This window comes from Bacillota bacterium, assembly GCA_040757205.1.
GTDB lineage: Bacteria > Bacillota > Desulfotomaculia > Desulfotomaculales > Desulforudaceae > Desulforudis.
Genome location: JBFLXL010000001.1, coordinates 230687 through 288357, shown reverse-complemented (window position 1 = coordinate 288357; position 57671 = coordinate 230687). Strand labels below are relative to the sequence as shown.

Sequence of the window (57671 nt, the reverse complement as noted above, 5' to 3'; positions counted from 1 at the left end):
CGACCGGGGCGACTACGCGCTGGTGAAGCACTGGGAGCGGGAGCTGGCCTTCCACGGCGCCGGTCACCAACTGCACACCCTGTTCTGGGAAAACATGCGCCCGGACGGAGGCGGGCCTCCCGACGGCGCCGTTGCGGCCCGGATTGAGGCGGACTTCGGGAGCTTTGCGATCTTCAAAAAGTACTTCTCGACCGCCGCCACGGTGGTCGAGGGGTCCGGATGGGCGCTGCTTTGCTGGAACCGGGAGTTCGGACGCCTGGAGGTGCTTACCGTGGAAAAGCACCAGAATCTGGCGCTTTGGGACAGTGTACCGCTTTTGGCCTGTGACGTCTGGGAGCACGCCTATTACCTGAAATACCAAAACAAACGCGCTGCCTGGGTTGAAGCCTGGTGGAACCTGGTGAACTGGGACGACGTAAACCGCCGGTTGCAGGCCGCCAGGGGCTAAAAAGGGCCGCAACCCCGCGCTTTCCATGCCGACAGGCCTTCCGGTGCCGCCGGAAGGCCTCCTTATCGCTACCGCCTGCTCCCGTGGACGAAGTAGGGCATCAGTTCGTAACCCGCGGGGAAATAGAGGCCGCTTTGCGCCGCCGAAACCTCGTCAAAACCGCAGTCCGACCGCGGCCCGCCGCCGTCTCCCTCCCTGAGGACGGCGAACGGCACCGGATCGTCCGAATGGGTCCTGGTGCGGACCGGCGTGGGGTGGTCCGGAAGCACCATTATCCGGAAGGGACCGATGTCTTTCACGCCGCGCAGGACCTCCCCGAGCACCTGCCGGTCGATTTCCTCGATCGCTCTGATCTTGGTCTCCAAGTCCCCCTGGTGCGCGGCCTCGTCCGGAGCTTCCACGTGGATCAGGGCAAAGTCGGCCCCGGAACCAAGCGCCTGCAGGGCCGCGGCCGCCTTCCCGCGGAAGTTGGTGTGAATCGTACCGGTCGCACCTTCCACCTCAATGCTCTCCAGGCCGGCGCAAAGCCCGATGCCCTTGATCAGGTCCACGGCTGAAATAACGACTCCACCCAGCCCGAACAGGTCGCGGAACAGAGGAAGAGCCGGCCGCCGGCCTTGCCCCCAGAACCAGATGGAGTTCGCGGGACGCTTGTTTCGCTGTCGGCGTTCCCGGTTCACGGGGTGTCCGGCAAGCAGTTCGGCGCTTTGGGCCATGAGCGATTTCAACACCCCGTCACCAATCCCGGCCGGCAGATGCGGGCGCACCTCCATTCCGGGAATGTCGTGCGGCGGAGTCAGCACGGTCTCCGCCGCCCCCCCCCTCCACACCAGCAGGTGCCGGTAGCTGATGCCGGGGTGAAAGCGGAGCGTAGCGGAGCCAAGCTCTCTGTCCAAAAAGACAATCAGTTCGCGGGCCTCGGCCGTACTGATTTCACCGGCGCTGTAGTCGACCATTTCCCGCTCTGCGTAGGGTTGGGCGTCGGTAAGGGTGACCAGGTTGCAGCGAAAGGCGACGTCCTCTTCCTTCAGGGCGATGCCCATGCTCACCGCCTCCAGCGGCGCCCTCCCGGTATAGTACTTCTGCGGGTCGTAGCCCATCACCGAAAGGTTGGCCACGTCGCTGCCCGGAGGAAACCCGGCCGGTACCGTCCGCACCCGCCCGATCTCCCCCCGGGCCGCCACAAGGTCCATGTGTGGCGTCCGGGCATACTGCAGCGGCGTCAGCCCGTCCAGTTCCGGCCGGGGCTCGTCCGCCATTCCATCTCCCACCAACACGATGAATTTCAAGACGACTCACGCTCCTTCCCGTAACTGGGTGACTGTTCGGCGCGCAAAAGCCCGCCTCCTGCATTCGCCTGGAAAACCACCCCCGCTGAGCAGGGAAAAACGCCCGCTTGTCAAATCATTTCCCGCAAACTATGCTGTGTTCGCCAAACCAAGCGAAAAGGTGCCTCCGGGCATGCGTACAGGGCCTATCAAGCCGGCATCTGCATAGAATAGCCGGAGGGAAGCGGGAACAGACGTTTGGAGTCCAACAATTCGGAAGCAGGAGGGTAACCGGATTGAACCGCTATACGCTGACCGTGGTCCGGGAAGTGGACGATACGGTATATTTCAATATGTTTGTCAACGGCACCCCGATAAACCCGAGCAGTGTCCTTTGCTTGAAACGGGAGCTCTTTGACCGGCTGTTCAAAGACCTGTTCCGCAGTTCCCGCGGAAACTGCATCAAGGCTTTCTGTGCCCACCCCAGGCCCTAGAGCGCAAAGCGCCTAGACCAGCGCTTTGCGTTTGCGGTCCAGGTGCGCCAAGACCGCCACCACCGCCAGCCCCCCGAGCACGGCGATTCCGACCAGGCGCGGCTGGATGAAGCTTAAGATCGCCGGCCACTGGGAACCAAAGAACATCCCCACACCAAGATACACGGTTCCCCAACCCAGAGCGTAAAGCGAGTTATACAAAAGGAACCAGCCCACCTGAAGCTGGGCCAAACCGGCCAAGTAAGGCGTAAGGTTGCCGACTCCGGGCACGAAGCGGCCCAATAGCACAAACAAGCCCGCCGAACAGGCCGGCAGGGTTTGGGCCTGTTCCAGTCTCTCGGGCGTGATGTGGAGGAAGCGGCCGTAACGCCGGAAAAACGGGGTGCCCACGTTCCGGCCGAGCCCGTAGGCCAGCACCGAGCCGGCGGTGTACCCGCCGAAAGCCGCCGCCAGCGTAAACGGGAAACTCAGGTCTCCCTGGTGCACCAGCACCCCGGCTAAAATCATGACCGCCGCCCCCGGAAAGAAGGGTACTCCCAGGGATTCCAAAACCGTTCCCAGCACCACGCCGCCCAGTCCCAACGCCGACAGAGAGTCGAGGACGGACTCCAACGGTCATCCCCTCCCCGGGCTTAGGATACCCCGCCGGGCCGGCCGCATCCGCGGCAGATTTACCCGGGCGGGGCCGGCCGGTGTTTAGAGGACGCGCGTGGCGCCGCTGTAGACCAGCCCGCGCAGGGCGTCGATGGTCACGATCGCCCCTTCGTCCAGCGTTTCGGTCGCCCCGGCAACCCCCACAATCACCGGCAGGTTGAACTGCAGACACACCACGGCGGCGTGTGAAGTCAGCCCGCCGACTTCGGTGATTACTCCGGACGATTTTTCGATCGCCGGCACGTAGTCCCGGTCGGTGCTCCGGGTGACCAGGATGTCCCCCGGCTCGATCTTGGCCTGGGCTTCCTCTGCGCTGTGGACGATTTTCAGGCTGCCGGTGACCGCCTGGTTGCCGATTCCGGTGCCCCGGGCCAGCACACTACCGACGGTGTGCACCTTAAGCAGGTTGGTGCTGCCGTGCGTGCCCACCGGCACGCCGGCGGTGATGACGACCAGGTCGCCGCCACGGATCAGGCCGGCGGCCAGGGCGGCTTGAATGGAGGCGGAGATCATCCGGTCGGTGTCCTCGATCTCTTCTTCAACGTATACCGGCTGCACCCCCCACAACAGGGCCAGGCGCCGCACCACGTCTTGCCTGGGGGTTACCGCGACGATCGGCCGGGCCGGCCGGTACTTGGCCACCATCCGCGCCGTGTACCCGGTCTGGGTGGCGGTGATGATAGCGGCGGCGCCGAGGTCGGCGGCGGTGGCACAGGTGGCGTAGCTGATGGCGTCGGTGACCGTGCGGCGGGAGATGTCCCGGTGCCGCTGCTGAAGGAGCATTCCGTACGGGAGGTCGCCTTCCGCGCGGCGGGCGATACGGTCCATGGTCTCCACCGCCGCCACCGGATACTCCCCGGTGGCGGTTTCGGCCGAGAGCATCACGGCGTCCGTACCGTCCAGGATGGCATTGGCCACGTCACTGGCCTCAGCCCGGGTCGGACGCGGATTCTGAATCATTGATTCCAGCATCTGGGTCGCAGTGATCACGGGCTTGCCGGCCAGATTGCAGCGGGCGATAATCTTCTTTTGGACCAGGGGCACTTCCTCGGCGGCGATCTCGAGCCCCAAATCCCCGCGGGCCACCATTACGGCGTCCGTCACCTTGATGATGTCGTCCAGGTTTTCGACCGCCTCCCAAGTCTCGATCTTGGCCACGATGTGGGCTTCGGATTCAAACTTCTCCAGGATGGCGCGCACGGAAAGGATGTCCTCGGCCCGCCGGACGAACGAGGCGGCCACAAAATCGAAGCCCAGCTCCAAGGCGAAATGCAGGTCCCGGATGTCCTTTTCGGTGACGGTGGGGATCGAGGTCCGCACGCCCGGCAGGTTGACACCCTTGCGGCTGGTGAGCAGGGCGTCGTTCATCACCCGGCAGAGCACCTCGCGCCCCTCGACCCGCAACACCTCCAAACCGGCCAGGCCGTCGCCCAAAAGGATGGTGTTGCCCGGTCCCACTTCCCGGGGCAACGGCGGGTAATCGACCGAAATGCGACGGCGGTCTCCCTTGATCGGCTCGGTGGTGAGGGTCAGTTCTTCCCCGGCCTTGAGTTCGGCCGGTTCCGGGTCCAGGTTCCCGATTCTGATCTTCGGCCCCTGGAGATCGACCATCACGCCGACCGTTTTGCCGGTTCGGGCGGCGGCGGCGCGGACGTTGTTGATGCGGCGGCGGTGTTCCTCCCGGGAACCGTGGGAGAAATTGTGGCGGGAGATGTTCATGCCGGACTCGATCATCCGGCAGAGCACCTCGACCGACTCCGAGGCGGGGCCGACGGTGCAGATTATCTTGGTATGGCGCAAAATACTCCACCCCCGGGTCTAAATTGACAAGATTCCGGCCAGACGGTATGCTTCCAGATCGATTTCCTTCTTTCCCTGCAGGCTTTCATCCAGATCCCGGTGGTCCGCCCGGCCGTGCTGCATCCCCACCGCGAGCTTACGCCGCCCTTCCATCAGGAGTTCCACGGCGAGAGCCCCCAAGCGGCTCCCCAGCACCCGGTCCTGGGCGGTCGGGGTGCCCCCGCGCTGCAGGTGGCCCAGCACGGTCACCTTGGTGTCAAAGCCGGTGATTCGTTTAATTTCCCGCCCGAACTCGATGCCGCTTGCCGCTCCCTCCGCGACGACGATGACGCTGTGCAGCTTGCCGCGCCGGTAGCCGCGCATCAGCCGGTCGCAGACCTCTTCCACCGAGAACGGCAGCTCCGGAATCAGAATCGACTCCGCCCCGCCGGCGAGACCCGCTTCCAGGGCGATGAACCCGGCCCTGCGCCCCATCACTTCCACGATGAACAGCCGCTCGTGCGACGTGGCCGTATCCCGGATCTTGTTGATGGCGTCCACCGCGTTGTTGACGGCGGTATCGAACCCGATGGAAAGCTCGGTGCCGGGGATATCATTGTCAATCGTGGCCGGAATGCAGACCACCGGTACTTGAAACTCTTCGTGAAAGAGCTTGGCACCCATGAAGGAGCCGTCCCCGCCGATGATCACCAGCCCCTGGATACGGAAACGTTCGACGTTCTGGTAGGCGCGCGCCCGGCCCGCGCGCGTCAGGAATTCGTCCGACCGGGCGGTGCGCAGGATGGTTCCGCCCCGGTGGATGATGTCGGCCACCGAACCGACCTGCATGGGTCCGATGTCCGCCTCAATGAACCCGGCAAAACCGCGGCTGATACCCATCACCTCGAGACCGTGATAAACGGCTTTGCGCACCACGGCCCGGATCGCGGCGTTCATCCCGGGGGCGTCGCCGCCGCTGGTCAAAACCCCTATCCGTTGCAAAACCCGCTTCTCCTTCCGGCAATCAAGAATGGCTAAAACCGGTGGTCATAGACAAACACCCCCGACAGGTCGGGGATGATGCCTTTTGCGTTCCTTATATTTATAGGTTTCCGATTGTCCGGTATTTATGATAGCGGGCCCGCAGCAGTTGTTCGAGGTCCATCCGGCATAGTTCATCAAGGTTCCGGAACAGGCTTTCCCGAAGCATCTCCGCCGCTTGTGCCGGGTCCCGGTGGACGCCGCCCAAGGGTTCGGGAACAATCTCGTCGATCACCCCCAGGGAAAGCAGATCCTGGGCGGTCATTTTCAGCACTTCCGCGGCTTCACGGGCCCGGCCCGCATCCTTCCACAAGATGCTGGCGCAGGCTTCCGGGGAACTGACGGAAAAGACGGCGTGTTCCTGCATCAACAGGCGGTCGCCGACCCCCAGCGCCAGGGCGCCGCCGCTACCCCCCTCACCGATCACCACCACGACGACCGGCACCCGCAGGGTGCTGAGCGCCGCCAAATTTCGGGCGATGGCCTCGGCTTGCCCGCGCTCTTCCGCCCCGATGCCGCAGTGCGCCCCGGGGGTATCAAGCAGGCAAATCAGCGGGCGCCGGAACTTCTCGGCCTGCCTGGCCATTCGCAACACCTTCCGGCAGCCCTCCGGGTGAACCATGCCGAAATTGCGGGCCAGGTTTTCCTTGGTGTCCCGCCCTTTTTGGTGACCCACCACCGTAACCACGTAGCCGTTCATCCGGCCGATAACACCGATCACCGCAGGGTCGTCGCCGAACGCCCGGTCTCCGTGGAGTTCAATGTACTCGGAGCAAAACCGCTCAATGTAGTCCCGCGAGCCCAACCGGTCCGGATGTCGCGCGATGAGCACCTTCTGCCAGGGGCTGAGGTCGCCGTAGATGTCCTTTTTGAGTGCGGCCGCCCGTTCGGCGAGCACTTCGATTTCCTGTTTCAAGTCCAGTCCCTTCTCGACCGAAAACTGCTTTAGCTCCTCAATCTTGGTTTCCAGTTCCGAGATCGGTCTTTCAAAGTCGTACACAGTCGGCATTAGTGTGTCACCCCGCTTGATGCATGGCAATAATCTTGACCAGTGTATCCTTCAGCCGGTTGCGGGGCACCACCGCATCGACAAAACCGTGCTCCTTCAAGAACTCCGCCTGCTGAAACCCGTCCGGAAGTTTCTGCCGGATGGTCTGCTCGATCACCCGCGGCCCGGCAAACCCAATGAGTGCGCCCGGTTCGGCCAGAATGACGTCTCCCAGGAAGGCAAAGCTGGCACTGACACCGCCCATGGTCGGATCGGTAAGCACCGAAATGTAGAGCAAGCCCGCATCGTCCAACCGGCCGATGGCTGCGGCCGTTTTGGCCATCTGCATCAGGGAAAGGATCCCCTCTTGCATCCGGGCCCCGCCGGACGCGGAAAACACAACCAGCGGCAGGGCGTTGGTTACGGCGTGTTCGGCGGCCCGGGCCACCTTCTCGCCGACCACCGTGCCCATGCTGCCCATGATAAAATGGGAATCCATGACCACCAACACGACCCGGTGACTGCCGATGGTTCCCTCGCCGGCAACCGCGGCTTCATTTAGTCCGGTCCGCTCCTGGTTCGCCGCCAGCCGCTCGGCATAGCCGGGGAATTGCAGCGGGTCGCGCGGCCCAAGATCGGCGCCGAGTTCCGCGAAATCCTCCGTATCCAGGGTGATCTGCATTCTTTCCCTCGCGGTGAGCCGGAAGTGGTGCGCGCATTTCTGGCAGACTTTCAGGTTCCGCTCCAGGTCTTTGGCAAAGAGAATCTCCCCGCACTGGCATTTGATCCAGAGGCCCTCCGGAATCTCCCGCTTTGTCTCCGGCCGGACCGTGAAGTACTTCGGTTTCTTAAAAAAGTCGAAAACGGTTCTCCACCTCTCTCGTCCCGATCGTCCCTACAAGGTGTTCAGCACTTCGAGCGCTTCGCCGACCTCGGCTTCAGGCACCAGGATCTCCAGGGTTTGGCCGTCACTGTCCGCCGGACCGGCCTTGCGCAACCGCACCAGCACACCCTCTCGGCTCAGGTGGTCCCGGATGGTTTCCGCTTCAGTCACGTTCGGGGTGATATATACTACGGTCCACACGGGAAAACCTCCATTCCTTCCAGTCAACAAAAGTACCTTCCCCCTTCGGTCTGGAATTCCTTTTCTGACTGGAAAGAATTATATCCAGAGTCTCAGCCCTGGATACTGTGATTCTCCGTGCGGATTATCCCGTGCCTGGTATAGACTTCAGCCCGGCCCCGGATCTTGATCGCCGCCGTGTGCTCGGTGAACTGGGCCACCATAATTTCACCGCGGTCCAGTTTTTCTGTGTGGTGGAATTTGGTTTCCCGCCCCCGGGTAAGACCCATGATGGTAACCCCGTTTTCCAGGGCTTTGATGATTACGTATTCGGACACCCAGGAATCACCCATTTTGCTTTGCACCTCGTTTGACCAACTTCTGCTGCATGATACCACATCAAAAACCTGGTTGACAAGGATACGAACGGTAATGCAGAGCTGACGGTAATGGGCCGCTACCTGCGGCTATCATCCTCCGAACGGGTGGCCGGCGAAAAGGCCGGAGGTGCCGGACTCAAGGTCCGTGATGTTATCGGCCGCAACCTTGTTACCTTCGCCGTTATTGTTCACGGTGCCGTTTACCAGTATCACCGCGTCCGGCCGCAACAGGTGCCGGAAACGGGCATATACTTTGGGGAAAACAACGATCTCGGTCCGTGACGTCAGGTCTTCCAGGTAAAAGAAACACATCGGCTCCCCCTTGCGGGTGGTGATCATCTTCAACCCGACCACCAAGCCCCCGAGGATGACCTGCTGCCCCGGGTTTAACTCCGGAATTTCCGCGGTGTCGCCGGTCGTCAGGCGGCGCAAGGTGTCCTTGAACTCCTGCAGGGGGTGACCGGTCAAGTACAGCCCGAGCATTTCCTTTTCCATGGCCAAAAGCTCGCGGCGCTCGAACTCAACGAGATGCGGTATCTTAAGTTCGGGAGAGAGTGCACGAGCCGTCTCCCCGCCCCAATCCCCGAAGAGGCTTAACTGGCCCGATTCCCTTTCCTTCTGCAGCCGGTGCGAGAAGCTCAAGGCCTCGTCCAGCACGGCCAGAAGCTGTGTCCGCCGGAGACCGAAGCCGGAGGCGGCGCCCGCCCGGATCAGACTCTCCAGCACCCTTTTGTTGACCACTTTCCCGTCCAACCGGGTGCACAAATCGGGCAAGCTCGAAAACGGCCCGTTCTGTTCCCGGGCCTCGATCACCGCTTTCACCGCTGATGAGCCCACATTCCTGATGCCGGCCAGCCCAAACCGGATCTTGTTTCCCACCACCGTGAAGTCCTTACCGCTCTCATTGACGTCCGGCGGCAGCACCTCGATCCCCAGGCGCCGGCACTCCTCCACGTAATTGGAGACTTTCTCCGAGTTGTCCCTGACCGACGTCAACAACGCCGCCATATATTCGAGCGGGTAGTTCGCCTTCAGATAGGCGGTCTGGTAAGCGATCAGCGCATAGGCGGCGCTGTGGGATTTATTGAAGCCGTAGCCGGCGAAATAAGCCATGAGGTCAAAGATCTGACCTGCCACCGCCGGGTCGACGCCGTGCTTCACGGCGCCGCCCAGGAATTGGTCCCGCAGCCCGGCGATGATCTCGGGCTTTTTCTTGCCCATGGCCCGGCGCAAAAGATCCGCCTCCCCGAGACTGAAACCGGCCAGGTCGCTGGCGATGCGCATGACCTGTTCCTGGTACAGGATCACTCCGTATGTGTCTCTCAAAATCGGCTTCAACTTCGGATGGAGGTAGGACACCTCAGTCTCGCCATGCTTACGTTTGACGAAGTCCTCAACCATTCCGCTGCCCAGGGGTCCGGGCCGGTACAGGGCCACGAGAGCGATTACGTCTTCAAAAACCTCGGGGCGAAGCTCGCGCAGGATGTTGCGCATCCCGATGGACTCCAGCTGAAAGACGCCGGCGGTATCCCCGCGCCCCAAGAGATCGTAGGTCGGCGGGTCGTCCAGCGGGATTCCAGCCATCTCGACCTTTCGGCCCCGGTGACGCTGGACCGATTGCACCGTATCCCCGATCACCGTCAGGGTGCGCAGGCCCAAAAGGTCCATTTTCAGGAGACCGAGTTCCTCGACGGCCTCCATGGGGAACTGGGTAGCCACCACTCCGTCTGAGGTGCGGTACAAGGGTACGTAGTCAGTGAGTTTTTCTTTGGCGATCACCACCCCGGCGGCGTGTATGGAGGCGTGCCGGGGCATGCCTTCAAGGGCGCGGGCCATTTCGGTCACCTTGCGCACGTCTTCGTCCCGGGCGTACTGTTCAGCTAATTCGGGGGTCGCGAGCGCTTTTTCGATGGTCATGCCCGGTTCGCCGGGAATAAGTTTGGCGATCCGGTCCACCTTGTCATAGGCCAACCCCAGCGCCCGCCCCACGTCGCGGACGGCGGCGCGGGGAGCAAGAGTCCCGAAGGTGATAATCTGGGCCACACACTCGCGGCCGTACTTTTGGAATACGTAGTCGATGACTTCCCCCCGGCGTTCGAAACAGAAGTCTGAGTCGATATCCGGCAGGGAGATCCGCTCCGGGTTCAAGAACCTTTCGAACAGCAGGCCGTAGGCAAGAGGGTCGATGTCGGTAATGCCCAGAGAATAGGCCACCAGGCTGCCGGCCGCCGAGCCTCGGCCCGGCCCCACCGGAATGCCCTTGTCGCGGGCGAACCGGATGAAATCCCAGACGATCAGGAAGTAGGAACTGTAATTCATTGCCGCGATCACCCCCAGCTCGTAGTCGAGCCGGGAAAGGAGGTCGGACGCAGGATGCTGGAGGTCGGAAAGGGGCTCCCCCTCCCCCTCCGACCTCCGACTTCCGGCCTCCGACATCCTTTTCGCCAGGCCCTGGTGGCACAGCTCGCCCAGGTAGGTGTCGGGAGTGTGGTTGGGCGGCACGCGGTATTCCGGCAAGTGGAGCGTTTCAAAGTCCAGGCCGACGTTGCAGCGTTCGGCGATGAACCGCGTGTTCTGTAACGCCGCGGGCAACTCCGCGAACAGCCGGGCCATTTCGTCTGCGCTCTTGAAGTAAAACTCGCTGCCCTCAAACCGCAGACGCCCGGCGTCATGCACCGTCTTCCCCGTCTGGATGCACAGGAGGATATCCTGGTTTTCAGCGTGTGTGCGCTCCACGTAGTGGACGTCGTTGGTCGCCACCAGCCCGATCCCCAGTTGTTTGCCGATGTCGACCAGGGCCCGGTTGACTTTTGCCTGTCCCGGCAGGCCGTGGTCGGTAAGCTCCAGGTAGAAATTCCCCCCAAAGAGGTCCCGGTATTCGGAAGCCGTTTTGACGGCCCGCTGCCGTTCGCCCGCCAGGATCTGCTCCGGGATCTCCCCCGCCAGGCACGCGGAGAGGGCGATCAGACCGTCACGGTGCGCCGCCAGGATCTCCCGGTCGATCCGGGGCTTGTAGTAGAAGCCCTCCGTGAAGGAGAGCGAGACCAGCCGGAGCAGGTTCCGGTAACCCCGCTCGTTTTCGGCCAGGAGCACCAGGTGTGAGAGCTTGTCGTCGATGCCGGTCCGGCGGTCGTGCCGGGTGCGCGGCGCCACGTAGACCTCGCAGCCGATGACCGGCTTGACGCCCACGCTCCGGCAGGCCTTGTAGAACTCGACCACCCCGAACATGGTCCCGTGGTCCGTAATCGCACACGCGGGCATCGAAAGCTCGGCCGCCCGCCGGACCAAGTCCTTGATGCGCGCCGCACCGTCCAACAAGCTGTATTCGGTGTGCACGTGCAGATGTACGAAATCAGTCACTAAAACCTTCGCCTCCCCGGTAGGGATTCGGGAACGCCGGCGGGGTTTCCTGCCAGGAGGGGGAAGAGTTTGCACACGGCTAAAGCGCAGTCCCGCGAAGCCCTGCCGGCGCTTACGCCTCGTACACCGGTACGGCTCATGAGCGTTGGGGATTTCGGGTTCCATCAAGACAACGTGTACCATTTACGGCTCCTCCATGAGCCGGAGGTGCTCGATCATCATACAGCGGTCCATAACCAGGACGAAGCCGTGGGCCCGCGCCACCTCAGCCGCCTCCCGGCTGGTCACCCCCAGGGGCAGCCAGACCGCCAGGGGGCCAAGCGTGGCGGCCGCCTCCACAAACGGCGGCACTTCGGAACTATTGCGAAAGATGTAGACCAGGTCCACCGGTGGGGGCACATCTTCCAGGCGGGCATAGACCGGCTCGCCGAGAATCTCCCGGGCTTGGGGATGGACTGGGATGATGTGGAAACCCTTGGCCTGGAGATAGGCCGCCACCCGATGGCTTGCGCGGTCCGGTTTGGGCGAAAGGCCCACCACCGCCACCCGGCGGCACGCCCTCAACAGGGCGCGGAGATCGGCGTCCGAGACTTCAGCAGTCATTTTTCACTCATCCTCTTTATGGTAGGGTATTCTATTAAGAAGCTCCCGGGGCGGCCTTGAAAAAGCCCCGAGGCACACCAAGCTCGGTCTTCGTAAATACCGGCACGCACCAAACCGGGTCTTCGTAAACACATCCCGGCTAATCATAACTCTTTTCCGGGTTCGGCGACAAGTTTTGGAGGAAGTCCCATTTGGCCAGATAGCTTAACACCACCTGGCAAAAGGTGGCGTGGGACCAGGTCAGCGGCGCCACCGAGAGCGGTTCGCCCGTGTAGGGATGCACCTGTTCCCGAAGCTTAAACCTCCAGTTTTGCATTATCTTTTTTTAAATAAAGCCATGGGCCGGGGGAATACTAAAACAGGTTTCCGCCGCTTTTCAATTTTTTACAGAGAGAGAGCAAAGTCTCTCCTTAATAATTAGTGTTTGCAAAGGGGGCGTCATTATGACTGCGTTAATCTGGGTGATTATCGGCCTGCTTGCCCTGGTCGCGGGGATTTTTTTATTGATCCGCAAAGGCAAAGCCCCGGAACCCACGGTGCAGACCATCAGCCCGCGGGAATTCGACCTTGAATTGGCCCGCGAAATAGCGCCGGATCCCGGACCGGTCTCCTGGGCCCCGCATCACGTGTTGGAGCTACCCCGGAGCTACGGACAGGACCGTCTGGTGTTGATGGCCCGGGACCCTTTCTGGCTGTACGCATACTGGGAAATGGCGGCGGCCAAGGAGAACTTCCAGGCCGGCCGCGGCCGCAGGGCGTGGCAGGTTTCCCGCCCCGTGCTCCGGGTGTACGACGTTACCGGCGTCGAGGGGTTTAACGGGGGCAACGCCTTAAGCTACGTGGACATCCCTTTGTCCGGCGAGGCGGACAATTGGCACATAGAGGTCGGCAGCCCCGACCGGACCTATTGCGTGGATCTGGGCCGGCTGATGCCCAACGGCGAATTCGTGTTCCTGCTGCGTTCCAATACGGTCACCACTCCCCGCGCCACTCTCTCCGACCGCCTGGACGAAGAGTGGATGTGGATCGAGGACATTTACCGCTCGCTCACCAGGATTCAATTCGGGACCAGTTCCCCGCTGTTGATCGAACAGATGAAGGAGCGTATGGGCGCCGGCCCGCTCGGGATCAGCTCGCCGGAAATGGTGACTGGAAGGAGGCGCGAAAACTAGTGGCCAAGGGATACCTGGCGCTGGTGCTGCACGCCCACCTGCCCTTTGTGCGGCACCCCGAGCACTCCTATTCCCTGGAGGAAAAATGGTACTTCGAGGCCGTCACCGAAACGTATATCCCGCTCATCTGGAGCCTGGAACGGCTCCTGGACGACGGGGTGCCGTTCAAGCTGACGGTCTCTCTGTCGCCGACCCTTTTATCCATGTTTAAGGACCCCTTCCTGCAACACCGCTACCTGCAGCATCTGGACAAAATGCTTGGACTCGCGGACCGGGAGGTGCACCGTACCCGTGGAACGCCGTATCACGAAACAGCCCTGATGTATCACGGCCGTCTGCACGGTGCCAGGGATACTTATGCCCGCCGTTACGGCGGCAACCTGATCCGGGCTTTCAGAAACCTCTTTGATACGGGACTGCTGGAGTTGATTACGTGCGCCGCCACCCACGGCTACCTGCCTTTTATGATGGTCCATCCCGAGGCGGTCCGGGCCCAGATTCAAATCGGAGTCCACACTTTCCGCCGGTGCTTCGACCGGGATCCCGCCGGGCTGTGGCTCCCGGAATGCGCCTATATCGCCGGATTGGACGAAATCTTGAAAGATTTCAACCTCCGCTATTTCTTCACCGATACCCACGGCCTGCTTTTCGCTTCGCACCGCCCGCGCTTCGGGATTTTCGCCCCGATCTACTGCCCGTCGGGGGTGGCCGCCTTCGCGCGGGACGTAGAATCGTCAAAACAGGTCTGGAGCGCCAAAGAGGGCTATCCGGGCGATTACGACTACCGTGAGTACTACCGGGACATCGGGTTCGACCTGGATTTCGAGTACGTCAAACCTTACATTCACCCAAACGGCCTGCGCGTGCACACCGGTTTCAAATACTACCGGATTACGGGCGCCGGCGACCATAAGGAGCCTTACGTCCCGCGGTGGGCCCGGGCCAAGGTGGACCAGCACGCGGGCAACTTCATGTTCAACCGCGAACATCAGGTGCGCTACTTGGCCGGGGTCATGGACCGGCCGCCTCTGATCGTGGCCCCCTACGACGCCGAGCTTTTCGGACACTGGTGGTTTGAAGGGCCCGACTGGCTGGAAATACTTGCCCGCAAGATCGCCTACGACCAAAATACCGTGGAGCTGACCACGCCCTCGGAATACCTCAAACGCTTCCCTTGCAACCAGGTTGCTGTTCCCTGCCCATCAAGCTGGGGCGACAAGGGTTACCATGAGGTCTGGCTGAACAATACCAACGACTGGATTTACCGGCATCTTCACTGGGCGGCGGAGCAAATGATTGCGCTCGCCCGCGACTTCCCGCGCGCCGGCGACCTGGAGCGCCGCGCGTTGAACCAGGCGGCACGCGAGTTGTTGCTCGCCCAGGCCAGCGACTGGGCCTTCATTATGGCCACCAATACCATGGTGGAGTACGCCGTGCGGCGGACCAAGACCCACCTGCTGAACTTCAAGGGGTTGTGGCACCAGATTCGGGAAAAGCGGATCGAGCCCCCATGGCTGGATGAACTCGAGCAAAAAGACAACATCTTTCCGGAAATCGACTATGCCGTCTACGCAGGCGCCGCAAAATAGGGGACAGTCCCCCTTTTTGGCGGCGGTCCCCGCTGCCCCGAATGGAAACCGGGGGGCTTTCGCCCCCCGGTCCTTTGCAAAAAGGGGCCTGGCCCCTTTTAGGCGTGCACGCTCGCCGGCGCCTTCGCGGGTTCGTGTCCGTGGTGATGTTCGGGGTCCCCTTCCAGCACGCGGAAGTTCTCCACGAAGAAGAGGATCACCAGGACCGCGCCCACCAATAGGCCGACTAAACCCACCCACTCCATCCACGTAGGGGTGTAGGACATCTGGTAATTCTGCGCCATCCCGGTAAAGATCACGTTGGTCCGGTTTAAGATCACCCCGACCGAACTTAAGATCGAAGCGGTGATGAGCCCGCCGACCGAGTTCCGGATGGACGGGATCAGGAACATCGCCAGCGGCACCAGGAAGAACGGCACCATCTCCAAAAGGTACATGTTCGCCTGCAGCGTGCCGTTGAACGCGTATTCCCAGGCCCCGCGCGCCGTCAGATCCCAAACCTTGAGAACCAGGTAGAAGATCATCAGGTAGGCCCCCACCAGGGTCAGTTTGCTCAAGGACGGCATGTAGTCGCCAAAGTCCTTGCCGTAGATCCGGGCCAGCGCCCAGCAGGAGAAGGCCACCACCGCCGGACCGACGTATAGGGATGAAATCAGGAAGAACCACGGCACCCACGTCGACCACCAAGTGGGATACAGGTTGACGGTGGCGATGAAAAGCCCGCCCAGGGAGGCCTGGTGCAGCGACGGCAGCATGATGCCCACGCAGATCAAAAGCGGCATCGCCTTGTCCAGGAGGTTGTAGAGCCGGGGCGCGTCGATCCGCTCGAAAGCGATGTGCCCGAACTCTATGATTTGGATGGTCCAGTACAATGTCATACACCAGAGCACTTCGAACAGGATCGAGGTGTAGCCCCAGTACACGAACGGACGCCAGAAATTGTAGTAAACGGTGATGTCAAACAAAAGTCCGGTCATCGCGATGGTGTAACCGAGAAGCGACACGACCATCGCCACCCGGACCACCGGCCGGAACGCCTTGATGTGCAGAACGTGCGCCAGAAAAACGGTGCCGTACCCGCAGCCGGCGATCGCGACCGCGGGGAACACCAGGTACTTCCACAGGCCCCAGGTCCACTCGTCGTTCAAGTTGGTCACCGAACCCAGAATGCCGCCCGTGTCACCCAGACCGAAAGCAAACCGGTAGCCGGCGACCGCCGCGAAGAAGACGAGAAAGGCCAGCATGGCCCAGCGCAGCGGGGTCAGCCGGAAACCAAACCGGTTCGTATACCTTTCGTCGTACACTTCCGCACCCTCCTCTTTTGTTAGTCTGCGCGTACCGCCCTATTAGTGCCCGTCTTCGTTGTCGGCCTGCCGCTTGGTATACATGTACAGCGCCGCGAAGAGTACCGGGAGGCTGACCGCCAGCACGGGCGCTTTCTTCATGTATTTCCATGTGTAGGTCGGCACCGCCTTTTGCATCACTTCCGTGTTAAACCCGAGTTCCTCGAACGGGGCGTCGGAGATGTAAAGCACTCCGGTTCCGCCGACCTCTTTCTCCCCGTACACGTGATCAACGTATCTGCCCGGGGCGGCCGCAATCCGGTTCTTGGCCTCCTGCAGCAGCGCCTCCCGCTTGCCGAACGCCAGCGCGCCGGTCGGGCAGGCCGTCACGCAAGCGGGTGCCCCGCCCTGCAGCACCAAGCGGTGACACATGTGGCACTTGCTCATCCGGGAAAACAAATCGTCCCACTCCACCGTCAGGGTGTAGAACGGGCAGGCCAGTTGGCAGTAGCGGCAGCCGACGCAGATCTCCGGGTGAGTGTAAACGACCGCCCCTTCCGGAGTCTTCCGGTAGGCATGCACGAAACAGACCTCGAAGCAGAGCGGATTTGCGCAGTGGAAACAGGCCCGGCGCACGTGATGCCACTTCTTGGTGCCGTCCTTGCTTTGGGCCAGGTGGGTGTTCATCACAATGTAGTTGTAGGCCGCCAGTCGCGGCTGGTTCCAGTTTTCACTCTCGGTCGCGCCCCGCGGGTTTTGGGCGTCCATCAGCGGAACGTACGGCAGGTCATTCGCTTCTTTGCAGGCCATCTGGCAGGCCCGGCAGCCGATGCACTTGCTGACGTCGAACAGGATTCCCAGCATCCGTTCCGGATCGCGCTCGGCCACCCTCTCGACCAGTTGCATTGCCTAGCACCTCCTCAAAAAGTATTAACGGCCGGAGAGCACAAACCTGGAAACGCCGGAACCCCCACGCACCTCCATCACGTGGACGGCGCAGGCGATACAGGGGTCGAAAGCGCGCACGATCCGGACCAGCTCGATCGGGTTGTCCGGGTCGGCCACCTCGGTCCCCACCAGCGCCTCCTCCAGCGGTCCCCGGACGCCCTGGTCGTCCCGCGGCCCGAGGTTCCAGGTAGTGGGCACCACGGCCTGGTAGTTCTTGATCACGTGGTTTTCGATGTCGATCCAATGTCCCAGAGCACCGCGCGGCGCTTCGGTCAGGCCGAAGCCCTTGGCTTTCTCCGGCACGTCGTGCGGCCGGAAGGCGGGTTCCCCGGGCTCAAGTTCATCGAGCCAGCCCAGCATGGCGTGCGCGACCTTGGTCGTCTCGACCGCCCGGGCGAAGTGCCGGCCCATCACGGAGAAGGCCTTGTCTCCAAGACCGGTCACCTGCGGGTCGCGGCCGACCCACTGCCGGGCCAGGGGACCCACCTCACAGGAATGAGCTTGGTACCGGGGGGCCTTGAGCCAGGAGTACGCACCCCGCTTGTCCGCCGCCGGCACGGTCTCACCCTCGAAGGGGTGCTTGCCGCCGGCTTTAGACTCGTACCACGAGTAGGTCGCGTGTTCACGGACCTCTTCCACGGACATCGGCAGGTGCGCGCCGTCCGCGTAGACGCCGCGGGCGAAGTAGAGGTTGTTGCCGTTGGGATCTTTGTCATCCGTCAACGGATATGCGCCGTAGGCCAGGAGGTTCTTGGTGCCCACACCCACCGCGAACCAGTCCTCGTAGGCGCCGGCCACCGCCAGCACGTCGGGGATGTACACGTTGTCGATAAAGGAAATCAGTTCTTGGAGCTTCTCCCTGTATGCTTCCACCTGTTCGGCCGTGACGCCGCTGGTCACGCCGCCGGGGATGAAGGCCGTGGTGTGGGGCATCTTCGCCCCGAAGATCGCGCCCATCTCGTGGGCTTTCCGGCGCATCGCCAGCGCCTGGATGTAGTGTCCGACCACCACCGCCGTTACATCGGGCGGTAAACGATAATCGCCTTCGTAACGCGGTATGAACGGCGCGACTTCCGGACCCTTGACGTAGTCCAGGGCGGCCAGATGGAAGAAATGCAAAATGTGCGACTGGACCAGGTTGGCACTCTGAATCAGGTTTCTCAGGATGCGGCCGTTCTTGGGCGGAGTGATTCCAAAGGCGTCGTCCAAGCATAGCACCGAACTGATGCCGTGCGAGATCGGTCAGACGCCGCAGATGCGCTGGGTGATATGCTGGGCGTCCCGCGGATCACGCCCTTTTAAGATGATTTCCAAGCCACGGAAAAGCAGGCCCGTGGACCAAGCGTCGCGCACCCGGTTGCCGTCCAACTCGACCTCGATTTTCAGGTGGCCCTCAATCCGGGTTACCGGATCCACAACTATTTTCCGTGCGTCAGCCATAAAACATCACCTCCACGAATTATCTGCCGTTCCCGGTAACCGGCATCACACCGTAAATCGGGGAACACCCGTCCGGGAAGATCTGCTCCGAACAGGCATAACACGGCGCGCCGGCCGCAATGCACCAGTTTGTCCCGCTGTTCCAGCCCCGCTTCGGGCAGTCCGACATCGCGATGAACCCCTTGCAGCCCAGGCCGCCCAAACAGCCCTCGTCCCCGATCTTGGCGGCGAAACGGCGGGCTTCAAAGTCCGGCCGGCGGGGGCAGTTGTCGTGAATGGACTGCCCGTAAAACATTACCGGGCGGTGGTAACGGTCAAGTTCGGGGATTTCGTTATAGGTCAACACGTAGGTGAGGGTGCCGATGAAGTGGTCCGGATGCAGCGGGCAGTTGGAAATATTGATCACGTTTTTCGCCAGCGGGCGGCGAAGGCGCATGGGATTAAGCACTGCGTCCACACCCAACACACCGGTCGGGTTCGGAGCCGCCGCCGGGATCCCGCCGTAGGAGGCGCACTGACCGGCGGCCACGACCGCCTTCGCTTTGGCGCCCAGGGTCAGCACGGCCTCGTGGACGGTCATTTCTTTCTTGCCGAATTTGCCGATGACGCAGTACTTGCCGTTCTCCTTCACCGGTATGCCGCCTTCGACGACCAGGATGAAATCCCCGGCGAACCGGTCGGCCACATCCTGGATGACCGCGGTGCCCAGGTACCCGGAAGCGGCCATCACGTTCGGGTGGTAGCGCAGGCTGATGACCTCGAGCAGCACCTTCTCAATGGACGGATCCACGGTATTCAGGAGCGAAACCGAGCATCCGGTGCAGCTCGCACCCTGGATCCAGATCACGGGCACTTTGTCCTCGACCGCCTTGGCCAGCGCGTGGGTGATCTGGGGGCCCAAAAGCGACATCAGGCTCAGCCCGGCGGCGGACATACCGCACAGTTTCACGAATTCCCGCCTGGTAAGCTTGCGCAACTCGACTGCCTCCTCTCCTTACTTTTCGGACTCGGTGCCTTGCGGTGCCAATAATGGAAAAGCATCGTTCACACTGCCCCGCGCTTGGGCGTGCCGGACAATAGTCGGTAAAACTACGGCCCCAGCTAAGAACAACAATAACAACCGTAACGTGCGTCCGGATGACAAGGGGCACGGACTGAAAGCTTGGGAAACCACTGAGAACTCAGCACGGATAATACCGGTTTTCCCGGAAGACCGGGAATCCCGGACCGGCTGAGCGGCCCCGCGCGGTGGCTTACACCCACTCCTTTCTGACAGGGCGCTGGATTGAGGTGAAACACAAGGGGGTTGTTTTTTCTCTAGTTCTCTAACGGACAAGTTAACATACACGAGTTTTGCAGTCAAGACACCCCAGTTACTTATGCACATATTTCATATACCTCATTCCGGACCCCCAAAAGACGTGCGCAAAGCGTGTCAAGTAACAAACCGGCAAAGCCTTTTGTTCCAAGGTTTCACGGATGGTTGGCCGGGCGATGCCGGTCAAGGTTGGCAATAAACTACTTACCTCCGGCCATCACGCATTGTTATGGGCAATATAACCTTTGGTCATTGGCTGTCGCAATTTTCTGATATTATTCCCGGTTCGCTAGAATCTGATTGATTTTGTCCACGTACATGTCTGTGATTTCCTCGGCGACCTCCATGGAGGCGGCTTCACCGTACACCCGGCATACCGGCTTTTCGGGATCGGGGAGCACCAGGGCCCAACCGTCCCGATGGAATACCTTTACCCCGTCCAGCAACTCCAGTTCCCCCCTGTCCTCCTCTTCGATCAGCTTCCGAATGACGCGCCCTTTGGACTGCCAGGAGACCGGGATCTCTTTCTTGGTCAAGTGGAAAGCGGGGATTTCGTCCACCAGTTGCGACAGAGACGTCCCCCGCTCGGCCACCAGGCTCAAGATGCGCACTAAAGCAGACAGGGCGTCGAAATGGAGAAAGAACTGGACGATGTCCCGGCGCAGCACCTCCTGCACGTAGTCCTGGGGCGCGGTCTTCGTCCGCACCACCCGCCCCCGGTACCTCTCAGCCAACGCGTCGATCACCCGGGGGGCGGTCACCGGCACGATCACGGGTCCGCCCCTGGTCTTGAACACGTAGAGGGCAATCAGGACGGTGAGCAGGTCGTCCTGAATCACCCGGCCCCGGTCGTCAATCAAGATCAAGTGTTCACCGTTGGCATCCAGCACAGCCCCGCCGGCGGCCTTCTGCTCAACCACGGCTGCGGCCAGAAGGGGCAACACTTCTTGGTACTCGGACCAACTGCGGGCCCGGGCCGCATTCCCAACGCCCTCGACGTTTTCCACCGTCAGTCCCAGTTCACGGGCCAACGGGGGCACGTAGGCGTTCAGGCTGGCCGCGTCATAGGCCAACAGGAGGCTCAAACCCGCATTCCGCACCGCCTCGTGATCGGCTTCCCGCAACAGGCTTTGCAGGTAGGCCTCCGGCATCGCCGGCGCGTATTCCGGGTCACAAATCAGACCGGGTGTGGTCCGGACGAAATCCTCGCGGGCCAGCAGGTTTTCAATCTCCCGCTCCTGGGCGCGGGATATGTTGGCCCCCTTGGCGTTGGTAAACACCAGCGTGACCGCGTCCGCTTTCCGGGTGGAGAGTTGGATGTGCATCCCCCCGGCACACTCCAGGGCCCGTAAGCCGAACCGGTGCATCGGCAAAGTTCCCCGGCCCAGGATGGACACCCGGGCCCCGGTGCTCTGGAGACCGGCCACCACCGCCTGTTTCAGCATCGCCCCGGGCGCAAAGGCGTCGCAACTCACCGCCACGCGGCCGCCCTTCAGGGTCGAACCGTACGCGGCGGCCACCCGGCAGGCGTATTCGGGTGTGATTTCCACGTTGACCAGCCCGCTGATCCCCTGAGCACCGAAAACGGCCTTTGAGAGCCTGGTGCCCCAGATGAGGCTTTCGCTCACCGTGGCGCCGCTTTCCACCAGCTTATGCGGCCAGATTTTCACCTCCGGTTTTACGGACCCACCCTCTTTGATGAGTGAGCCGTCTCCCACCACGGCGCCTTCGTACACCCCGGCGCCCGCCTGCACCTGCACCCGGCTGCACAGCACCGCGCCGCGCAGAGCGGCGTTCCGCCCCAGAAAGGCCCGTTCCCAGAGGATGCTCCGCTTCAGCGAGGCGCCGGACTGAATGAGACAGCCATCACCCACCACGGTGAACGGTTCCAGCGCCACCCCGCTTTCGATATGGCTGTGGCTCCCAATGAGGACCGGGCCTTGCAGCGTTACCCCGGCGTCAACCGCAACCTGATCGCCGACCCACACCCCGGATCTGATTTCTTGACCCGGGATTGAAAGCCGCACCTTGCCGGCCAGGCCGTCGTACTGCGCCTGCAAATACTGCTGCAGATTGCCGATGTCGCACCAGTAACCGGAAAGCACCACGCCGAAAAGCGGCCTTTTCTCCCGCATTAGAAGCGGGAAAAGGTCTTTGGAGAAGTCGAACTTCCGGCCGGCGTCGAAGTAGTCCAGCACCTCCGGTTCCAGAACGTAAATCCCCGTGTTTACCGTATCGCTGAACACCTCGCCCCAGCCCGGTTTCTCCAGAAACCGGATGATCCGCCCCTCGTCTCCGGTGATTACAACCCCGTACTCCAACGGACATTCCACCCGGGTAAGCACCAGCGTGGCGGCCGCGCCCCGGGCCCGGTGGGTGTCGATCGCCTTTGACAGGTCCAGGTCGGTCAAGGCATCGCCGCTTAAAACCAGGAAGGTCCGGTCCAGGAAATCTCCGGCGTTCTTGACGCTCCCGGCTGTTCCCAGAGGGGAGTCCTCGGTGAAGTAGTGCAACCGGACCCCGTACCCGGAACCGTTCCCAAAATGCTCTTTGATGACCTCGGGCAGGTACTGCAGGGTGACCCCGATCTCGGTGATCCCGTACCTTTTTAAGAGTTCGATGCAGTAGGACATCACCGGCCGGTTCAAAACCGGAACCATGGGTTTGGGACGGTTGCAGGTCAGTGGACGCAACCGGGAACCCTCCCCGCCCGCCATGATGATCGCCTTCACAAAATCCCTCCGTCGCGTTTATGAAGATCCGCTCTTTAGACTGCCATACCGCACACGGCGCCACTTAGAATGAAAATCACCTAAACCGCCGCTCTGTATTTTCGGAGCAGGAATAACGCTCAAAAAGCTGGTATACCCGCCCGAGGATCCGTCCGGGCCGGTCCTCAAGGGTCGGCCACGGTGCGGACTGACGTTCGGCCCACACCTCCCGGTACAGCCGGGCGGTTTCGCGGGCCGCCCTACGCCGGTCATACTGTTCCCGCACCTTTCGGAAAGCACGTTCTTGAAACACCCTGGCCCGGGCCGGGTTTTGCAGCACCAGGAGAATCTGCTCGGCCAAGGCTTGGCTGTCACCCGGCGGAACCTTCAATCCGTCCAACCCGTGCTCAATGATCTCGCCCAAGCCCCCGGTCCCGGAAGCCACCACCGGCGTCTTGGCCGCCATCGCCTCCAGGGCGACGATGCCGAACGGTTCATACAGGCTCGGGAACACCGCCACGTCGGCCCAGTGGTAGAGCGCGTTCCTGGCTCCGTCGTCAATGTAGCCGGTGAAGTAGACGCGCGGCGCAATGCCCAGTCTGTCCGCCTGGGCCCGCAGTTCTTCCAGGTACGGCCCTTTGCCGCCGATGACGAATTTGGTGTTGGGCATCCGCTCCAGAACCCGGGGCACGGCGTCCAGGAGCACCTGCACACCCTTTTCCCGGACGAGGCGCCCGACGTAGAAGACCATTCTCTCCTCCGGTGCCGCGTAGAAGTCGCGCCTGACCCGTTCCGAACGCCGCACGTAGTTCTCCGGGTCCACCCCGTTGGGAATTACCCGGACCTTGTCCGCCGGGAGCTGAAAGACGTATTTCAGTTCGTTCTCCATGTACCGGCTGCAGACGATGACCTTCCAGGCTTCAAACGTCAGCCACCACTCCACGTTGCTGATGTAGTTCTGGGTGGCGTTGTGCAGTCCGTGGTTGCGGCCGAATTCGGTGGCGTGAATGGTGGCCACCAGCGGAAGCCGCTTGGCGTGTTTGACCGCCCTGGCCGCAAAGGCCACCAGCCAGTCGTGGGCGTGGACCACCCGGAAGCCGCCCACTCTTTCGAGCAGGCCCAGCGCCCGTTCCAAGACGGCGATGTTGAACTGCAACGCCCAGGTCACGAAGTCCGGCGCTGAAATCTGGAAGGCGGGCACGCGGTGAATGTGGGCATTCCCTTGCACCTCGTATTCGGGCGCCCCCGGAGCCGAGCAGGTCAACAGGTGCACTTCCACGCCCTCGCGGCTTAAGGCCGCGTTCAGATCGTACACGTGCTGGGCGAGACCCCCTACCGTCTTTGGCGGGTATTCCCATGAAAGCATCAGTACACGCATTATCCCCGGCTCTCCCTCCTCTGCGCAAAATGTCGCTGACCCTAGGATTTGTAACGGGTAAAGCGCTTATTCGAGTCAGGCCGGTGCATTTGGACAAAATAAAAAACCCCGGGCTGGCCGGGGCCGGACTGATCAAGCGAGGATCTCTTCTGCTCGAAGTTTCGACGTTATGCACGCTAAGGCTTCCGATGTCCGCCTCTCTTTTCAACGGCTCGCACAATGGCCGTACCCATCTCGGCGGTGCCCGCCGAACCGCCCAGATCGTAAGTGAGAGTGTCTCCCTGTTCCAGGACCGCAAGCACTCCGTTCATGACCCGTTCGGCGGCCTCGGCCTCACCCAAATGCCGGAGCAGCATAACGCCCGAAAGAACGGCGGCCAGGGGATTAACCTTGTTTTGGCCGGCGTATTTGGGAGCGCTCCCGTGAACAGGCTCAAAAACGGAGGCCTCTTCGCCGATATTGGCTCCCGGAGCGACCCCCAGCCCCCCCACCAAACCGGCGCACAGATCGGAAAGGATATCGCCGTACAGGTTCGGCATGACCAGCACGTCAAAGTTCTCCGGCGCCTGAACCAGTTTCATGGCCATCGCGTCCACAATCCATTCCTCGTAGGTTAGGTCCGGATAGCTCTGTGCGACTTTGCGGGCGCACTCCAGGAAGAGACCGTCGGTGAACTTCATGATGTTGGCCTTGTGTACGGCGGTGACCTTGCGGCGCCGCTCGCGCCTGGCCAGTTCGAAGGCGAAACGGACGATGCGCTCGGAAGCCGGGCGGGTGATCAACTTGATGCTCTCGGCCGCGTCGCGCCCGCACCAGTGTTCAATGCCGGCGTAGAGATCCTCGGTGTTTTCCCGGACTACGATCAGGTCGACATTCTCATAGCGGGACCGGACTCCCGGAAGGTTCCGGGCCGGCCGGACATTGGCGTAAAGCTCCAGCTCCTGCCGCAAGGTCACGTTTACACTGCGGAAACCGCGTCCCACCGGGGTGGTCAGCGGCCCTTTCAGCGCCACCCGGTTTTTGCGGATTGAATCCAGGACACCCTGTGGCAGAGGCGTACCGAATTCGGCGATCACCGCCTCGCCCGCCCGCACCTCTTCCCAGGCCAGGGGCGCGCCGGACGCCTCCAGCACGCGGCGGGCCACCGCCATTATCTCGGGGCCGACCCCGTCACCGGGGATGAACGTTACGGTGTGTGCCAAATAAACCGCCTCCGAATGCATACTATTCCGGCCGGGAACGCCCTAATGAGAGATGTGAGGCGGGAAGTGGGGATGTGAGAAAAGTACAACCACTTCCCACATCCCGCATCCCACTTCTTACTTCCCACATCCCACTTCTCACTTCTCACTTCCCAGATGGAACCCTCCGTGTTTCCGGAAGTGCGCCGCGAGGCCGCCGTCGTCCAAGATCTTCAGCATCACTGCGGGAAGCGGCGTGATTTTGACCTCCACGCCCCGGGTGCGGTTCTTTAGAATACCGGCTCCCAGGTCCACCTCCAGTTCGTCGCCCGGCTCTATGGACCGCGTGTCGCACTCGATAACCGGCAGACCGGTGTTGATCGCGTTACGGTAGAAGATCCGGGCAAACGACCCCGCCACCACCGCGGAAATCCCGGCGTGCTTGATGGCCAGCGGTGCCTGTTCGCGGGACGACCCGCAACCGAAGTTCCGCCCGGCCACAATGAAGTCCCCGGCCGTAATCTTCCGGTAAAAGTCCGGGTCCAGGTCCTCCATTACGTGGCGGGCCAACTCGGCCAGGTCCAGGGTTTTGAACTTATACTTGCCCGAAATGATGTAGTCGGTGTTTATATCATCACCAAACACATGTGCTTTACCTGAAAGCAGCATCTCGTCACCTACTTCAAGAATTCTCGCGGGTCGGTGATCTCGCCGGTCAGGGCCGCCGCGGCCACCGCCGCCGGGGACGCCAGGTAAATCTCCGCCTTACTGTTCCCCATGCGGCCTTTGAAGTTCCGGTTGGCACTTGAGATCACCCGTTCACCGTCGGCGGGCACGCCGTTGTGCGTACCCACGCACGGGCCGCAACCCGGAGTGACCACCGCGGCTCCGGCCTGCACCAGCGTCTCCAGGGTGCCGTCCCGCAGGGACTGCAAGTACACGTACCGTGAGGCGGGCGCCACGATGAAGCGCACGTTCGGGGACACCCGGTACCCCCTGACGATCGCCGCGGCAATCCGGAGGTCTTCCATGCGTCCGTTGGTACAGGTCCCCAAGACCGCTTCGTCCACCGGCAAGCCGGCAACTTCACCCAGCGGGGCCACGTTGTCCACCCGGTGGGGCCGGGCGATTTGCGGTTCCAGCTGCGACACATCAAACTCCAGGACCTGTTCGTAAGCCGCGTCCGGATCCGGTACGGCCGGTTCAAATGTGTGCCGGCTGTACTGGGCCATCCATTCGGCCGTGCGTTCATCCGCCTCCATAAGCCCCGCCTTGGCGCCCATCTCCACGGCCATGTTCGAGACGGTGAAACGGGCCTCCATGGACAGCGCCCGGACCGCCTCTCCGCCGAACTCGACCGACCTGTAGGTGGCTCCGTCGGCGGTGACCTGTCCAATCAAGAACAAGATCAGGTCCTTGCTGTATACCCCGGGAGGCAGGATTCCGTGACAAACGAACTTCAGCGTGGGCGGCACCTTGAACCACATCCGGCCGGAAATCAGGGCGGCGGCGAGGTCGGTCGACCCCACCCCGGTGGCGAAGGCGTTCAACGCTCCGTAGGTGCAGGTATGCGAGTCGGCGCCCACAACCAGGGAACCCGGACCGACCGCTCCCGATTCCAGCATCAACTGGTGGCAAACCCCGTCGCCCACGTCGTACAGGTGGCACCCGGTCTCTCTGGCAAACTCCCGCATCAGTTTGTGCAGGTTGGAGACGCCTTCGGAGGGACTCGGCGCGCTATGGTCGATCACGAGCGCCACTTTCTCCGGATCGAACAGAGCCTTCCCATCCATCGCCCGGAAGGCTTGGATGGCCAGGGGGGAGGTGCCGTCCTGGCCCATCACGAAATCGACCTCGGCCACCACAATGTCCCCGGTATGAACTTCCTGCCCGCTTTTGCGGGACAGTATTTTTTCAATAATGTTCCGGCCCATGCTTGCTCCTCTTTCCGAAATGATCTTCAAAGATGTACACCAGTTCCTTGTCAAACAGCGAGCGCTTGAGGGACACGGCCAGGGCCCGGATCACCGGCAACAGTTCCTGCGCCTGGTGCCGGGTCAGCTCAATGCCGTATTCCCCGAATTTGGCGCGCACGGCCGCCGTGCCGGAATGCTTGCCGATCACGATCTGCCGCTGCAGGCCCACCTCTTCGGGACTGAACGCTTCGTACGTCCCCGGGAACTTCAAGGCACCGTCGGCGTGGATGCCCGATTCGTGGCGGAACATGTTCAACCCCACGATGGCCTTCCAGGCTGGCAATTCGCGCCCGGAGGCGCGGGACACGTATTCGGCGACCTCCCTGAACATCTCGGTGTTAAAGTTGAGGTCGATGTCGTGGAGGTATTTGAGGCCCATGACCACCTCTTCCAGGGCCGCGTTTCCGGCGCGCTCACCCAGTCCCAATACCGTAACTCCGACGTAGTTCGCCCCGGCCGAAACGCCCGCCAAGGCGTTGGCCGTAGCCAAACCGAAGTCGTCGTGCGTGTGCATCTCGATTTCCAGGCCCACCCGATCGCGGAGATACTTGATATTGCTGTAGGTGACGAAAGGCTCCAGGATACCCACCGTGTCGCAGTACCGCAGCCGGTCGGCGCCGGCCTCCTGCGCGGCTTTGGCGAACTCCACCAGAAAATCGAGGTCGCTCCGGGAAGCGTCTTCGGCGTTCACCGAAATGTACACTCCCTGTTCCTTGGCAAACCGGGTCGCGTTCACCATCTGCTCCAGGACCCACTCCCGGCTGGCCTGCAGCTTATGCTTGATGTGGATGTCCGAGGTGGAGATGGAGATGGCCACGGCATCCACCCCGCAGGCCAGGGAGTGCTCGATATCCTTGATCACCGGCCGGTTCCAGCCCATGATGCTGGCCTTCAGGCCCAAGCCGCAGATCTTCCGGATCGCCTTCTCCTCGTCGCCACCCATCACCGGAATACCGGCCTCGATCTGATGCACCCCCAACTCGTCCAGGAGCTTGGCGATCCGCACCTTTTCGTGGTTGGCGAACACCACGCCCGCCGTTTGCTCCCCGTCCCGCAGCGTGGTATCCACCACGATGATTCTTCGCTCCTGCCGCTCCATAGCTCCTCTCCCTTTCTTTACTCACTAGTTAATCCGAACACTTGAAAGCCCCCGCCTGGGCAGACAAAATCCAAAACCGCTTCCTGTCACTCGGCCCCCACGCGTTCTCGAAAAGGGGTCAGACCCCTTTTCCCCCCTTTTTCTTTCCTGACTCCTGACTCCTGAATTCTGACTCCTGAATTCTGAATTCTGAATTCTGAATTCTTATCCCTCCGAATCCCGCCCCTCTACCCCAGTCTCTCTTTCAGCAGGTCGTTGACCAGACTGGGGTTGGCCCGCCCCCCGGTCGATTGCATCACCCGGCCGACCAGGAAACCCAGCGCCCTGGTTTTCCCGTTGCGGTAGTCCTGCACCGTGTCCGGATGACCGGCGATCACCTCGTCGACGACCTCTTTCAGGGCGCCCGCGTCCGTTATTTGCACCAGCCCCTTTTCCGCGATCACGGTCCGGGCCTCCTTTCCGGAGGTGAACATCTCCTCCAGAACCGCTTTGGCGATCTTGCCACTGACGGTGCCGTCGCCGATCAGGCGGAGCAAGTCGCACAGGCCGGCAGGCCGCACCCGGCAGTCCTCGATTTCCACCTGGGCGGCATTGAGCAGGCGGCTCAAATCACCCAGCACCCAATTCGCCACGGCCTTAGGTTCGGGGAAAAGGCGCATGCCCTCCTCGAAGTAGCGGGCCAAACCCGGGGAAGCGGTGAGCACCCGGATGTCGTGGGGCGGCAGCCGGAATTCCTTCAGGTAGCGCTCCCTTTTCGCCTGGGGCAGCTCCGGCAATGCGCGCCTGACGTCCTCGACCCAGGAGGGACTGATCACCAGGGGCACCAGGTCGGGCTCGGGGAAATAACGGTAGTCATGCGCTTCCTCTTTGCTGCGCATGGACACAGTCACGCCTTTCTCCTCATCCCAGGACCGCGTTTCCTGCACGATCCGCTGCCCCGCCTCCAGGCGGCCGATCTGGCGGTCAATCTCGTATTCAAGGGCCCGCTGCACTGCCCGGAAAGAGTTCAGGTTCTTGATTTCGGTCTTGGTGCCGAGGGTTTCTTCGCCCTGCGGGCGTACCGACACGTTGGCGTCACAGCGCAGCGACCCTTCCTCCATCTTGCAGTCCGAAACTCCGGTATACTGAATGACGGTCTTGAGTTCATTGAGGTAAGCCCGGGCTTCCTCGGCCGAACGGATATCCGGAGCCGAAACGATCTCCAGCAGAGGTACGCCGGTCCGGTTGTAGTCCACCAGCGAATACGGAGGCGCATTCGCCGACCCCGCCCGGTGAATCAGTTTTCCGGCGTCCTCCTCCATGTGCACCCGGACCACGCCGCACCGGTGCGGGGCGCCGTCGTCGGTTTCGTAGTCCAGCCGGCCCTCGTAAGCCAGGGGGAGGTCGAACTGCGAAATCTGGTAGTTCTTGGGTAGATCCGGGTAGAAATAGTTCTTGCGGTCGAACTTGCTGAAACGGGCGATCGAACAGTCCAGCGCCAGCGCCACCCGAATACCGTATTCCACGACCTTGCGGTTCAGCACCGGCAAGGTCCCGGGCAGCCCAAGGCACACCGGACACACCTGCGAGTTGTGCCGGGCGCCGAACACGGTGCTCGACGGGCAGAAGATCTTGGCATCGGTCTCCAGTTCAACATGCACTTCCAGACCGATCACCGCTTCGTACTTATTCAAGAACCGTCACCCCCCAGACTCTCCGGAGGCCGTTGCCGGTGGTGACCGGTGCTCTGCTCGAAGGCGAAGCCCATGCGCAGCAGAGTGCCTTCCGCGAACGGCTTGCCGATGAATTGAACCCCGATCGGCAGTCCGGCCACGAGACCGGCCGGCACTGAGACCCCCGGCAGGCCGGCCAGATTCGCCGCCAAGGTGAATATGTCCGACAGGTACATCCGAATGGGGTCTTCGGTTTTGGCGCCGATCGCAAACGCCGTTTCCGGAGCGGTAGGTGAGAGCAATACGTCAAACTTCTCGAAGGCTTCCTCGAAGTCCCGCCGGATCAGGGTCCGTACCTTCAGGGCCTTCAGGTAGTAGGCGTCATAGTAGCCAGCCGAAAGGGCGTAGGTGCCGAGCATTATCCGGCGTTTCACTTCGGCGCCGAACCCCCTGCTCCGGCTCGCCCGGAACATTCCCAACACATCTTCGGACCCCGGGGCCCGGTATCCGTACCGCACTCCATCGTAGCGGGCGAGGTTGGAACTCGCCTCGGCGGGGGCGATGAGGTAGTACACCGGCAGGGCGTATCCGGTATGGGGCAGGCTCGTCTCCTCGACGTGCGCCCCAAGGGTTTCAAGTACCGAAACGGCCTCCATCACAACCCGGCGCACCCCGTCGTCCAAGCCGGGGGGGAAGTACTCCCGGGGAAGACCGATGCGCATTCCCTTGACGTCGTCCACCAGGAAAGAGGTGAAGTCCGGCACCTCTTTCGAAACGGACGTGGAATCCCGGTGGTCGTGTCCGCAAATCGCATTCAGGACCAGAGCGCAATCGGTCACGTCCCTGGTAAGCGGTCCGATCTGATCCAGAGAGGAGGCGAAGGCCACCAGCCCATAGCGGGAAACCAGCCCGTAGGTGGGTTTCATTCCGACCACCCCGCAGAACGAAGCCGGTTGACGGATCGAACCGCCGGTATCGGAACCCAGGGCGCAGACGGCGGTGCCGGCGGCCACCGCCGCCGCCGACCCCCCGCTGGAACCGCCGGGCACCCGCTTCGGATCCCAGGGGTTACGCGTCGTAAAGAAAGCCGAATGCTCCGTCGATGAGCCCATGGCGAACTCGTCCAAATTGGTCTTGCCGAGGATCACCGCTTGCTGATCTTTGAGCTTCTCGACCACGGTGGCGTCGTATGGAGGCACCCAATTGTGTAAAATTCGCGAGGAACAGGTGGCCGGCAGGCCCCGGAGACACATGTTGTCCTTAATGGCGAAGGGGATTCCGGCCAAAGGCGGCAATTCCCGGCCGTTTTGCAGTTGCCGGTCCACGGCGGCCGCCTGCCGGAAAGCCCCCTCGTGGTCCAGGGTGATGTACGCCTTGACCCGCCCTTCCACTTCGTCGATCCGGTTCAGCACCGACCGGCAGAGCTCAACCGCTGAGATATCCCGCTCCAATAGCATTTCCCCAAGCCTGCGGGCCGTCAAGTCATAGAGTCTCACCGGCTTAAAGCCACCCCCCCTCCAAGCGGCGCTGGTCTCACCGCCAGTGCCGGCCAAATACGTTTTATGCTTAAACTTCCGGGTGAAATGGTGCGCCAAAACGCACGACTGATCAAAAAACACGGGGAACCTTGAAATACCCTTCCTCTTTCTCGGGAGCGTTCGCAAGCACATCCTCGGGCGCCAGGTGCTCGCCGACCAGGTCCTCCCGAAAAACGTTCTGTAAGGGCAGTACGTGGGCCGTCGGAGGCACTTCTGAGGTGTCCGGTTGGTTCAGGACCGCCGCATATTCCAGGATTTTAGCCAACTGCGTGGTGTAAAGTCCGATCTCATCCTCGCTCAGGTCAAGCCTGGCGAGCAAAGCCACATGTTCCACTTCCGATTTCGTCAACACAACGCATCACCCCGCAAAAATCGCCCCCATTATACCAAACTCCCGGTCTTACTGGCAAGATCGGCTGACGCCGCCAAGCGACGAAATCCTCGCTGTGGCTTGAACTCCCAAGGGCATGCGTCGGCTCTGGGACGCCGACCCCTGCTGGTCAGTTGTTGGCGGACCGGGCAAAAGACTCGGTGGCGAGCTTGCGCAGTTCAAAGGCGTGCTTCCGGGCGGGGTCAGTGATTTCCCGGCCGCCCGCCAGCATCCGGGCCAATTCCTCCAGGCGGCCCTCCTCGTCCAAATTGCGCACCACCGTTCGGGTCTTTCCCCCGAAAGTCTCCTTTACGATCTGCAGGTGCCGGTCGGCGTGACCGGCGATCTGCGGCGCGTGCGTCACGCAGACGACCTGGTGTTTTCGGCCGACCGCCCAGAGCTTTTCGGCTACCGCCTGGATCGCGCGCCCACCCACTCCCGCGTCCACCTCGTCGAAGATCAGGGTGGGTGTTTCGTCCACCTCGGCCAGAAGCTTCTTCAAGGCCAGCATCGTGCGGGAAAGCTCGCCGCCGGACGCGATTCGGGCCAGCGGCCGGAGGGGCTCTCCGGGATTCGGCGAGAACATAAACAAAGCTTGCTCACGCCCGCGGCCATTCGGCCCCTCAAGCGGTTGGAACTCGACCCGGAACTCGAGATCTCCAAGCTCCAGTTCCCGGAGTTCAAGGGTAACACCGGTCTCCAAGGCCGCCGCCGTCCGGCGGCGACCCGCGGAAACCTCATCCGCCACGGCCTCCCATTCCGCACCCAGGGCGGTGATTCGTTCGGCCAAGCCCGCAATCTCTCCCTCGCTTCCGAGCAGGTGCTCCCGTTCCACGGCCGCCTGTTCCCGGTAGCGGAGCACCTCGTCCAACGTCGTTCCATACTTGCGTTTGAGCCCCTCAATCAGCGCCAACCGTGCTTCAACCATGTCGAGCCGTTCCGGATCAAACCGCGCCCGCTCCCGGAGCGCCAGCAGGTCCCGCGCCGTTTCCTGCACCTGGGTCAAGACCGATTCCAGAACGGGTACGGCCTCCCGCGCCTCTGGACACATGCGGCCCAAAGCGCGCAGGTTCTCCAGCGCCCGCCCGATTTGGACCACCGCGGCCGACCCGAAATCCTCCGCCCCGTACAGTACCTGGTAACTCTCGTCCGCCAGCCGGGCGATCTGTTCCGCATTGACCAGAAAACTCCGCTCTTCCCGGAGACTCCCCTCTGCACCGGATTCAAGGCCCGCGCGGTCTATCTCCTGGATCTGCAAACCCAGCACGTCCAGGCGCCGGGCCCGCTCCATCGCGTCCTGGCGGTATTGCTCCAACAATCGCCGGGTTGAAGTCCACTCCCGGAAGAGGAGTTCCAGGCGCCCCACCGCCGACCGGAGTTCCTGGCCCCCGATCCGGTCCAGCAATTCGCCGTGGCGGCTCTCCCGGAGCAAAGACTGCTGTTCGCCTTGGCCATGGAAGTCCACCAGGTGCCGACCGGTCTCCCGGTAGATCGCAAGCGGCACGGTACGGCCGCCGACACGGTAGATGTTCCGGCCGATACTAAACAACTCCCGGCTCAAAATCAGCAGTCCGTCCTCCGCCTCGATACCCGCGTTCTCAACTTCAGGGGAAACGGAAGCCGCGCCTTGAAGGCCGCAGACCAGCTCCAGGTAGGCCCGGTCGGCCCCGGCCCGCACATAGTCCGGCGACGCCCGCCGTCCCAGGACCACTTCCAGGGCGTCAATGACCAGCGACTTTCCGGTCCCTGTCTCTCCGGTAAGTACGTTAAGTCCCGGCCCGAATTCAACTTCCAGATCGTCAATCAGGGCGAAGTTTTTTACGACCAGCCTTTCAATCACGCCCTCACCCCCCCAGCATGCCGGCCAGGCGCTCCCTGACGCGGCCGACCTCCTGCCGCGACTGCACGGCGATAAATATCGTGTCGTCACCGGCCACGGTACCGAGGATCTCCGGCCACCGCGCGTAGTCAAGCGCGGAGGCCACCCCCTGGGCCGCCCCGGGGAGGGTCTTCACGACCACCAGGCTTTCGTTGGCTTTCACTTCCCACACGTAGTCCCGGAACAGCCGCACCATCCTGTCCTCGGCGGCAGGACTGAGCTGCTCGCCCGGAGGGAGATACCGCACCGTCCGGCCGTCGGAAGCCTTCAGGAGCCCCAGTTCCTTAACGTCCCGGGAGACTGTGGCCTGGGTCACCTCAAAACCAGCCTTGCGCAGTTCCTCCGCCAACTCCGCCTGGGTGGCCACCGCCTGCCGGTGGATGATTTCGATGATCTTACGTTGGCGTCTGGCCTTCACCCGCGTCACCAACCTTTTCAATGATGACCACCCGGGGCGGGCGGCTCGACCGGTTCAGCACCCGAAAGTCCACCACCGCGAAAACCCGGAGCGGGCACCGCCCCGGCGATGTAACGGCGGACCAAGGCGACCGCGGTGTCAAGGCGCGTCACCGGAAGTTGTTTCCCTGAAACTATGATTAACGGCACCGCACCCCACCCCACCCCACCCCACCCTGCCGCACCCTGCCGTGTCAAGGCGCGTCACCGGGAGTTGTTCCCCTGAAACTTGCGGCGCAACACCTGAAAACGGTTTTTGGACTCGAACCTTACCAGCCGGCAGTCGTGCTCCGCCCGCCGCACCTGCAAGACGTCTTCTTCGCTGATCGTCCAGCTCTCCTGCCCATCTATGACCGCCACCGGTTTGACGGCCGGGCGGGTCAGGAACAACCGGATCCCGCTTCGCGGGGCTACCACCAGCGGGCGGATCCAGAGGCTGTGCGGGCACAGCGGTGTGACCAGAACGACCTCGAGGTCCGGTGCCAGAATCGGCCCGCCGGCCGACAGCGAATAGGCGGTGGATCCGGTGGGCGTGGAGACGATGAGCCCGTCGCCCGCGTACCGGGCCACCGGTTCATCGTCTATCTCAAACTCCAGTTCGATCGCCCGCAGGGTCGCGCCCCGGGAAAGCACGACATCGTTCAGGCACAAATCGCGGTGCCGGACCTCGCCGTCGCGCATCAACCGCGCCTCGAGCATCAGCCGGCGCTCAACGGCAAACCGCCCGTCGGCCAGATTCTCAAGCGCCGCGGCCACCCCGGCCGGCTCCACTTCGCTCAGGAACCCGAGCCGGCCCAGGCGCACCCCCATTATCGGCACCCCCTGGTCGGCGAACATCCGGCTCCCGGCCAGCACGGTGCCGTCGCCGCCCAGTGTGATCACCAGATCGACTCCCAGGCGCCGGGCCTCGGCCAACCCCGTCCATTCACCCGACTCGTTCTCCACGTATACTGCGGTCATATCCCATCCGGCACACCAGGCCGCGATCTGATCGAGCACGGGCTGCATCCGGGGCCGGGGAATCAGCCGGTTGATTACGAGGGCGATGCTCCTCAAAGACGTACTCCTTCCGCTCAAAAGGTGCCCCCGGGTGCGGCCAGGGCAACGTGCGCCTCATCCACCACCCGGCGCACACCGGCCGCCAGGTCGGCGGCCGTCAGCGACCCTTTCTGAAAGTATACCAAAAATTCGATATTGCCCTGCGGGCCGCGCACCGGGGAGTAATCCAACGCCCGCACCCCCCATCCCAGGGTTTCGGCTACTTCCAGGATACTCAACAGTACCTCGGCGTGCACACCGGGGTCCCGCACCACGCCCTTTTTGCCGACCAGGTTCCGCCCGGCTTCGAACTGCGGCTTGACCAGGGCAATCCCCCGGGCTTCCGGCACGGTCAGCTCGTCGACCCTGGGCAAAACCAGTTTCAAAGAAATAAAGGAGACGTCGATGGTAAAGAAGGAAGGCTTTACTCTCAGGGCCGAAGGTGCAAGGTAACGGATGTTGGTCCGTTCCAGGACCACCACCCGCGGGTCCCGGCGCAGACTCCAGTCCAACTGGCCGTACCCGGCGTCGACCGCGTAGACCAAGGCCGCCCCGTGTTTCAGGGCGCAGTCGGTGAATCCCCCGGTGGACGCGCCCACGTCCAGAACCACTTCTCCGGTCAGATCGATCCCGAAGGCCTGCAGCGCCTTCTCCAGCTTAAGGCCGCCACGGCTTACGAATGCCGGGTCCGGACCGCGGACTTCAATATCCACCTGAGGGTCCAACTGTGTTCCCGGCTTGTCCACCCGGACCCCGTTTACAAAAACAACCCCGGCCATGATCGCCGACCGGGCGCGTTCGCGGCTGGGGAAAAAGCCCCTGGAATACAGGACGATATCCAGTCTTTCCTTACGGCTCACGCCTTACCTCAGCACCCTCGGCGCCAGTTTCAGCCTGGCCCGCTTTCTTTTCTCACCCTCCGCCGTGCCGACCACGCGGTCCACGGTCAACCCGTACTTGGCCCGCAAAAGGTGGGGGGCACCGTGCTCGACGAACACGTCGGGAAGACCGATCAGATGCACCCGGACGTCGCTTAAGCCTCTGCTTGCCAGGAGTTCCTGAACTGCGCTCCCGAATCCGCCGGCGATTACGTTTTCCTCCAGGGTGATCAGGCGTCCGGTCCGGCGGGCGTAATGGCAGATGCACTTTTCGTCCAACGGCTTCACGAACCGGGCGTTTACCACCGCCGCCTCTATTCCTCGTCCAGCCAGAATTTCAGCGGCTTTGACCGCCGTCGGCACCATGTTGCCGATGGCGATCAACGCAATATCGTCACCTTCACGCAGCACTTGGGCCCGCCCAATGGGCAATGGCGCAAGGTCCTGGTCCAACGCGCAGCCCGTACCTGTGCCCCGCGGGTAGCGCACGGCTATGGGGCCGTCGTGCTGCACGGCCGTTTTGAGCATGTGTTGAAATTCGTTTTCGTCTTTCGGGGCCATCAGCACGAGGTTGGGAATCGGGCGCAGGAAGGACAAGTCGAACACGCCCTGGTGGGTGACGCCGTCCTCGCCGACGATTCCGCCCCGGTCCAGGGCGAACACCACGGGAAGCTTTTGCAGGCACACGTCATGCAGCACCTGGTCATAGGCTCGCTGCAGGAAGGTGGAATAGACGGCCACGACCGGACGATAGCCTTCAACCGCCAGCCCGGCGGCCAGGGTGACCGCGTGCTGCTCCGCGATCCCCACATCGAAGAAACGCTGCGGGAACCGCCGCGCAAACGGCCCCAGGCCCGTACCCGACGTCATCGCCGCGGTGATCGCCAGGATGCGGTCGTCTTCTTCGGCCAGCCGCACCACGGTCCGGCCGAACACTTCGGTGAAGGAAATTCTGGCGGCGACCGGCGTTTCCCCCGTAACCGGGTCAAACGGGCCGACCCCGTGAAACTTGTCGGGGTTCGTCTCGGCCGGAGCGTATCCCTTGCCCTTTTTAGTCAGGACGTGCACCACCACCGGACCTTCAACGGCCTGGGCCTGCCGGAACACATTGAGCATCGCGGGGATGTTGTGCCCGTCGATCGGACCCAGGTAGGTGAAGCCCAGCTCCTCAAACAGCATCCCGGCGACCAGCAGATATTTCACGCTGTCCTTCACCCGTTCGATCCAGCCGAGCACCCGCGGACCGATGGCGGGGATCCGCCGCAGCAGTGACTCCACTTCGTCCTTGCTCCGGGAGTACATGGGGTCGGTACGCAGACGGGAGAGGTAGCGGGCCATGGCCCCCACGTTTTTGGCGATGGACATCTCGTTGTCGTTCAAAACGACAATCACCCGCCGGCCCAAGTGACCGGCCTGGTTGAGCGCTTCGAAGGCCATCCCGCCCGAAAGCGCACCGTCTCCGATCACGGCCACCACGTTCCGGTCCTCCCTGTTCAAATCCCGGGCGAGCGCCATGCCCAGCGCGGCGGAAATCGAGGTGCTGCTGTGGCCGGTGCCGAAGCAGTCGAACTCACTCTCGTTCCGGTTCGGAAACCCGCTCAAGCCTTCGAATTGGCGCAGGGTGTGAAACTTCTGCTTGCGTCCGGTGAGGATTTTGTGCACGTAGCTCTGGTGGCCGACATCCCAGACGATCCTGTCCTGGGGCGCCCGGAAGACGTAGTGCAGAGCAAGGGTCAGTTCTACGACCCCCAGGTTGGGAGCCAGATGACCGCCGGTGCGCGACACGGTGGAAACAATCAGCTCGCGGAGCTCGGCGGCCAGTTCGTCAAGCTGATCCGGGCCGAGCGCCCGGAAATCGGTCAGGTGGCTTATTCCGTCCAGCAATCCCAAGAAGTGATCATTCCTTTAGGGTCAGAACTCAAAAGTCAACACTCTCCAGCAACGCCCGGACGACCAACTCTTGAGGTCAGACCACGGTATGTAATCATAGCACACCGCCGGAACCAGGGCAAATCTCCCTAAATGCCTCCCGGACTCCGGATAGGCCCTTAAACGTTGACTTCGCCTTTTCCGCTCAAAATTCCCGTGATACGATGAATACCGCCGCCTGGCGCAGGAAATCCGCCTCGGGCCCAAACTCCCCAAGGGCGGCCAGCGCGGCGGCAGAGTTTTGGGCACCACGTTGCCGGGCTGTCTCCAGCCCGCACACGGAAACGTAGGTGTGTTTTTTGTTCCGCACGTCGCTGCCCGCTGGCTTTCCAGTCTGTTCCGCCTGCCCGGTGACGTCCAGGATGTCATCGGTGATCTGAAACGCCAACCCGAAATGCTCGGCAAACGCGGTCAACCGCTCCAGTCGGCCCGGACCCGCACCGCCGAGGATCGCTCCGGAGCGCACCGCCATTCGGAACAATGCCCCGGTCTTGGCGCGGTGCAGGGCTTCGAGCTCTGCTTCGCCGACGGTCCGGAAGACGGAGGTCACGTCCAGCACCTGGCCCCCGATCAATCCCGCGGTGCCACAGGCGGCGGAGAGCTCCTCCAGAACGGTCAGGGTACGGTCCGGCGCGCTTCTTCCGTCCCGGCGGCACCCGGCCAGGACCTCAAACGCCAGGGCAAAGAGAGCGCTCCCGGCCAAGAGCGCGACCGCCTCGCCGAATACCCGGTGACTGGTTGGTTTTCCCCGTCTCAAGTCGTCGTTGTCCATTGCGGGCAGGTCATCATGAATCAGTGAGTACGTGTGGATCAGCTCGACCGCACAGGCCGCCGGGAGCACCAGTCTTTCCGGAGCGTGCACGGCTTGCGCGGCGGCGAGAGTCAGAGCCGGCCGCAGCCGCTTTCCGCCGGCGAATACGCTGTAACGCATCGCCTCGTGAATGACCGGGGGAGCCTCGGACGCCGGAGGCAGGTATGAATGCAGCGCCTCATCGATCAGATTCGCCTTTTTCGCCAGCATATCGAGAAACCGGCTCAAAATTCTCCGCCTCCATTCGCCGGCCGGCTACGGCCGCGACCGTCCCGCGCCAACACCTCCAGCCGCTGTTCGGCCGAATCAAGCATCCCGTGACAGGCGTGAGCCAGCTCCACCCCCTCTGCAAAAAGGCCCAATGCCTCCTCGAGCGGCATTTCGCCCCTCTCCAGAAGCTGTACGATCTCCTCCAGGCGCCGCAGCGCCTCCTCAAAAGTTTTACCGCTCACTCCCCCGACGCTCCCCCCGGCACAAGTCCGAGCCGGCGGATCACAGTCCGCTCGACGGATTTTTCCATCTCGGCCGCCTGGTCGCCGAGGCGCTTCGTTTCCCGCAGCAACCGCTCAACCACCGTGCGCTCCTCCATTTGGCGGGTGTTGATCAGAACGTTCATCACTGCGCTTCTTACGGAGGCCGCCGCCAGGTAGGCCGCCACCCCGGCGTCACTCAGCGCCTGCTCGCTGCCGACGGCCGCCAGGCGTTCAGCCAGCCTGAGAGTCCCCAATCCCGCCCGCGCCACCTCCAGCGGGACTTCCGCCGCCCGGCCGAGGGCGGACTGAATGGCTTTCCGGCGTTCTTCCCGCTCCTGGTCGGTATTCCGCGCCATTTTATAGGTTTCGAGCAGCCGCGTAAAAGCGGCGGCATCCTCGCCCGCCAGGGCCAGGAGTTCCCGGCAGAGCCCCCCCGCTTCCTTTAAGACGGCCCGTATCTCGGGCTCCACATCCCGGTAACGCGCCCGCGTATAAGTCAGTTCGGCGACCATCGACGCCATCGCCGCCCCCAGCGCCCCCGCCAACGCGGCCGCGCTGCCGCCCCCCGGTGCCGGGTCTCCTGATCCGGCACGCTCCAGAAACTCGCCCAACGACCAGCCACGATAATCCATCATTCTCCCCCGCCGTCAGCACCTTGCATCTTCATCGCCTGCAGCAAGTTTTTCAACACCAGCACGGTCGTGACACTGCCTATCCCGCCGGGAACCGGCGTGATCGCCGAGACCATCTTGCGGACCGCTTCGAACTGCACGTCCCCCCGGATGCCCCCGTCCACCGCGCAGATCCCGGCATCCAGCACCACCGCTCCCGGTTTGACCATGTCCGCCCCGATCAGTCCGGGGCTCCCGGCCGCGGTCACCAGCAAGTCGGCCTGCCGGGTGTGTCCGGCCAAGTCCGCCGTTTGCGTGTGACAGACCGTTACCGTCGCGTTTTCGCGCAGCAACAGAAAAACCAAGGGCTTGCCGACAGTTTCACCCCGCCCGACAACCACCGCGTGCCGGCCCGCAATCTCTATTCCATAGGCCCGCAGAATCTCGAGACAACTCAAGGGGGTGGCCGGGTAGAGGCCCTCGATCCCCGACACCAGGCGGCCTCTGTTCAAGGGATGCACCCCGTCCACATCCTTGACCGGCGCAACTCCCTCCAGGACCCGTATCCGGTTCAGGTGGCGCGGCAGCGGCAACTCAAGAATAATCCCGTGCACCGCGGCGTCGGTATTCAAAGCGTGCAGCCCTTCCAGAAGCTCACCGTCATTGGTTGTGCCGGGGTATTGGTGCAGCCTGAACTCGACACCTAGGCTTTCCGCCACCCGCTGCTTGGCCCGGGCGTAGTGCACCGATCCCGGATCGTCGCCCACCAGCACGGCATCCAGTCGCGGCCGGAGGCCCATCCGGGAGTATTCGCCCACAATCGTGATTATTTCCTGACGGATCACCGCCGCTACCGCTTTTCCGTCCAGAAGTGTAGTCATTGAACGCCAGGTTTCCTCCTCCTGCAAAAAGCCCGGCTCATCACTTCCCACAAGGCTCGCTCGGCCGGCCTTCAAAAGCCGGGCTCATCCGTCCGGCCGCGGAGCCCCGCCCTTAGGTTTCCGGCCGGCTCCGGGTGCGGATTCCGGCTCGCGGAATGTTTCTTCCACCAGGCAGGAAAGTCCTCCCGCGTGGAGCAAAACAACCACCCGCTCTCCCGGAGAAACGCCGTCCGCGTCCCGGATGATCCGCCCGTCGGTCCGCCGGCAGATACTGTACCCCCGCGCCAGGATCTGCAGGGGGCTCAAGGCCTCCAGCCGGCCGGAAAGCACCGCCAGCCGGGACCGTCCTTCCCGGATCCGCCGGCTGATCGCCCCGGCCAAGCGCTCTTCGAGGCCCAGCACCGCCTGCCGCCGGCGCTCGCACAACAGACCGGGGTTCGCCATCAACGGCCTCCGCCGCAAGGCGTCCAGCCGGACCCGGTTAACGACCAAGCGGTGACGGACCGCACGGCCCAAGCGGATCTCCAATGCCGCCAGACGCTCATATACCGCCCGTTGATCGGGGACCACCGCCTCCGCCGCCGCCGAAGGGGTGGGGGAACGCCAGTCGGCCACCAGGTCGGCCACCGAAACGTCCTTTTCGTGACCTACGGCCGACACCACCGGTATCCCGGACTCAAACATGGCCCGCGCCACCACTTCGGTGTTGAAGGCCGCCAGTTCATCCGGCGCGCCGCCTCCGCGGCCGACAATAAGCACATCCACCCCGCCGATTCCGTTCAAGGCGCGGATGGCCTGCGCGATTTCGTAGGGAGCCGTCTCCCCCTGCACGGATACCGGGGCCAAAAGCACCCGCGCCAGCGGCCACCTCCGGCTCATTACCGTGAGGATATCCTTAAAGGCCGCACCCACCGGAGAGGTGACCACCCCCACCGTGTCCGGCAGGGCCGGCAGCGGCCGCTTGCGGGCCGGGTCAAAAAGCCCCTCGCTCTGCAACTTCTCCTTCAGGCGTTCCAGGGCGGTGTGCAGCTTTCCGGCACCTTCGGCCTCCGCGCCTTGGGCGTAGAGCTGGTACTCCCCGTTGCGCTCGTAGACCCCCAGGTACCCGCGCACCACCACCATCGTCCCGTTCTCGAGGGGAACCCCCAGGCGGGAGGCCTGCGAGCGAAACATCACCACCCGGATGCGGGCGGCTTCATCTTTGAGAAAGAAATAGAGATGGCCCGACGGATGGCGGCTATAAGCCGAGACTTCGCCTCGCACCCAAACGTGGGCCAGGAAAGGATCGGATTCCAGGCGCTCTTTGATGTGCCCGGTCAATTCCCGCACAGTGACAATTCGCATTGGCGCGCCACCGAACCCTGCTGGGATCAGAATTCAGAATCCTTTCTCTGTGGCAACCGGTTTCGCCGTCTAAAACCCGTTTGCTCCGGAGCCGATGTCTACCACGTCCGCGCCTCAGGTACGGGGCTATTCCGGCCGGTATTGTTCCGGCTCTTCCACCACTTTGCCCAGAATACCGTTCACAAAACGCCGCGAATCATCCGTCCCGAATGTCTTGGCCAACTCGAGCGCCTCATTAACGGCGACGTTAGCCGGTATGTCGTCACGGAAGAATACTTCGTAGAGCGCCAGGCGGATGATATTCCGGTCCACGTTGGCCATCCGCTCCAACCGCCATTCGTGGCTCACCCGGGAGATCACCCGGTCGAGCTGATCCACTTGCGCCAAAACGCCGTCCACCAGTTCGCGGGCGTAGGCGAAATCCCCGTCATTCAGGCCGAACAACTCCAGCGTCCGCTCAAAGGCTCGCTCTCCGGAAGTGCGGGCGACTTCCGCCTGGAAAAGGACCTGCAAGGCAGTCTCTCTTTGACGCCGTCTCTTCAAACCGGCCACCTAGCGGCCGCCCCGGAAGCGGTGCAAAAGCTTATCCCAGTCAGTGCGTTCGTCCACCTGCTTGCCGATGAAATAGCCCAAAACCGCCATTGACGCCACGAACAAGGCCCGCCAGAGCCCGTAGCTGATCGCGAACCATCCGAAAAGGAGTCCCAGGACGACGCCGCCGACCTTGCCCCAGTGTCCGTCCAGAACCTCGATCAGTCTTGTCAACAAAGCGCATCCACCTCGTTACTCCACCCGGCCCTTCGAAACGGCAAAGTTCTCTACTTCAATTTTTATCCGATTGACCGTGAGGCCGGTGACCTCACGGATCTGATCCTGCACCAACTGCTGGATCGCTCGTGATGTCTCGGGCACGTTTATGTCGGGACTGGCGACCACCTTCAGGCGGATCCCGATGCCTCCGTTCTCGGGACCGACCTTGGGCCGCACCTCCCGAATCCCGGGCACCGGCGACACAATCTTGTCAATCAGGTTCTCAAGAGCGGTCAGCGACACCCGCACCTGTCCGAGAGCGCTTTCGTCCACAATGGCCTGGCTTTCCTTTTTCCGGCGCAGGCTGACCCCCAGGAGCCGCAGTCCCGCCAAAAGAAAGACGCCCAGAACACCCGTCGCCAGCGCGTTGTGTTCCGGGCGAAGGAACGTCTCCAGTTGTGTTGGGGCCAGAACCCCGGTGAGAACGAAAATCCCGACGACGATGCCTGCCGACACAGCCAGGGCGTAGATCGCCAACAGGCTGCGGTCAAACGGCCCCATGTTTCAACCTCCTTGGTGCTACCGGACCCGTGTTTCTACTTCCTCCGGCTCTTCCTCCTTGGCGAAGGCGACACCCTGAACATGCACATTGACCTCCACCACCTTCAAACCGGTCATGGTTTCCACGGCCCGCTTGACGCTGGTTTGAACCTGGGTGGCGACATCCGGAATGCGGACCCCAAAGTCGACGATCACGTACAGGTCAATGGCCGCTTCCCTTTCCCCGACTTCAACCTTGACCCCTTTGGACAAATTCTTGCGGCCCAACCGTTCGGCAATGCCGCCGACCACCCCGCCGCTCATTCCGGACAGGCCCGGAACCTCAATCGCGGCCAAGCTGGCCACAATGGCCACCACTTCGTTGGCAATCCGTACGGCCCCCATTTCTCCCTTGACTTCGGTAACATGATCAGCCATTCACTAGCACCTCCTGAAATGTTCTGGTTTCTTGTTATTATATACCAGAACCAGAATCTAATACAACCGGTTTCCTGCCTATGAATTCCAGGGTTTGTCCTCAAGGGAAAATGCGCCGCTGGACAAAATTGGTGTAGACCTCCCCCCTCCGGAAAAAGGCGTTGGACAACACCCGTTGGTGAAACGGTATCGTGGTCGGTACTCCCTCAACCACGAATTCGGCCAGTGCCCGCTCGGCCCGCTCGATGGCCTCGTCCCGGTCCCTTCCCCAGGCCACCAGCTTGGCGATCAGTGAATCGTAATACGGAGACACTTCAACGCCGGGATAGGCCGCGCTGTCCACCCTGATCCCCGGTCCGCCCGGCGGGAGGTAAGCCGTGATCCGGCCCGCCCGCGGCCCGAAGTTCGCCCAAGGGTCCTCGGCGTTGATCCGGCACTCGATCGCCCAGCCGTTGATCTTGACGTCCTGCTCACCGAACGACAGATTTTCCCCGGCGGCCACCCGGATCTGTTCCTTGACCAGGTCCAGACCGGTCACCATTTCCGTAACCGGGTGTTCAACCTGTATGCGCGTGTTCATTTCGATGAAGTAGAACCGGTTTTCACGGTCCAGCAGGAACTCCACCGTGCCGGAGTTGTAGTAACCCACGGCCTGCGCGGCCCGCACGGCCGCCTCCCCGATCTGCCGGCGCAGCTCCGGGGTCAGGGCGGTGGACGGGGCTTCTTCAAGCAGTTTCTGGTTCCGCCGCTGGATGGAGCAGTCCCGCTCCCCGAGGGACAGGATACTGCCGTGCCGGTCCCCGAAAACCTGGATCTCGATGTGACGCGGCTCCTCGACATACTTCTCCAGGTACACGACGCCGCTGCCGAACGCCTTCTGGGCTTCGCCCTGGGCGGCCTGCAGGGCCCGGGACAGGTCGGACTTATTGTGGGCCACCCGCATTCCGCGCCCGCCGCCACCGGCGGAAGCCTTGATCAGGACGGGATAACCGATTTCCTCGGCCACCGCCAGGGCGTGGTTGACCCCGTCCACCGGCCCGCCCGATCCGGGTACAATGGGCACACCCATTTTCCGGACCACTTCCAGGGCCTCCGCCTTGGCCCCCATTTTCGCGATGGCCTCGACCGGCGGCCCGATAAAAGTGAGGCCGCAGCTTTCACAAACTTCGGCGAAGTGGGCGTTTTCGGCCAAAAAACCGTATCCGGGATGGATGGCGTCGGCCCCGGACAGTTCGGCGGCGCTGATGATGGCGGCGATGTTCAGGTAGCTGCGGGTAACGTCCGCCGGGCCAATGCAGTACGCCTGGTCCGCCAGCCGCACCGGCAGGCTGTCGCGGTCGGCTTCCGAATAGACAGCCACCGTTTCCAGGCCCAGTTCGCGGCAGGCGCGAATAATTCGGAGCGCGATCTCTCCCCGATTCGCAATCAGTACTTTCTCCATCTAATTCTCCTCGAGGCTTTTTTATTTGGGGGCGATCACAAACAGCGGCTGCCCGTATTCCACCGGCTGCCCGTTCCCAACCAGGATATCGGCGATCTCGCCGGCGGTTTCCGCCTCAATCTCGTTCATCAATTTCATTGCCTCAATGATGCACAGCACCTGGCCTTCCCGCACCTTGGAACCCACCTCGACGTAGGGCGGCGCGTCCGGAGCCGGTGAACTGTAAAACGTGCCCACCATCGGCGCCTTAACCATGACCGTGTTCGCCGGCGGTAAGGACGGCGGCGCCTGGATCGAAGGCCCGGATTCCCCCTCCGGCGGGGCGGCCTGGTCTTGAGGACGGTTTTCTGCTCCGGTGCCGCCCTTTTTGATCACAATCTTGATTCCCTGGCTTTCCAGGCAGAATTCCTTGATGTCGGTCCGGTCCAGCAGCCTGACCAGTTCCCTGATCTCTTCCAAGTTCATGCTTCTTGCCTCCTTGCCCTTCACTGCATCTGGCCTATTAGCCGGGCCGGGCCGATTCTCCTTCTTTTCCGGCGCCGCCGGGTGCAGTTCTCCCTTCAGGCGGGCCTCAAGGAACTTCTTGGCCACTTGCGGGAACAGGGCGTACGATAAAACGTCTTCCTCGCTTTCGGCGAGCGCGCCGATTTCCTTTCTCATTTTTTCCAGCCTGGGCGCCAACAAGTCGGCCGGGCGGCAAGTAATCGGCTCGCTGTCCCCCAGGATGTCGCGCATGACTTCCGGATTGAGCTCCCCGGGCGGTTTTCCGTAGAGGCCCTGGACGTAGCTCTTGACCTCGCCCGGCACCAACTTGTAGCGTTGCCCGGTCAGCACGTTCAAGACGGCCTGAGTGCCGACGATCTGGCTGGTGGGAGTCACGAGCGGGGGGTAGCCCAGTTCCGCCCGCACCCGCGGTATCTCGGCCAGCACTTCCTCCAGCCGGTGCAGCGATTTCTGTTCTTCAAGCTGGGAAACCAGGTTCGAAATCATGCCCCCGGGAACCTGGTGGTCAAACACCCGCATGTCGTGAATCCGGGTTACTCCGCGGTCATAACCTTCCCGGCGCCTCAGCTCCTCAAAATACTCGGCGATCTCGAACAAGACCCGGATCCGCAATTTCGTGTCGTAGGGGGTTTCCCGCAGGGCCCGCACCACGGTCTCGACCGGGGGTTGCGAGGCGCCGAAGGCCAACGGCACGGAAGCCGTGTCGATGACGTCGACTCCGGCCTCGGCCGCCTTCAGATAGGCGCCGACGGCCATGCCGCCGATATAGTGGCAGTGCAATTGCACCGGCAACCGAAGCTCTTTCTTAAAAAGGCTCACCAGTTCAAAGGCCTTGTAGGGGGCCAACAGCCCGGCCATGTCCTTGATGCAGATGGAATCGGCCCCGAGTTCGGCGAAGTCCAGGGCGGTCCGGAGAAAATGCTCGGTGGTGTGCACCGGGCTGACCGTATAGACCACCGCCGCCTGCACATGTGCCCCCGCCTGCTTGCCCGCCCGCACCGCGGTGGTCATATTGCGGACATCGTTTAATGCGTCGAATACCCGAATGATGTCGATCCCATTGACCACCATCCGGTGCACAAAGGCCTCGACGACATCGTCCGGGTAGTGGGCGTACCCGACCAGGGATTGACCGCGCAAGAGCATCTGCAAAGGCGTGTTCCGCGCGCGTTTTTTGATCAGCCGCAGGCGCTCCCAGGGGTCCTCGTTCAGGTAGCGCAGGCACACGTCAAAGGTGGCCCCGCCCCAAACCTCCAGCGAATGATAACCCACCGCGTCAATTTTCTCGATGATCGGCAGCATGTCCGCGGTGCGCATCCGCGTCGCCCACAAGCTCTGGTGGCCGTCCCGCAAAGTGGTGTCCGTAATCCGCAAAACAGACAACTGATTATCCCTCCCGCCATTGGCAAAACCTGAACAGGAGGGCGTGGACACTTCCGAGTTGGTCCGCTGATTATCCCTCCCGCCCCTGGCAAAACCCGCTTGCGCGCCGTATCCGGCGTGACTTGATTATAACGGAGCCCGGCGGGTTTTGGAAATAGGCGGAACATAAGTATACAAAAAACAAGAGGTTTTTTGCCTTTGTACCACCGAATGGGGTAATTATGGCCCAAATTCGCCTGGATGGCCGATCACCATCACGTCCTCGGGCATAATTCCCGCCCCGCGCACCGCCAGGTTGATGATCCCGCGCGCCTGCTCCTCGGAGGTCAGATCGGGCACGACCACGGTGGCCCTTTTCTCCTGAAAGAAAACCACCGCGTCACGGAACCCTTTCGCTCGCAGGATATTCTCCAGGCTGGTTTCCCGTTCCAGGTCGCGGGTGATCTGGAGCAGCCGCTCCTGGGCCGCCGCCCGCTGAGTCTCGTCGGCGCCGGGATCCTGCGCCACCGTTTTCAGCAATTCCACCTGCCGCCCCCGGGACATTTCCCGCTCCAGGCGGTACTCAACGAAGAAGTCGGTCCGGGCCCGGCGAAAATCATCCGCTTCGGAGCCGTTGGGTGCTTCCGTTTCCGCCGCCGGTTCACCGGCCGCCGGGGTCACGGCCTCCGGCCGCGGCGGCGGCCCGGGTTCGGAAACCGGCTCCCGCAAAACACCAGCCGGCCGCAACACCCAGGCCGCAACCAGGATTGAGGTCAGGACCAACAGGCTCACAACCCCTAGCCCTAGGAATCTGCGCTCCAAAATCCAGAATTTCACCACCGCTCCCCCTTACAACTTTTTGGGCAGCACCAGAATCCGGTGCGGTTCCACTCCCAAGGCCACCCGGGTGGCCCGGAAGAGTTCCGCCTTGATCTGCGGGTTCCGGGCCCCCTCGGCCACCACCAGGACGCCGGCCACGCGGGGCGCTGTTTCCCGCTCCACCACCGGCGTTTCGGATCCCCCATCCCCCCGGACCACCACCAAATTGCCGGTATCGTTCTCCTCCGTGGTCACCCGGACTGACCCGGCCGGGTCTTTCTCGTCGGTCACTCTGCGGCCGATGGTCTGGTTGAGCGCGTATTCGGAGGTGGTCGATTCCTCCAGCCGGACGACCACGTCCACCAGGCCCGCGCCGGAAATCTGGCGGAGCATCACCTCCAGCGTGCGCGCCAGGTACTCCTCTTCGGATTGGATCTGCAAGCGGGCCTTGGGCGGCGAGCCCTCCGGCTCCGTCGGCGCGAGCGCGTCCACGGGCACCGCGGGCCGCGACGCGCCGAGGTCAAGGTGGCCCAAAAGCAGCAGAAACACTCCCAGGGCGGCCAACAACAACAGAACGACTTTCTGGTGTTTTTTGGAGCCGCCACCGGTCGCGCCGGCCATCAAATCACTCAGTTTCACCGTTATCATCCCTCCATGGAATAAATCATTGCCGCACCTTAACCTGTTCGGGAGTTAGGCCGTAGAAGTCGGCCACCAAACCGCGGAGCCTCGCCACCGCTTCCGGATCGGGCGCGGGCCGGCTTCCAAGCTGGGCGCCGACCGGCACCTCCGCCGCACCCCCGTGCTCTCCGCCCAGGATCAGGATCACCTCCTCCAGGCGTCCGGGTTCCCCGGCCGTCCTTCCTGGTGCGAAACGCACGTCAACGTCCGCCACGGCCACCTCCTGATTCAGCCCGGCCAGGGCCCGGATTTGCCGGGCCAATCCCTCCTCGTATTCGGTCATGGCCTGGGTCTGCCCCAACTGCCAAAGCCGTTCCCCTTCCCGGATGATTTCCCGGGTCCCTTCCTGGTCGGGCCGGCTGAGCGTGACCCACGAGAGGTCGGCGGCCAGATCCCGGTTCCAGAAGCCCACCGCCGTCTGCAAGACCGCCACGATGATCAAAAGCCCCAGGACCATCCGGACGTACCGGCGCAGGTCCCCTTCCGGCAGCAGCAGTTCCAGGACCACGGCCAGGATGACGAGAACCACGAGTTCACGAACCAGACTCTCCAGCGCATCCAAGGCGCGCCACCACCTCCTCCTGCTGCAGCGTGACGGTCAGGTTCTTTCGCATCACATAGGGGTACATGCTGTTTACATCCTCTCCTACCGCAGCATGACGGTCAGGTTCCCGAGTCCGGTCATCAAGGCCAGCGCAAAAAAGAACAACAGCGCACAGGTGGCCACCACGCCGAAAACGGCGACAATGCCGTTGCCCAGGGTGTTCAGGCAGTCCGACAGCCTGGACTCCCCCAGCGGTTGGACCAGCGCGGCCGCCAGTTTGTAGATGACAATCAGAACGATGATCTTGAGGAGGGGAAAAAGGGCCATCAAAAAGATCAGCAGCAATCCGGCCAGGCCCACGGCGTTTTTCACCAGCAGGGACGAGCCCACGATCATCTCCATCGCGTCCGAAAACATCTTGCCCACGATCGGCAGGAAGGCCTGAGAGGCGTACTTGGCCGTCCGGAAGGCGATGCCCTCGGTCACCGCGCCGGCGACGCCCTGAATGGTCAATACCCCGAGGAAGACCGTGGTCAATACGCCCATTACCCCCAGGCCCACATACCGCAGGAAATCGGCCAACCGGGAGAGGGAGAACCCGGTGGCCAGGTGACTGATCATTCCCAGGACGGCGGAAAAGAAAATCAGGGGGAAAACCACGTTTTTGACCACGTTGGCCGCGGCGTTCATCACAATCACGATCAGCGGGTGGACCAGCGCCGCCGAAGCAAACCCGCCCACCGCGCACAGCAACGTCAGCATCACCGGCAGCATGGCGTGCATGAATACCACCATGTTTTCGATCGCCTCCCGGCCCGTGTTCAGAGCGATGACGAAGGACCCCAGGGCGATGGTGATGAGCGCCAGGTAGACCGCGGTATACGCCATCCGGCTGGTGGTCGACTTTTCAAAGGCGCCGGAAATGTTCTGGAGCACCGCGCAGATCACGGCCAGCACCACCAGCTTGCCCAGCAGGGCGGCGTTGGCGAGCACCTCCCTGAAGAAATACCGCCAGAGAGCCGCGGCCAAGTCCCCTGGAGTGTATCCGAGATCGCCGCGCGCCAAGGAGACCGCCAGGGTCTTGAAATCCATGTCGGGCAGGGCGGCGTCGATTTCGGCGCGGAGCACGCCGGCCGCCTCATCGACTTGGCGCAGGTCGAGTTCAGAAAAGAGGTCGTCCCCGGCGCCGGGCGACTCGGCCCAGGACAGCCCGGGAACCCCGAACAGCAAAATCACCAGCAAACCGGCGCACAATCCCCGCCACAAGCCTAACGCCACCCCTGAAGAACAGAATTCAGAATCCAGAATGGGGAACAGAGAACCGGAGTCAAAACGATATCCGAGACTTGCCACCGGTTCCCAATTTACCGCTTCACCGGTTCCCCGGCCCCGGAATGCATGCTGACTGCTCAGCAGCCCTAGCCCAGTATTTTCATTAAAATGTCCAGCACGGCCATCACGATGGGAATGGCCAGGACCAGGATCAGAATCTTCGCCGCGAACTCGATCTTGGCCGCCAGGGCGCCCTCGCCGGCGTCCCGGCAGAGTTGGGCGCCAAAGTCGGCGATATAGGCGATCCCGACGATTTTCAGAATGACCCCCAAATACACGAGGTTTACGTTCGCCCGGCTGGATAAGTCCTTGAGCACTTCCACGATCGCTCCGATTTTGCCCAGGACCAGCATGAAGAGCGTGATCCCGGCGGCCAAACTCACCAGGAGCGCGATTTCAGGCTTGTACTGCCGCAGGATGACCACCAGGACGGCCGCGACCAGGCCGAAGCCCACAATCTGGGTGATTTCCACGCCCAACACCTGCCTAGAACAACCGGAATACCGTTTTGACCTGGGCAAAGAGGTTGCCGAGCAAGTCAATCACCCACATCAGGACAATCGCCACCCCGGCCAGGGTGGCCAGGTGGGCCTGGTCTTCCTTGCCGGCATGCTTCAGCAGCGAATGGAGCACCGCGGTGAGAATGCCGACTCCGGCAATCTTGAAGATCACGTCGATGCCTACGTTCACGCTCCCCCTCCTTTAGACTAGAATCAACACCGCCGCACAACCGCCGAAGAACCCCAGATACGCCCACAACCTGACGTTCCGCCGGGCCTCGTCCTCGGCTTTCTGGGTCAGCGCATGGAGGCGTTCCCGCGCCGCCCGCAGGTGCCGGGCCTGGTCCTGGCGGTCTGAGGTGCCGAGTACCTTGCCCACCCCCTCCAGGACCACGACGTCTTCGGGCCGGAGATGGGAGTTTGCCTGGTACTGCGTCAGGGCGCACTCCCAGGCCTCCTGCGCCGTGGTGCCCGCTCCGGCGCCCAGTTCGGCCCGGGCTTTGAGGAACAGCCCGGACACGCACTTCTCCGCCCGGGCGCCGACTTGTTCCAGCGCTTCGGCCAGCGGGGCGGCCGCGTAGACAATCTCGGTCTCCAGCAGGTTCAGGGCGGAATGCACGGCCCGCAGCTCGTACGGGCGGCGCGCGTAATCCCTGGCCACGAGCAACCCCAGCGCCCCGGCCGACCCGATCAGGATCAGCGCCCCGGCTACTTCAAACAAGAGGATCCCTCCACAACGTGGCGACCGGCCCTAAAATGCGAAAACCTTCATGCGGTTACTGCAAACAAGAGGACCCCTCCACAACCCGGTGCGTGTGGCCGTCAACAACCGCCTTGAGTACTCCCGGGCCCCGCCCGTACTCCAAAATCACGAACCGCTCGATGATGCGCCGCCGCAGGATGTAGCGCAACACGGGCCGGCCCCGCAGTTCCTCCAGCGAAGCAGCGTGTGCGGTGGCCAAAATCTTTACGCCCGCGTTCAACATCTCTTCCACCGCCGCCACATCTTCGCGGCGTCCCAGCTCATCGGTGGCAATCACGTCCGGGGAAAAGGCCCGCAAGAGCATCATCATCCCCTCCGCTTTCGGGCAACCGTCCAGGACATCGGTACGGGGACCGACGTCCAGCTGGGGCACGCCACGGTAACAGCCGGCGATTTCCGACCGTTCGTCAACGACCCCGACCGTCAGCCCGGCAAATCCGAGCCGGGGAACCCCGGCGGAGAACTGCCGTACCAGGTCCCGCAGCAGGGTGGTCTTGCCGCAGCCCGGTGGGGAAATGATCAGCGTGTTGTAGACCGCCCGGGCGCCGCCTACCAGGCAGGGCAGCACCCGGTCCGCCGCTCCCGGCACTTCCCGGCTGATCCGGAAGTTCACCCTGGAAAGGTGCTTCATTGTCCGCACCACACCGCCATCGGTCACCACCCGGCCGGCCAGACCCACCCGGTGCCCTCCGGGAACAGTGACAAACCCCTGGCGCAGCTCGTCTTCAACCGCGTACAGCGAAGACCCGGTCACCAACTCCACCGTCCGGGCCACGTCGTCCTCTCCCACCCGGTAGGCCTGCTGAGGTTCGGGTACGGTCCGGCCGTCGGCGTCCAGCATGATTTCGCCGCGGGCGGCGGCCAGAATCAGGGGTTGGCCGACCCGGAGCCGGATCTCCTCCAGTTCACGCCAGAGGTAAGCCGGCAGCCGTCCGAGCATGCCCCGGAGCGGGGCCGGAAAGTAGCTTAAGACTTCCCCGTAAGTTCGACCGTTGGTCGGCTCATTGGCGGGCGTCACGGTTTGTCCCCTCCTCGTTAATAGGTATGCCGCGCGGCCCGCGCTAGACCAAACAAAAAGAGCGGTGCTTGCAAAACAGCACCGCTCTCTTCTGGATGTTTTTGTCGCTCGCTCAAGGTGTCTAGTGGGTTTCGTTTCCGTCCTCCCGGGTATCCATCCGCCCCGGGCTGTGTCTCACGGGTATCTCACCCTCACAGTGAGGGCAATTGACCAGCGAGATGCCGCCATCGCCGGCCGGACGGCCATCCGGACCGACCGCCTCCTCGCACTCCGGGCACATGACGTCGAGGTACTGGGTGTCAATCCCGTGCTCGTCCTCGTCAGGATAGACGTCTCTCTCCAGTCCGTAAAGATCTTCGTCAATGCTCTCCAGGTAATCCTCCAGCCGCTCCTGGGACACTTCGAGTTCCTCCACCGCCTCGGCGAATTCACTCAGAATCTCAACGATTCCCTCCAGGAGCCGGGCCTCTTTGGAATCGGCCGGCAGCTCCAGCCCCGCGGCGAGACCCTGCAGGTAGGCCACACGGGCCTTCAGGCTTGTCATTACAAAGCCAACCCCCTTCTCCCGGGAGACCGTGCCCGGCCTCCGGTTTTACAAGATTCTTCTAGTATGTGTGCAAAGAGGGGTTTTTAAAACACTGCACTTTACACTCGTTTTATGTAGGCGCCGGAACGAGTATCCACCTGGATCACGTCCCCTTCTTCCACGAACAAGGGCACCTGGAGCACCACGCCGGTTTCCAGGGTCGCCGGCTTCGAACCGCCGGACGCCGTATCACCCTTGATGCCCGGGGTGGTTTCGACTACGGCCAGTTCAACGGTATTGGGCAGGTCAACGCCCAAGACCTGGCCGCGGTGATAAACCACATTGATGACCATGTTCTCCTTCAGGTACTTGACCCCGTCCCCCAGTTGACCGGCGCTCAATCCCACCTGGTCGTAGGTTTCGTTGTCCATCAAGTGGTAGTTTGCGCCGTCATTGTAGAGGTACTGCATCTCCTTGCGTTCCAGGATCGCCCGGGGAAGCTTCTCCCCGGCGTTAAACGTCCGCTCGGCGATGGATCCGGTGCGCAGGTTCTTGAGCTTGGCCCGGACAAACGGTGAACCTTTGCCCGGTTTCACGTGCATGAACTCGATCACCTGGCACGGTTCTCCGTCCACCTCCACGGTCAGACCGGTGCGAAATTCGTTAGTGGAGATCAAAGACTACCGCCTCCTCCGAAAATGTATCCTACACGCTGAAGAGCCGGTCCTTAGCCGTGCCAGTCAAGACCTCGGCTCCATTCTCCCGAACCACAACCACGTCCTCGATCCGCACTCCGCCGCGCCCCGGCAGATAGATGCCCGGCTCAACCGTGACCACCATGCCTGCTTCCAGGGTCTCCGTGCTGAACCGGTCCAGGCGCGGCGGCTCGTGCACATGAAGGCCCAACCCGTGTCCGGAACCGTGTCCGAAATAGTCCCCGTAACCGCGGCCGGCGATCACTTCACGGACCGACCGGTCCACGTCGAGCGCCGGAACACCGGCCCGCACCGCACTGATACCCGCGGTTTGGGCCTCCAGCACCACCTCGAAGATCTCCTCCTGCCAGGGTTCCGGAGTCCCGCCCACCAGCACCGTCCGCGTGAAATCCGAGCAGTAGCCGTCACAAACCGCCCCGAAATCGAGCACCACCAGGTCGCCGTGCTCCAGCCGTTTCCCCGAAGCCGCCCCGTGCGGCAGCGCCGCGCGGGCGCCGGAAGCCACGATCGTGTCAAAGGCCATCCGCTCGGCCCCGCGGCTCCGCAGGTGGAACTCCAGCTCGAGCGCGATCTCGCGCTCCGACCGCCCCGCTTCGATGTAGTCCAAGACCTCGGCGAAAGCCTCATCCACCAGCCGGACCGCCCGCCGAATCTTGTCGATCTCGGGTTCTTCCTTCACCGCCCGCAAACCTTCAACCAGGCCCTTCACCGGCTCCAGCTCCGCAGCCGCCAGTACCTCCGCCATGAGCTGAAATTGGTGGTAGGTGACATGCTCGCTCTCGAACCCCACCCTCATTCCCCGGAGTTCCGGCACTGTTTCGGCCAGCTTCTCCGGCCACGTTTTCTCGATCTTGACGATCTCAAAAGCGTAAGCCTCTTCCGCGGCTTGCGTGACGTACCTTGAATCGGTGCACAAAAAAGCCCTCCCGCCGCTGACCAGCAATACCCCGGCCGAACCCGTGAAACCGCTCAAGTAGCGGATGTTGTCCATTCCGGTGACGATCAGGGCCTCCAATCCGGACTCGCTGATCAACTGTCTTGCGCGTTCCACCCGCTTAAGCACGGTCGCCTGCCCGTCCGGAAGCGAGTTCCACCGCCGCCCGCAAAGCGAGCAAGTAGCCCGCCGCACCGAAGCCCGAGATTTGGCCCGCCGCGGCCGGCGCAATCACTGAAAGGCGACGGAACTCCTCCCGGGCGTGAATATTGGACAGGTGCACTTCCACCACCGGCAGGCCGCATGCCGCCACCGCGTCGCGCAAGGCGATGCTGTAGTGGGTGAAGGCGGCGGGGTTTAAGACCACCGCGTCCGCGCTGGCGGGGGCGCTGTGCAGGCGCTCGATCAAGGCCGCCTCCGAGTTGGACTGCACGCACTCCAGGCCCACACCCAGTTCGGACGCCAGTTGACGCAACTGAGCGTCAATGTCGGCCAGGGTTTTGGTGCCGTAAATCCCGGTCTCCCGCCGGCCCAGAAGGTTTAAGTTCGGGCCGTGCAGCACCAGTATGCGCAAAAGCAACACCCCCTTCTAAAAGATCTGCGCCAGTGAGCTGCAGGGCCTGGGCGCGTGCAGCACCAGTATGCGCGAGAGCGACACTCCTTCCTCGAGAACAGGCTTATCCCTCCGAAAACGGCCTGACCCCTTTTGGCCTGCTTTCCCGGATGACCTACCCTGAAAATCCCCTCTCCCTCTGGGAGAGGGTCAGGGTGAGGGGTATTTTCATCCTTCCAATGGTGCCGCTAGAGCGGCATGGTTGTCTGTTTCAGCCGCTGACGGAAAGCCGGCTGATGCGTACCGTGGGCGCCCCCTTGCCCCCGAAGAAACGCAGGTCGCTTGCGACCGCGTCCACCGCCTTCAGCAACTCCACGATGTTCCCGGCGATCGCCAGTCCCCGTACGGGATAGGACAACCGGCCGTTTTCGATCCAGAGTCCCGTGGCGCCCACTGAGAAATCCCCGGAAATCGGGTTGGCGGTGTGCATGCCCATCACCTCACCCACGTAGAAGCCCGAGTGAATCTCCCCGATCAGCTCCTCCGGGTCCTTCTCCCCCGGGGCCAGGAAAAAGTTGGTGGTGCCCACGTCGGGCGCGCCCTTGTAGGACGGCCTTACCCCGTTGCCGGTCGAACCCACTCCGTCCTTCGCCGCGGTATAGGTGTTATAGAGGTATCCCTGCAGGAACCCCTTTTCGATCAGCACCGAACGGGATGAAGGAACTCCTTCCCCGTCAAAGGGCGCCGAACGCACTCCCCCCGCCAGGGTTCCGTCGTCGACGATGGTTACCAGTTCGGAGGCCACCGCTTCGCCCACCCGGCCCGCAAGCAGCGAACGGCCCTTCTGGACCGCCTCGGCCGTCAGCGCCGGGGCAAGAACGCCCAGGAAACTGACCATCACGTACGGGTCCAGCACCACCGGCACTTCCATGCCCGGCTGCCGGCGCGCCCCCAACATCCGCACCGCCCGTTGGGCCGCTTCCCGGCCCACCTCTTCCGGGTTCAAATCCTCAAAGCGGGGTTTGAAGGCAAGCGCGAACCCCGTCTGGTGATCATCGCCTTCCCGGGCGGTCAGGGCGATATACAGGCCGCAGACCGCCCCCCGGTAGTAGGCGGAGACACCGGCACTGTTCACGATCCCGACCTCCACCAGCCCGTCCTGGTAGGTCGAACTCTCCACGATGGTCACCCGGGGATCGTAGGCCCGGGCCACCGCCTCCATCCGCCGGGCCAGTTCGATCTTCTCGTCAATCTTTTTCTCCGGCAGCCGGGGGTCAAAAATGTCGACTTCCGGGTAGGCCGGAACCGGATCAGGCAGACGGTAAAACCCGTCCTCGGCGGTCAGGGCAGCGCAGGCCACCGCCCGCTGCGCCGTCTCTTTCAGGCCGCCGGGTGACAGGTCCGTGGTGTAGGCATATCCAAGTCGGCGGGTCCGAAAAACGCGGAGCCCCAACCCTTTTTCGGCCGCGCTTTTCGTGGTTTCGACCCGGCCGTCCCGAACCTCGATTTCAATGCTGGTTCCGCTCGTGAAGTAAGCTTCGGCGGCATCAGCGCCCGCGCTGAGCGCCGCTTCCACGGCTTGGGCGGCCCTGCCCAGAAAAACGGATTCCGACATGGGGTGACATAGCTCCCCTTCCACGCAAATCTTCGGGTCAACACCTTGGTTCTGACTAGTATTTCTCCCCGAGACCGAACCTAAAATGTGTTCGCCGCCGCCGGCTCAAAACCCTGCTCACCCCGCCGGCCGATGATCGCGGCCGATTACGGCAAAAACGGGCGGATCAAACCGCCCGGCACCGGATTGCCCGGTTTAAACCGATCAATCGTGCTCCCCCGATGCTCTAAGCTCCATACTGGACGCACTCGAAGCGGTAAGACTACAGGCGCCTGATCCGCCCCCGGTACTTCCGGACGGAAAACTCCGTATCGGCGTTGTTTTCAACCCTGCGGACTTCAGGACCGTCCCCCATCTGCCGGGTGCCGCCCACGACGATCGGAGAGTCCGTGCGGCTTCTGCCCACCAGCATCGTGGGCTGCGCGTCACTCACGGGCACCCCTTGGCCGTCCTTGCCGCAAGTCCCGATGGTGAACTCCAGGTCGGAGCCGACCATGGCCACCCGCCGCAGGACTTCCGGACCGTTGCCGGTCAGGGTGGCCCCCCGGACCATCGGGCCTGCCTCCCCGTCACGAATCAGGTATCCCTCGGCCACTTCGAAC

Annotated in this window: 56 protein-coding genes and 1 pseudogene (2 of these 57 running past the window's edge); 4 read left to right on the top strand and 53 right to left on the bottom strand. The window is 62.7% G+C overall.

What is annotated here, in order from left to right; translation table 11 throughout:
- Positions 1 to 448 carry the 3' portion of a superoxide dismutase gene (locus tag AB1402_01390; protein MEW6540254.1) on the top strand. 146 nt of this gene lie to the left of the window's left edge, so only the last 448 of its 594 coding nucleotides appear in the window; its start codon lies beyond the left edge, outside the window; it ends in the stop codon at positions 446 to 448.
- 68 nt (positions 449 to 516) lie between these two features.
- Here AB1402_01390 and AB1402_01385 read toward each other — a convergent pair whose 3' ends face one another.
- A complete protein-coding gene (locus AB1402_01385; protein MEW6540253.1) occupies positions 517 to 1737 on the bottom strand; it encodes a cofactor-independent phosphoglycerate mutase in 1221 nt (406 codons plus the stop codon).
- A 275-nt stretch (positions 1738 to 2012) separates the two neighbouring features.
- Here AB1402_01385 and AB1402_01380 point away from each other — a divergent pair, with 275 nt between their 5' ends.
- Positions 2013 to 2210: a hypothetical protein gene (locus AB1402_01380; protein MEW6540252.1), complete on the top strand. Its 198-nt coding sequence runs from the start codon at positions 2013 to 2015 to the stop codon at positions 2208 to 2210.
- 12 nt (positions 2211 to 2222) lie between these two features.
- Here the strand turns inward: AB1402_01380 and AB1402_01375 are convergent, their stop codons facing one another.
- From AB1402_01375 to AB1402_01335, 9 genes and pseudogenes are all read right to left on the bottom strand, one after another.
- Entirely contained in the window at positions 2223 to 2822 is a 600-nt protein-coding gene (locus AB1402_01375) for a DedA family protein (protein MEW6540251.1), read from the bottom strand.
- Between the two features lie 84 nt (positions 2823 to 2906).
- On the bottom strand, positions 2907 to 4664 hold the full coding sequence (gene pyk / locus AB1402_01370; GenBank protein MEW6540250.1) for a pyruvate kinase: 1758 nt from the start codon (positions 4662 to 4664) through the stop codon (positions 2907 to 2909).
- Between the two features lie 18 nt (positions 4665 to 4682).
- Positions 4683 to 5645, bottom strand: a complete 963-nt coding sequence (gene pfkA / locus AB1402_01365; GenBank protein ID MEW6540249.1) for a 6-phosphofructokinase — start codon at positions 5643 to 5645, stop codon at positions 4683 to 4685.
- A 100-nt stretch (positions 5646 to 5745) separates the two neighbouring features.
- Entirely contained in the window at positions 5746 to 6693 is a 948-nt protein-coding gene (locus tag AB1402_01360; GenBank protein MEW6540248.1) for an acetyl-CoA carboxylase carboxyltransferase subunit alpha, read from the bottom strand.
- A 7-nt stretch (positions 6694 to 6700) separates the two neighbouring features.
- Positions 6701 to 7537: pseudogene (gene accD, locus AB1402_01355) on the bottom strand (acetyl-CoA carboxylase, carboxyltransferase subunit beta).
- A 30-nt stretch (positions 7538 to 7567) separates the two neighbouring features.
- Positions 7568 to 7756: a glutamate decarboxylase gene (locus AB1402_01350; GenBank protein ID MEW6540247.1), complete on the bottom strand. Its 189-nt coding sequence runs from the start codon at positions 7754 to 7756 to the stop codon at positions 7568 to 7570.
- A gap of 92 nt (positions 7757 to 7848) precedes the next feature.
- Positions 7849 to 8088 carry a trp RNA-binding attenuation protein MtrB gene (mtrB, locus tag AB1402_01345; protein ID MEW6540246.1) on the bottom strand — a complete coding sequence of 80 codons (240 nt, stop codon included), beginning with the start codon at positions 8086 to 8088 and terminating at the stop codon, positions 7849 to 7851.
- Between the two features lie 117 nt (positions 8089 to 8205).
- Positions 8206 to 11475 carry a DNA polymerase III subunit alpha gene (locus AB1402_01340; GenBank protein ID MEW6540245.1) on the bottom strand — a complete coding sequence of 1090 codons (3270 nt, stop codon included), beginning with the start codon at positions 11473 to 11475 and terminating at the stop codon, positions 8206 to 8208.
- 183 nt (positions 11476 to 11658) lie between these two features.
- Positions 11659 to 12078 (bottom strand): CoA-binding protein, encoded by a 420-nt coding sequence (locus AB1402_01335; GenBank protein ID MEW6540244.1) that lies wholly within the window; start codon positions 12076 to 12078, stop codon positions 11659 to 11661.
- Between the two features lie 443 nt (positions 12079 to 12521).
- On the opposite strand from AB1402_01335, the gene AB1402_01330 reads away from it, so the two are divergent.
- Complete coding sequence (locus AB1402_01330; GenBank protein MEW6540243.1) at positions 12522 to 13250, top strand: DUF4912 domain-containing protein; 729 nt, start codon at positions 12522 to 12524, stop codon at positions 13248 to 13250.
- Positions 13250 to 14839 (top strand): 1,4-alpha-glucan branching protein domain-containing protein, encoded by a 1590-nt coding sequence (locus AB1402_01325; protein MEW6540242.1) that lies wholly within the window; start codon positions 13250 to 13252, stop codon positions 14837 to 14839. The genes AB1402_01330 and AB1402_01325 overlap by 1 nt, the downstream gene beginning before the upstream one ends.
- A gap of 98 nt (positions 14840 to 14937) precedes the next feature.
- Here AB1402_01325 and nrfD read toward each other — a convergent pair whose 3' ends face one another.
- The 43 genes from nrfD to AB1402_01110 all read right to left on the bottom strand — a co-directional run.
- A complete protein-coding gene (gene nrfD, locus AB1402_01320) occupies positions 14938 to 16143 on the bottom strand; it encodes an NrfD/PsrC family molybdoenzyme membrane anchor subunit (GenBank protein MEW6540241.1) in 1206 nt (401 codons plus the stop codon).
- 42 nt (positions 16144 to 16185) lie between these two features.
- Positions 16186 to 17028 carry a 4Fe-4S dicluster domain-containing protein gene (locus tag AB1402_01315; GenBank protein MEW6540240.1) on the bottom strand — a complete coding sequence of 281 codons (843 nt, stop codon included), beginning with the start codon at positions 17026 to 17028 and terminating at the stop codon, positions 16186 to 16188.
- A gap of 24 nt (positions 17029 to 17052) precedes the next feature.
- Positions 17053 to 18510, bottom strand: a complete 1458-nt coding sequence (locus AB1402_01310) for a nickel-dependent hydrogenase large subunit (protein ID MEW6540239.1) — start codon at positions 18508 to 18510, stop codon at positions 17053 to 17055.
- A gap of 19 nt (positions 18511 to 18529) precedes the next feature.
- Positions 18530 to 19486: a hydrogenase small subunit gene (locus AB1402_01305; GenBank protein ID MEW6540238.1), complete on the bottom strand. Its 957-nt coding sequence runs from the start codon at positions 19484 to 19486 to the stop codon at positions 18530 to 18532.
- 617 nt (positions 19487 to 20103) lie between these two features.
- On the bottom strand, positions 20104 to 22560 hold the full coding sequence (locus AB1402_01300) for a mannose-1-phosphate guanyltransferase (protein ID MEW6540237.1): 2457 nt from the start codon (positions 22558 to 22560) through the stop codon (positions 20104 to 20106).
- Positions 22561 to 22636: 76 nt separating this feature from the next.
- Positions 22637 to 23917, bottom strand: a complete 1281-nt coding sequence (locus AB1402_01295; GenBank protein ID MEW6540236.1) for a glycosyltransferase family 4 protein — start codon at positions 23915 to 23917, stop codon at positions 22637 to 22639.
- Between the two features lie 176 nt (positions 23918 to 24093).
- Entirely contained in the window at positions 24094 to 25119 is a 1026-nt protein-coding gene (locus tag AB1402_01290) for an isocitrate/isopropylmalate dehydrogenase family protein (protein MEW6540235.1), read from the bottom strand.
- Between the two features lie 138 nt (positions 25120 to 25257).
- Positions 25258 to 25767 (bottom strand): 3-isopropylmalate dehydratase small subunit, encoded by a 510-nt coding sequence (locus tag AB1402_01285; GenBank protein ID MEW6540234.1) that lies wholly within the window; start codon positions 25765 to 25767, stop codon positions 25258 to 25260.
- 8 nt (positions 25768 to 25775) lie between these two features.
- Positions 25776 to 27032: a 3-isopropylmalate dehydratase large subunit gene (locus AB1402_01280; GenBank protein ID MEW6540233.1), complete on the bottom strand. Its 1257-nt coding sequence runs from the start codon at positions 27030 to 27032 to the stop codon at positions 25776 to 25778.
- Positions 27013 to 28173, bottom strand: coding sequence for a homocitrate synthase (gene nifV, locus AB1402_01275; protein MEW6540232.1), 1161 nt, complete (start codon positions 28171 to 28173; stop codon positions 27013 to 27015). The genes AB1402_01280 and nifV overlap by 20 nt, the downstream gene beginning before the upstream one ends.
- 227 nt (positions 28174 to 28400) lie before the next feature.
- The gene (gene gatB, locus AB1402_01270; protein MEW6540231.1) at positions 28401 to 29846 is read right to left on the bottom strand and encodes an Asp-tRNA(Asn)/Glu-tRNA(Gln) amidotransferase subunit GatB; all 1446 of its coding nucleotides are present in this window, start codon (positions 29844 to 29846) and stop codon (positions 28401 to 28403) included.
- Entirely contained in the window at positions 29843 to 31321 is a 1479-nt protein-coding gene (gene gatA / locus AB1402_01265) for an Asp-tRNA(Asn)/Glu-tRNA(Gln) amidotransferase subunit GatA (protein ID MEW6540230.1), read from the bottom strand. The genes gatB and gatA overlap by 4 nt, the downstream gene beginning before the upstream one ends.
- Positions 31322 to 31433: 112 nt before the next feature.
- Positions 31434 to 31715 carry an Asp-tRNA(Asn)/Glu-tRNA(Gln) amidotransferase subunit GatC gene (gene gatC, locus AB1402_01260; protein ID MEW6540229.1) on the bottom strand — a complete coding sequence of 94 codons (282 nt, stop codon included), beginning with the start codon at positions 31713 to 31715 and terminating at the stop codon, positions 31434 to 31436.
- A gap of 148 nt (positions 31716 to 31863) precedes the next feature.
- Positions 31864 to 33573, bottom strand: a complete 1710-nt coding sequence (gene recN, locus AB1402_01255) for a DNA repair protein RecN (GenBank protein MEW6540228.1) — start codon at positions 33571 to 33573, stop codon at positions 31864 to 31866.
- A gap of 4 nt (positions 33574 to 33577) precedes the next feature.
- Positions 33578 to 34030: an arginine repressor gene (gene argR, locus AB1402_01250; protein MEW6540227.1), complete on the bottom strand. Its 453-nt coding sequence runs from the start codon at positions 34028 to 34030 to the stop codon at positions 33578 to 33580.
- 242 nt (positions 34031 to 34272) lie between these two features.
- The gene (locus AB1402_01245; GenBank protein MEW6540226.1) at positions 34273 to 35124 is read right to left on the bottom strand and encodes an NAD(+)/NADH kinase; all 852 of its coding nucleotides are present in this window, start codon (positions 35122 to 35124) and stop codon (positions 34273 to 34275) included.
- A 17-nt stretch (positions 35125 to 35141) separates the two neighbouring features.
- Positions 35142 to 35966, bottom strand: a complete 825-nt coding sequence (locus AB1402_01240; protein MEW6540225.1) for a TlyA family RNA methyltransferase — start codon at positions 35964 to 35966, stop codon at positions 35142 to 35144.
- Positions 35967 to 35969: 3 nt separating this feature from the next.
- Complete coding sequence (gene dxs / locus AB1402_01235; protein MEW6540224.1) at positions 35970 to 37874, bottom strand: 1-deoxy-D-xylulose-5-phosphate synthase; 1905 nt, start codon at positions 37872 to 37874, stop codon at positions 35970 to 35972.
- Between the two features lie 184 nt (positions 37875 to 38058).
- Positions 38059 to 38934 (bottom strand): polyprenyl synthetase family protein, encoded by an 876-nt coding sequence (locus AB1402_01230; GenBank protein ID MEW6540223.1) that lies wholly within the window; start codon positions 38932 to 38934, stop codon positions 38059 to 38061.
- A gap of 14 nt (positions 38935 to 38948) precedes the next feature.
- Positions 38949 to 39176, bottom strand: a complete 228-nt coding sequence (xseB, locus tag AB1402_01225; protein ID MEW6540222.1) for an exodeoxyribonuclease VII small subunit — start codon at positions 39174 to 39176, stop codon at positions 38949 to 38951.
- Complete coding sequence (locus AB1402_01220) at positions 39173 to 39829, bottom strand: cyclodeaminase/cyclohydrolase family protein (protein ID MEW6540221.1); 657 nt, start codon at positions 39827 to 39829, stop codon at positions 39173 to 39175. Before AB1402_01220 ends, xseB begins: the two co-directional genes overlap by 4 nt.
- A complete protein-coding gene (locus AB1402_01215) occupies positions 39829 to 40689 on the bottom strand; it encodes a bifunctional 5,10-methylenetetrahydrofolate dehydrogenase/5,10-methenyltetrahydrofolate cyclohydrolase (protein ID MEW6540220.1) in 861 nt (286 codons plus the stop codon). Before AB1402_01215 ends, AB1402_01220 begins: the two co-directional genes overlap by 1 nt.
- A gap of 84 nt (positions 40690 to 40773) precedes the next feature.
- Positions 40774 to 42033 carry an exodeoxyribonuclease VII large subunit gene (xseA, locus tag AB1402_01210; protein ID MEW6540219.1) on the bottom strand — a complete coding sequence of 420 codons (1260 nt, stop codon included), beginning with the start codon at positions 42031 to 42033 and terminating at the stop codon, positions 40774 to 40776.
- A 126-nt stretch (positions 42034 to 42159) separates the two neighbouring features.
- On the bottom strand, positions 42160 to 42576 hold the full coding sequence (nusB, locus tag AB1402_01205) for a transcription antitermination factor NusB (protein ID MEW6540218.1): 417 nt from the start codon (positions 42574 to 42576) through the stop codon (positions 42160 to 42162).
- Between the two features lie 9 nt (positions 42577 to 42585).
- Positions 42586 to 42801: a DUF2273 domain-containing protein gene (locus AB1402_01200; GenBank protein MEW6540217.1), complete on the bottom strand. Its 216-nt coding sequence runs from the start codon at positions 42799 to 42801 to the stop codon at positions 42586 to 42588.
- Between the two features lie 15 nt (positions 42802 to 42816).
- Positions 42817 to 43344 (bottom strand): alkaline shock response membrane anchor protein AmaP, encoded by a 528-nt coding sequence (amaP, locus tag AB1402_01195; GenBank protein ID MEW6540216.1) that lies wholly within the window; start codon positions 43342 to 43344, stop codon positions 42817 to 42819.
- A gap of 18 nt (positions 43345 to 43362) precedes the next feature.
- Positions 43363 to 43761 (bottom strand): Asp23/Gls24 family envelope stress response protein, encoded by a 399-nt coding sequence (locus tag AB1402_01190; protein ID MEW6540215.1) that lies wholly within the window; start codon positions 43759 to 43761, stop codon positions 43363 to 43365.
- 100 nt (positions 43762 to 43861) lie between these two features.
- On the bottom strand, positions 43862 to 45202 hold the full coding sequence (gene accC / locus AB1402_01185) for an acetyl-CoA carboxylase biotin carboxylase subunit (protein MEW6540214.1): 1341 nt from the start codon (positions 45200 to 45202) through the stop codon (positions 43862 to 43864).
- A gap of 21 nt (positions 45203 to 45223) precedes the next feature.
- A complete protein-coding gene (gene accB, locus AB1402_01180) occupies positions 45224 to 47089 on the bottom strand; it encodes an acetyl-CoA carboxylase biotin carboxyl carrier protein (protein MEW6540213.1) in 1866 nt (621 codons plus the stop codon).
- A gap of 219 nt (positions 47090 to 47308) precedes the next feature.
- Positions 47309 to 47851: a SpoIIIAH-like family protein gene (locus AB1402_01175; protein ID MEW6540212.1), complete on the bottom strand. Its 543-nt coding sequence runs from the start codon at positions 47849 to 47851 to the stop codon at positions 47309 to 47311.
- 66 nt (positions 47852 to 47917) lie between these two features.
- Entirely contained in the window at positions 47918 to 48526 is a 609-nt protein-coding gene (locus tag AB1402_01170; GenBank protein ID MEW6540211.1) for a hypothetical protein, read from the bottom strand.
- 25 nt (positions 48527 to 48551) lie between these two features.
- Positions 48552 to 49130 carry a stage III sporulation protein AF gene (locus AB1402_01165; GenBank protein MEW6540210.1) on the bottom strand — a complete coding sequence of 193 codons (579 nt, stop codon included), beginning with the start codon at positions 49128 to 49130 and terminating at the stop codon, positions 48552 to 48554.
- 84 nt (positions 49131 to 49214) lie between these two features.
- Positions 49215 to 50378, bottom strand: a complete 1164-nt coding sequence (gene spoIIIAE, locus AB1402_01160) for a stage III sporulation protein AE (GenBank protein MEW6540209.1) — start codon at positions 50376 to 50378, stop codon at positions 49215 to 49217.
- Between the two features lie 152 nt (positions 50379 to 50530).
- On the bottom strand, positions 50531 to 50917 hold the full coding sequence (gene spoIIIAD / locus AB1402_01155; GenBank protein MEW6540208.1) for a stage III sporulation protein AD: 387 nt from the start codon (positions 50915 to 50917) through the stop codon (positions 50531 to 50533).
- 13 nt (positions 50918 to 50930) lie between these two features.
- Complete coding sequence (gene spoIIIAC, locus AB1402_01150) at positions 50931 to 51134, bottom strand: stage III sporulation protein AC (protein MEW6540207.1); 204 nt, start codon at positions 51132 to 51134, stop codon at positions 50931 to 50933.
- 12 nt (positions 51135 to 51146) lie between these two features.
- Positions 51147 to 51665: a stage III sporulation protein AB gene (locus AB1402_01145; GenBank protein MEW6540206.1), complete on the bottom strand. Its 519-nt coding sequence runs from the start codon at positions 51663 to 51665 to the stop codon at positions 51147 to 51149.
- Positions 51666 to 51720: 55 nt separating this feature from the next.
- Positions 51721 to 52725 carry a stage III sporulation protein AA gene (gene spoIIIAA, locus AB1402_01140; GenBank protein MEW6540205.1) on the bottom strand — a complete coding sequence of 335 codons (1005 nt, stop codon included), beginning with the start codon at positions 52723 to 52725 and terminating at the stop codon, positions 51721 to 51723.
- Between the two features lie 121 nt (positions 52726 to 52846).
- Complete coding sequence (locus tag AB1402_01135) at positions 52847 to 53269, bottom strand: CD1247 N-terminal domain-containing protein (GenBank protein MEW6540204.1); 423 nt, start codon at positions 53267 to 53269, stop codon at positions 52847 to 52849.
- 101 nt (positions 53270 to 53370) lie between these two features.
- The gene (gene efp, locus AB1402_01130) at positions 53371 to 53928 is read right to left on the bottom strand and encodes an elongation factor P (GenBank protein MEW6540203.1); all 558 of its coding nucleotides are present in this window, start codon (positions 53926 to 53928) and stop codon (positions 53371 to 53373) included.
- Positions 53929 to 53956: 28 nt separating this feature from the next.
- The gene (locus tag AB1402_01125) at positions 53957 to 55030 is read right to left on the bottom strand and encodes a Xaa-Pro peptidase family protein (GenBank protein ID MEW6540202.1); all 1074 of its coding nucleotides are present in this window, start codon (positions 55028 to 55030) and stop codon (positions 53957 to 53959) included.
- Entirely contained in the window at positions 55023 to 55475 is a 453-nt protein-coding gene (aroQ, locus tag AB1402_01120) for a type II 3-dehydroquinate dehydratase (GenBank protein ID MEW6540201.1), read from the bottom strand. The genes AB1402_01125 and aroQ overlap by 8 nt, the downstream gene beginning before the upstream one ends.
- Before the next feature lie 250 nt (positions 55476 to 55725).
- Positions 55726 to 57069 (bottom strand): TldD/PmbA family protein, encoded by a 1344-nt coding sequence (locus AB1402_01115; protein ID MEW6540200.1) that lies wholly within the window; start codon positions 57067 to 57069, stop codon positions 55726 to 55728.
- A 262-nt stretch (positions 57070 to 57331) separates the two neighbouring features.
- Positions 57332 to 57671, bottom strand: partial view of a TldD/PmbA family protein gene (locus tag AB1402_01110; GenBank protein ID MEW6540199.1) — the 3' portion only. The gene runs 1157 nt beyond the window's last position; 340 of the gene's 1497 nt are visible here — the last part of the coding sequence; its start codon lies beyond the right edge, outside the window — the gene reads right to left on this strand; the stop codon is at positions 57332 to 57334.

Coding starts and splice junctions, on each gene's coding strand:
- AB1402_01360 (MEW6540248.1), bottom strand. CDS start 6,693: ATGCCGACTGTGTACGACTTTGAAAGACCGATCTCGGAACTGGAAACC.
- mtrB (MEW6540246.1), bottom strand. CDS start 8,088: ATGGGTGATTCCTGGGTGTCCGAATACGTAATCATCAAAGCCCTGGAA.
- AB1402_01335 (MEW6540244.1), bottom strand. CDS start 12,078: ATGACTGCTGAAGTCTCGGACGCCGATCTCCGCGCCCTGTTGAGGGCG.
- AB1402_01330 (MEW6540243.1), top strand. CDS start 12,522: ATGACTGCGTTAATCTGGGTGATTATCGGCCTGCTTGCCCTGGTCGCG.
- AB1402_01315 (MEW6540240.1), bottom strand. CDS start 17,028: ATGCAACTGGTCGAGAGGGTGGCCGAGCGCGATCCGGAACGGATGCTG.
- AB1402_01295 (MEW6540236.1), bottom strand. CDS start 23,917: ATGCGTGTACTGATGCTTTCATGGGAATACCCGCCAAAGACGGTAGGG.
- AB1402_01285 (MEW6540234.1), bottom strand. CDS start 25,767: ATGCTGCTTTCAGGTAAAGCACATGTGTTTGGTGATGATATAAACACC.
- AB1402_01280 (MEW6540233.1), bottom strand. CDS start 27,032: ATGGGCCGGAACATTATTGAAAAAATACTGTCCCGCAAAAGCGGGCAG.
- nifV (MEW6540232.1), bottom strand. CDS start 28,173: ATGGAGCGGCAGGAGCGAAGAATCATCGTGGTGGATACCACGCTGCGG.
- AB1402_01230 (MEW6540223.1), bottom strand. CDS start 38,934: ATGCTGGCGAAAAAGGCGAATCTGATCGATGAGGCGCTGCATTCATAC.
- AB1402_01220 (MEW6540221.1), bottom strand. CDS start 39,829: ATGGATTATCGTGGCTGGTCGTTGGGCGAGTTTCTGGAGCGTGCCGGA.
- AB1402_01215 (MEW6540220.1), bottom strand. CDS start 40,689: ATGACTACACTTCTGGACGGAAAAGCGGTAGCGGCGGTGATCCGTCAG.
- xseA (MEW6540219.1), bottom strand. CDS start 42,033: ATGCGAATTGTCACTGTGCGGGAATTGACCGGGCACATCAAAGAGCGC.
- amaP (MEW6540216.1), bottom strand. CDS start 43,344: ATGGGGCCGTTTGACCGCAGCCTGTTGGCGATCTACGCCCTGGCTGTG.
- AB1402_01190 (MEW6540215.1), bottom strand. CDS start 43,761: ATGGCTGATCATGTTACCGAAGTCAAGGGAGAAATGGGGGCCGTACGG.
- accC (MEW6540214.1), bottom strand. CDS start 45,202: ATGGAGAAAGTACTGATTGCGAATCGGGGAGAGATCGCGCTCCGAATT.
- AB1402_01135 (MEW6540204.1), bottom strand. CDS start 53,269: ATGACAAGCCTGAAGGCCCGTGTGGCCTACCTGCAGGGTCTCGCCGCG.
- AB1402_01115 (MEW6540200.1), bottom strand. CDS start 57,069: ATGTCGGAATCCGTTTTTCTGGGCAGGGCCGCCCAAGCCGTGGAAGCG.